The organism is Pseudomonas sp. B3(2017) (assembly GCF_002113595.1).
Classification (GTDB): Bacteria; Pseudomonadota; Gammaproteobacteria; order Pseudomonadales; family Pseudomonadaceae; genus Aquipseudomonas; species Aquipseudomonas ekonensis.
In genome coordinates this window covers 56365-114035 of record NZ_NEIU01000007.1, presented here as the reverse complement: position 1 = coordinate 114035, position 57671 = coordinate 56365, and the positions used below count along the sequence as shown (strand labels likewise).

General features: G+C 64.1%; 53 protein-coding genes (2 of these 53 only partly in view). 37 read left to right on the top strand and 16 right to left on the bottom strand.

The genetic code is table 11. From position 1 onward, the window contains the following. The 4 genes from CAG33_RS12545 to aspA form a co-directional block, all read right to left on the bottom strand. Positions 1-447, bottom strand: the 5' portion of a protein-coding gene (locus tag CAG33_RS12545) for an AraC family transcriptional regulator (RefSeq protein WP_085579125.1). Its footprint begins 552 nt before the window's first position; only the first 447 of its 999 coding nucleotides appear in the window; its start codon is at positions 445-447; its stop codon lies beyond the left edge, outside the window. A gap of 117 nt (positions 448-564) precedes the next feature. After that, positions 565-1569, bottom strand: coding sequence for an asparaginase (locus tag CAG33_RS12540; protein ID WP_085579123.1), 1005 nt, complete (start codon positions 1567-1569; stop codon positions 565-567). A 104-nt stretch (positions 1570-1673) separates the two neighbouring features. Beyond that, on the bottom strand, positions 1674-3113 hold the full coding sequence (locus CAG33_RS12535; RefSeq protein ID WP_085579121.1) for a sodium:alanine symporter family protein: 1440 nt from the start codon (positions 3111-3113) through the stop codon (positions 1674-1676). A gap of 451 nt (positions 3114-3564) precedes the next feature. Next, positions 3565-4989 (bottom strand): aspartate ammonia-lyase, encoded by a 1425-nt coding sequence (gene aspA / locus CAG33_RS12530; RefSeq protein ID WP_085579118.1) that lies wholly within the window; start codon positions 4987-4989, stop codon positions 3565-3567. A 178-nt stretch (positions 4990-5167) separates the two neighbouring features. Between aspA and CAG33_RS12525 the strand changes: the two genes are divergently transcribed. The 5 genes from CAG33_RS12525 (at position 5168) to CAG33_RS12505 (ending at position 9018) form a co-directional block, all read left to right on the top strand. Beyond that, on the top strand, positions 5168-6076 hold the full coding sequence (locus CAG33_RS12525) for a LysR substrate-binding domain-containing protein (RefSeq protein ID WP_085579116.1): 909 nt from the start codon (positions 5168-5170) through the stop codon (positions 6074-6076). Positions 6077-6445: 369 nt separating this feature from the next. Continuing rightward, positions 6446-6937: a 5-(carboxyamino)imidazole ribonucleotide mutase gene (purE, locus tag CAG33_RS12520; RefSeq protein WP_085579114.1), complete on the top strand. Its 492-nt coding sequence runs from the start codon at positions 6446-6448 to the stop codon at positions 6935-6937. Between the two features lie 10 nt (positions 6938-6947). Next, a complete protein-coding gene (locus tag CAG33_RS12515) occupies positions 6948-8030 on the top strand; it encodes a 5-(carboxyamino)imidazole ribonucleotide synthase (protein ID WP_085579111.1) in 1083 nt (360 codons plus the stop codon). A 106-nt stretch (positions 8031-8136) separates the two neighbouring features. Next, on the top strand, positions 8137-8382 hold the full coding sequence (locus CAG33_RS12510; protein WP_085579109.1) for a GlsB/YeaQ/YmgE family stress response membrane protein: 246 nt from the start codon (positions 8137-8139) through the stop codon (positions 8380-8382). A gap of 99 nt (positions 8383-8481) precedes the next feature. Continuing rightward, positions 8482-9018 carry a DUF3299 domain-containing protein gene (locus CAG33_RS12505; protein WP_085630281.1) on the top strand — a complete coding sequence of 179 codons (537 nt, stop codon included), beginning with the start codon at positions 8482-8484 and terminating at the stop codon, positions 9016-9018. Between the two features lie 118 nt (positions 9019-9136). Here the strand turns inward: CAG33_RS12505 and CAG33_RS12500 are convergent, their stop codons facing one another. Next, positions 9137-10036, bottom strand: a complete 900-nt coding sequence (locus tag CAG33_RS12500; protein WP_085630279.1) for a D-hexose-6-phosphate mutarotase — start codon at positions 10034-10036, stop codon at positions 9137-9139. A 58-nt stretch (positions 10037-10094) separates the two neighbouring features. Beyond that, positions 10095-10499 (bottom strand): acyl-CoA thioesterase, encoded by a 405-nt coding sequence (locus tag CAG33_RS12495; protein ID WP_003229628.1) that lies wholly within the window; start codon positions 10497-10499, stop codon positions 10095-10097. A gap of 375 nt (positions 10500-10874) precedes the next feature. Between CAG33_RS12495 and CAG33_RS12490 the strand changes: the two genes are divergently transcribed. From CAG33_RS12490 to CAG33_RS12455, 8 genes are all read left to right on the top strand, one after another. After that, positions 10875-12173: an MFS transporter gene (locus CAG33_RS12490; RefSeq protein ID WP_085579103.1), complete on the top strand. Its 1299-nt coding sequence runs from the start codon at positions 10875-10877 to the stop codon at positions 12171-12173. A 174-nt stretch (positions 12174-12347) separates the two neighbouring features. Beyond that, positions 12348-13349 carry a phosphate ABC transporter substrate-binding protein PstS gene (locus CAG33_RS12485; RefSeq protein WP_085579101.1) on the top strand — a complete coding sequence of 334 codons (1002 nt, stop codon included), beginning with the start codon at positions 12348-12350 and terminating at the stop codon, positions 13347-13349. A gap of 424 nt (positions 13350-13773) precedes the next feature. Then, entirely contained in the window at positions 13774-15807 is a 2034-nt protein-coding gene (locus CAG33_RS12480) for an ABC transporter permease subunit (protein WP_170929993.1), read from the top strand. A 15-nt stretch (positions 15808-15822) separates the two neighbouring features. Next, positions 15823-17493, top strand: a complete 1671-nt coding sequence (pstA, locus tag CAG33_RS12475) for a phosphate ABC transporter permease PstA (protein ID WP_085630273.1) — start codon at positions 15823-15825, stop codon at positions 17491-17493. A gap of 190 nt (positions 17494-17683) precedes the next feature. After that, positions 17684-18517 carry a phosphate ABC transporter ATP-binding protein PstB gene (gene pstB, locus CAG33_RS12470; RefSeq protein ID WP_085579095.1) on the top strand — a complete coding sequence of 278 codons (834 nt, stop codon included), beginning with the start codon at positions 17684-17686 and terminating at the stop codon, positions 18515-18517. Positions 18518-18628: 111 nt separating this feature from the next. Then, positions 18629-19390, top strand: coding sequence for a phosphate signaling complex protein PhoU (gene phoU, locus CAG33_RS12465; RefSeq protein ID WP_085579093.1), 762 nt, complete (start codon positions 18629-18631; stop codon positions 19388-19390). A 166-nt stretch (positions 19391-19556) separates the two neighbouring features. Beyond that, entirely contained in the window at positions 19557-20519 is a 963-nt protein-coding gene (locus CAG33_RS12460; protein ID WP_085638624.1) for a response regulator, read from the top strand. Between the two features lie 214 nt (positions 20520-20733). Further along, positions 20734-21630, top strand: coding sequence for a M23 family metallopeptidase (locus CAG33_RS12455; protein WP_085579089.1), 897 nt, complete (start codon positions 20734-20736; stop codon positions 21628-21630). 60 nt (positions 21631-21690) lie between these two features. On the opposite strand, the gene CAG33_RS12450 is transcribed toward CAG33_RS12455, so the two are convergent. The 3 genes from CAG33_RS12450 to phoB form a co-directional block, all read right to left on the bottom strand. Continuing rightward, positions 21691-23031: a hemolysin family protein gene (locus CAG33_RS12450; RefSeq protein WP_085579087.1), complete on the bottom strand. Its 1341-nt coding sequence runs from the start codon at positions 23029-23031 to the stop codon at positions 21691-21693. A 112-nt stretch (positions 23032-23143) separates the two neighbouring features. Next, entirely contained in the window at positions 23144-24430 is a 1287-nt protein-coding gene (gene phoR, locus CAG33_RS12445; RefSeq protein ID WP_256576738.1) for a phosphate regulon sensor histidine kinase PhoR, read from the bottom strand. 74 nt (positions 24431-24504) lie between these two features. Beyond that, entirely contained in the window at positions 24505-25194 is a 690-nt protein-coding gene (gene phoB, locus CAG33_RS12440) for a phosphate regulon transcriptional regulator PhoB (RefSeq protein WP_085579082.1), read from the bottom strand. 149 nt (positions 25195-25343) lie between these two features. Here phoB and CAG33_RS12435 point away from each other — a divergent pair, with 149 nt between their 5' ends. Continuing rightward, positions 25344-25727 (top strand): hypothetical protein, encoded by a 384-nt coding sequence (locus CAG33_RS12435; protein ID WP_085638619.1) that lies wholly within the window; start codon positions 25344-25346, stop codon positions 25725-25727. A gap of 137 nt (positions 25728-25864) precedes the next feature. On the opposite strand, the gene ubiA is transcribed toward CAG33_RS12435, so the two are convergent. Further along, positions 25865-26755, bottom strand: coding sequence for a 4-hydroxybenzoate octaprenyltransferase (gene ubiA, locus CAG33_RS12430; protein WP_085638616.1), 891 nt, complete (start codon positions 26753-26755; stop codon positions 25865-25867). After that, complete coding sequence (locus CAG33_RS12425; RefSeq protein WP_085638613.1) at positions 26755-27315, bottom strand: chorismate lyase; 561 nt, start codon at positions 27313-27315, stop codon at positions 26755-26757. Before CAG33_RS12425 ends, ubiA begins: the two co-directional genes overlap by 1 nt. Before the next feature lie 200 nt (positions 27316-27515). Between CAG33_RS12425 and CAG33_RS12420 the strand changes: the two genes are divergently transcribed. The 3 genes from CAG33_RS12420 (at position 27516) to CAG33_RS12410 (ending at position 29318) form a co-directional block, all read left to right on the top strand. After that, positions 27516-27683 (top strand): rubredoxin, encoded by a 168-nt coding sequence (locus CAG33_RS12420; RefSeq protein ID WP_085579074.1) that lies wholly within the window; start codon positions 27516-27518, stop codon positions 27681-27683. A 20-nt stretch (positions 27684-27703) separates the two neighbouring features. Next, on the top strand, positions 27704-28852 hold the full coding sequence (locus tag CAG33_RS12415) for an NAD(P)/FAD-dependent oxidoreductase (protein WP_085579072.1): 1149 nt from the start codon (positions 27704-27706) through the stop codon (positions 28850-28852). A gap of 190 nt (positions 28853-29042) precedes the next feature. Further along, the gene (locus CAG33_RS12410; protein ID WP_003213368.1) at positions 29043-29318 is read left to right on the top strand and encodes an HU family DNA-binding protein; all 276 of its coding nucleotides are present in this window, start codon (positions 29043-29045) and stop codon (positions 29316-29318) included. A 103-nt stretch (positions 29319-29421) separates the two neighbouring features. Here the strand turns inward: CAG33_RS12410 and CAG33_RS12405 are convergent, their stop codons facing one another. From CAG33_RS12405 to tssI, 5 genes are all read right to left on the bottom strand, one after another. After that, positions 29422-30366: a phosphatidate cytidylyltransferase gene (locus tag CAG33_RS12405; RefSeq protein ID WP_085579070.1), complete on the bottom strand. Its 945-nt coding sequence runs from the start codon at positions 30364-30366 to the stop codon at positions 29422-29424. Beyond that, complete coding sequence (locus CAG33_RS12400; RefSeq protein ID WP_085579068.1) at positions 30363-30962, bottom strand: 1-acyl-sn-glycerol-3-phosphate acyltransferase; 600 nt, start codon at positions 30960-30962, stop codon at positions 30363-30365. Before CAG33_RS12400 ends, CAG33_RS12405 begins: the two co-directional genes overlap by 4 nt. After that, positions 30949-31581: a CDP-alcohol phosphatidyltransferase family protein gene (locus CAG33_RS12395; protein ID WP_085630262.1), complete on the bottom strand. Its 633-nt coding sequence runs from the start codon at positions 31579-31581 to the stop codon at positions 30949-30951. Before CAG33_RS12395 ends, CAG33_RS12400 begins: the two co-directional genes overlap by 14 nt. A gap of 75 nt (positions 31582-31656) precedes the next feature. Continuing rightward, on the bottom strand, positions 31657-32346 hold the full coding sequence (locus CAG33_RS12390; RefSeq protein ID WP_085579064.1) for a DUF2931 family protein: 690 nt from the start codon (positions 32344-32346) through the stop codon (positions 31657-31659). Further along, positions 32339-35668 carry a type VI secretion system tip protein TssI/VgrG gene (gene tssI / locus CAG33_RS12385; protein WP_085638610.1) on the bottom strand — a complete coding sequence of 1110 codons (3330 nt, stop codon included), beginning with the start codon at positions 35666-35668 and terminating at the stop codon, positions 32339-32341. The genes CAG33_RS12390 and tssI overlap by 8 nt, the downstream gene beginning before the upstream one ends. A gap of 718 nt (positions 35669-36386) precedes the next feature. Here tssI and tssA point away from each other — a divergent pair. The 20 genes from tssA to tssM form a co-directional block, all read left to right on the top strand. Beyond that, positions 36387-37946, top strand: coding sequence for a type VI secretion system protein TssA (tssA, locus tag CAG33_RS12380; protein ID WP_085579060.1), 1560 nt, complete (start codon positions 36387-36389; stop codon positions 37944-37946). Between the two features lie 32 nt (positions 37947-37978). Beyond that, a complete protein-coding gene (gene tssB / locus CAG33_RS12375; RefSeq protein WP_008007671.1) occupies positions 37979-38482 on the top strand; it encodes a type VI secretion system contractile sheath small subunit in 504 nt (167 codons plus the stop codon). A gap of 28 nt (positions 38483-38510) precedes the next feature. Next, entirely contained in the window at positions 38511-39986 is a 1476-nt protein-coding gene (gene tssC / locus CAG33_RS12370) for a type VI secretion system contractile sheath large subunit (protein ID WP_085579058.1), read from the top strand. A 9-nt stretch (positions 39987-39995) separates the two neighbouring features. Then, positions 39996-40403: a type VI secretion system baseplate subunit TssE gene (tssE, locus tag CAG33_RS12365; protein WP_085579056.1), complete on the top strand. Its 408-nt coding sequence runs from the start codon at positions 39996-39998 to the stop codon at positions 40401-40403. An 11-nt stretch (positions 40404-40414) separates the two neighbouring features. Next, the gene (locus CAG33_RS12360) at positions 40415-40921 is read left to right on the top strand and encodes a PAAR domain-containing protein (protein ID WP_085579054.1); all 507 of its coding nucleotides are present in this window, start codon (positions 40415-40417) and stop codon (positions 40919-40921) included. 3 nt (positions 40922-40924) lie between these two features. Then, a complete protein-coding gene (locus CAG33_RS12355; protein WP_085579052.1) occupies positions 40925-41830 on the top strand; it encodes a hypothetical protein in 906 nt (301 codons plus the stop codon). Continuing rightward, positions 41831-42124 carry a hypothetical protein gene (locus tag CAG33_RS12350; RefSeq protein WP_085579050.1) on the top strand — a complete coding sequence of 98 codons (294 nt, stop codon included), beginning with the start codon at positions 41831-41833 and terminating at the stop codon, positions 42122-42124. It begins immediately after the preceding gene. Positions 42125-42161: 37 nt separating this feature from the next. Beyond that, positions 42162-42569 (top strand): hypothetical protein, encoded by a 408-nt coding sequence (locus tag CAG33_RS12345; RefSeq protein ID WP_085579047.1) that lies wholly within the window; start codon positions 42162-42164, stop codon positions 42567-42569. Positions 42570-42574: 5 nt separating this feature from the next. Then, positions 42575-42793 carry a hypothetical protein gene (locus CAG33_RS12340; RefSeq protein ID WP_085579045.1) on the top strand — a complete coding sequence of 73 codons (219 nt, stop codon included), beginning with the start codon at positions 42575-42577 and terminating at the stop codon, positions 42791-42793. Continuing rightward, positions 42790-43209: a hypothetical protein gene (locus CAG33_RS12335; RefSeq protein ID WP_085630246.1), complete on the top strand. Its 420-nt coding sequence runs from the start codon at positions 42790-42792 to the stop codon at positions 43207-43209. The genes CAG33_RS12340 and CAG33_RS12335 overlap by 4 nt, the downstream gene beginning before the upstream one ends. 66 nt (positions 43210-43275) lie before the next feature. Beyond that, positions 43276-45063, top strand: coding sequence for a type VI secretion system baseplate subunit TssF (gene tssF / locus CAG33_RS12330; protein ID WP_085579040.1), 1788 nt, complete (start codon positions 43276-43278; stop codon positions 45061-45063). After that, the gene (gene tssG, locus CAG33_RS12325; RefSeq protein ID WP_085579038.1) at positions 45027-46034 is read left to right on the top strand and encodes a type VI secretion system baseplate subunit TssG; all 1008 of its coding nucleotides are present in this window, start codon (positions 45027-45029) and stop codon (positions 46032-46034) included. The genes tssF and tssG overlap by 37 nt, the downstream gene beginning before the upstream one ends. A gap of 11 nt (positions 46035-46045) precedes the next feature. Then, positions 46046-48703, top strand: coding sequence for a type VI secretion system ATPase TssH (gene tssH / locus CAG33_RS12320; RefSeq protein WP_085579036.1), 2658 nt, complete (start codon positions 46046-46048; stop codon positions 48701-48703). Between the two features lie 10 nt (positions 48704-48713). Beyond that, entirely contained in the window at positions 48714-50234 is a 1521-nt protein-coding gene (locus tag CAG33_RS12315; protein WP_085638607.1) for a sigma-54-dependent Fis family transcriptional regulator, read from the top strand. Between the two features lie 138 nt (positions 50235-50372). After that, a complete protein-coding gene (locus CAG33_RS12310; RefSeq protein ID WP_085579031.1) occupies positions 50373-50513 on the top strand; it encodes a type VI secretion protein in 141 nt (46 codons plus the stop codon). An 18-nt stretch (positions 50514-50531) separates the two neighbouring features. After that, positions 50532-51728: a type VI secretion system-associated FHA domain protein TagH gene (tagH, locus tag CAG33_RS12305; RefSeq protein WP_085579029.1), complete on the top strand. Its 1197-nt coding sequence runs from the start codon at positions 50532-50534 to the stop codon at positions 51726-51728. 5 nt (positions 51729-51733) lie between these two features. Then, positions 51734-52234: a type VI secretion system lipoprotein TssJ gene (gene tssJ, locus CAG33_RS12300; RefSeq protein WP_085630241.1), complete on the top strand. Its 501-nt coding sequence runs from the start codon at positions 51734-51736 to the stop codon at positions 52232-52234. Positions 52235-52236: 2 nt separating this feature from the next. After that, positions 52237-53568 (top strand): type VI secretion system baseplate subunit TssK, encoded by a 1332-nt coding sequence (tssK, locus tag CAG33_RS12295; RefSeq protein ID WP_085630239.1) that lies wholly within the window; start codon positions 52237-52239, stop codon positions 53566-53568. A 5-nt stretch (positions 53569-53573) separates the two neighbouring features. After that, on the top strand, positions 53574-54449 hold the full coding sequence (gene icmH, locus CAG33_RS12290; RefSeq protein ID WP_085579022.1) for a type IVB secretion system protein IcmH/DotU: 876 nt from the start codon (positions 53574-53576) through the stop codon (positions 54447-54449). 13 nt (positions 54450-54462) lie between these two features. Next, on the top strand, positions 54463-57671 hold the 5' portion of the coding sequence (gene tssM / locus CAG33_RS12285; protein ID WP_085638604.1) for a type VI secretion system membrane subunit TssM. Its footprint extends 331 nt past the window's final position; 3209 of the gene's 3540 nt are visible here — the first part of the coding sequence; it begins with the start codon at positions 54463-54465; its stop codon lies off the right edge, out of view.

Sequence of the window (57671 nt, the reverse complement as noted above, 5' to 3'; positions counted from 1 at the left end):
GATGACTTTCAGCGAGACCAGGCAGAACTCGGCGTTGAACACCGCCATCGCCGGGCTTTCGCGGTAGTCGGCGGCGACGAACCAGACCTGTTCGCCGTCGTCTTCCAGGCTCAGTTCGAACAGGGTGCCCAGCAGCGCCGGATAACGGACCGCCAGGCGCAGAGCGTCACCGAAGGTGGCACAGGTGAGCAGGGCGTAACCGAGTATCCCGTAGCAGGAAACATGCATGCGCCGGCCCAGCTCCAGCCCGATGTCGTGCTTGAGCGCCACGGCGTTGGCGCACACCTGCATCTCCTGGTTGGTGGTGATGCGGGTGTCGGCGCGGTTCAGGTCTGCGGTGCTGATGCCGCTGCCGGCCAGCAGCGCATCGTCGGACAACCCTTGGTCCTTGAAGGTGTTGAGGATCAGCGAGACCGCGTTGAGGGTGGTGAGGTGGGAGTGGAGCATGGGATCTTCCAGCCTGGGGATGGCTGGAATGCAGCAAGTTGCATGCCGGACGGGAACGGCAAGGGTGAACCGTTGCGGCGAGCGAGCGGGCTCACTCGCCGCAAGGTTCGGTCGGTGTCAGGCGAGTTCGCCGCACAGGTCCAGTTCGACCAGGCGCCGCACATCGGCGTCGTCCAGCCCCGCGCCCAGCAGCGCGTTCAGCTTGCCGAACGCCGCCTCGCGGGTCATGCCGCCGCCGGACAGGACGCCCACGCCGCGCAAACGGCTGCCGGCCTCGTAGATGTCCAGCTCGACCCCGCCCTCATGGCATTGCGTCACGGCGACGACCACCACGCCCTTGTCCCGCGCCCGGCCGAGGCTGGCGAGGAATTCGGGGTTGTCGCTCGGGCCGGTGCCGCTGCCGTAGCACTCCAGCACCAGGCCCTGGATGCCGCTGGCGGTCAGGCCGTCGATGACCTGTGCCGAAATGCCGGGGAACAGCGGCAGCACCGCGACGTTCGCCAACTGCTTCGGCGCGCCGTAGGTCAGTTGGGCAGGCAGCGAAGCGGCGTGCGTGCCGCCGCCCTGACGCTCCAGCCGCTTGAACGGATGACGCCCGAAGCTGCGCACCTTCGCGCAGCGGGTCGGCGCCAGCAGCTCGCCGTGGAAGTACAGGTGCACGCCCGGCGCCAGGCCCTGGCCGAGGGCGGTCAGCGCACCGCTGAGGTTTTCCCACGCGTCGCTGTCGGTGACGCCGGCCGGCAGCATCGAGCCGGTGAAGCACACGCGGGCGTGCAGGCCCAGCAGCTGGAAGCTCATGGCGGCGGCGCTGTAGGCCAGGGTGTCGGTGCCGTGCAGGATCAGCACGCTGTCGCAGCCCTGCACATCGACGGCGTCGACCACCGCTTCGCGCAGTTGCTGCCAGTAGGCCGGGGTCATGTTGGCGCTGTCGATCAGCGGCGCCATCTCACGGAAGCGCCACTGCGGCACCACCAGCTCAGGCTGGCCGTGCAGGTACTCGCGCATCCGCGCCTCGAAACCGGAGGCCGGGGCCAGGCCGTTGGCGCTGGCCTGCATGCCGATGGTGCCGCCGGTGTACAGCACCATGACGTGCTGGGCGGCAGGGTAGGTCGAAGGGTTCATGGGATTCTCCGAAACGGTGAGGTGCTGTGGGAGCGGGCATGCCCGCTCCGACATTTAACGCACTGTAACCGACGGGCGCAGAGGATGCGCCCGCCGTTCACCCGTCAGCGTTGCGCTGCGGGCACGCCTTGCGGCTCGGCCTTGGCGGCCGGCGAAGTTTCGGCAGGCCAGGCCTGCAGGTCCAGGTCCAGGTCGGCGAACTTGCGCGAGTCGAACACAGGCTGGTCGACGCCGGCACGGCGCTGCTCGTCGTAGTCGCGCATCACGCGCAGGCCGACCTTGAACAGCATGGCCAGGGCCATCAGGTTGACGAAGGCCAGGCAGGTCATGGTGATGTCGGCGAAGGCGAACACGGTCGACAGATCCTGCATCGAACCCCAGACCACCAGCGCCAGCACCAGGCCGCGGAACACCATCAGCACCACGCGGTTGCGGCTGAGGAATTGCAGGCTGTTCTCGCCCAGGTAGTAGTTGTAGAGGATGCAGGTGAACACGAACAGCGACAGCGCGACGCTCACGAACAGGCGGCCCCAGTCACCGACCACGGCGGCCAGCGAGTTCTGGGTCAGGACGATGCCGTCGCCTTCGAAGCCCGGGGTGTAGAAGCCCGACAGCAGGATCAGCAGCGCGGTGCAGGTGCAGATCACGAAGGTGTCGAGGAACACGCTGAAGGCCTGGACCACGCCCTGGGCGCCCGGGTGCTTCACGGCGGCCACGGCAGCCACGTTCGGCGCACTGCCCAGGCCCGCTTCGTTGGCGAACACGCCACGCTTCACGCCCATGACGATGGCGCTGCCGAGCAGGCCGCCGAAGGCCGGGTCGAGGCCGAAGGCGCTCTTGAAGATGGTTTCCAGCATGGCCGGCACGTGTTCGATCTGGGTGCCGATCACGTACAGGGTCACAGCGATGTAGGCCAGGGTCTTGACCGGCACCAGCAGGTCGGACACCGCGGCGATGCGCTTGATGCCGCCGATGAAGGTGATGGCCAGCAGCACCGCCAGGACGATGCCGGTGTGGCGCGGATCGAAGTCGAAGGCGTTCTGCAGCGAGTGGGTCACGGTGTACGACTGCAGGCCGATGAAGGCGAAGCCGTAGGTGACCAGCAGCAGGATGGAGAACACCACCGCCATGCCTTTGAGCTTCAGGCCGTGCTGGATGTAGTAGGCCGGGCCGCCGCGGTACAGGCCGTCGCCGTCGGCGCGCTTGTAGACCTGGGCCAGGGTGCATTCGAAGAAGCTGCTGGACATTCCGACCAGTGCGGTCACCCACATCCAGAACACCGCGCCCGGGCCGCCCAGGGTCACGGCGATGCCGACGCCGGCGATGTTGCCCGCGCCGACACGGCCGGCGAGGCTGAGCATCAGGGCCTGGAACGAGCTGAGCTGCCCGGCGTTGCCTTTGAGGCTGTCGCGGAACACCGCGAACATGTGGGTGAAGTGGCGCAGTTGAACGAAACGCGAGCGAATCGTGAAGTAGCTGCCGAGCCCGACAATGAGCAGGATCAGTACTTTGCCTGAGAGGAAGTCGTTGATGACTTCTAGCATGGATTTTTCCTCGCTGTTTTTTGTGTAAGCAAATGCTGGAAGGTCGGAAACATCGCGTTACACCGGTGTGCGGGCGGCACAACGGGCGAGGCGATGGTTTCGTCCCGGTTCCATATCGCGGGTTTGTTATTAGTTCGGGTTTCGCATGGGTTTGGGCCTCGTTACCGACGACCGCTCACGCGAAGAGGGGCGGCACTATACCTATCAGTGCGGCGCCCGTCTGCACGGTTGTGGTGCAAGCGACGGAACGTAGGCTTTGAAACACCCGGCGTTACCGGCGCCGGGCTTGTGTGGAGACTGCTCTTTTTTTTGTGCGAGCAATCCCCAGACATACGGGTCTCAGGATCGGAAAGTTAAAAAAAGGGCTTGGGGAGCAATCCCCAAGCCCTCAAAAGGTGAGAGGTGTCTAGTCCCTCGACCTGGTGAGCGGTACAGCGAATTTCGCGTCGGTTCAGGCTTTGAGCGGAACCAGACGTGGGGCGATCATGTTTTCCGGGCGCAGGATGTCGGCGAGCATGGCGTCGTCGAGCAGGCCTTCTTCGCGCACCAGTTCCAGCACGCCGCGGCCGGTCTCGAGGGCGACGCGGGCGATGCGGGTGGCGTTCTTGTAGCCGATGTACGGGTTCAGCGCGGTGACCAGGCCGATCGAGTGCTCGACCAGTTCACGGCAGCGGGCTTCGTTGGCGGTGATGCCGACGATGCAGTGCTCGCGCAGCATGTCCATGGCGCGTTGCAGCAGGCGGATCGAGTCAAGGATCTTGAAGGCGATCAGCGGCTCCATCACGTTCAGCTGCAGCTGGCCGCCTTCGGCCGCCATGGTCAGCGCCAGGTCGTTGCCGATGACCTGGAAGGCCACCTGGTTCACGGCTTCCGGGATCACCGGGTTGACCTTGCCTGGCATGATCGAGCTGCCTGGCTGGCGCGCCGGCAGGTTGATCTCGTTGATGCCGGTGCGCGGGCCGCTGGACAGCAGGCGCAGGTCGTTGCAGATCTTCGACAGCTTGACCGCGGTGCGCTTGAGCATGCCGGAGAACAGCACGAAGGCGCCCATGTCGGAGGTGGCTTCGATCAGGTCGGCGGCCGGCACCAGCGGCTGACCGCTGATCAGGGCCAGACGCTGCACGGCCAGGGCCTGGTAGCGCGGGTCGGCGTTGATGCCGGTGCCGATGGCGGTGCCGCCCAGGTTCACTTCGGTCAGCACTTCCGGGGCCAGCGTCTTCAGGCGGGCCAGGTCTTCGCCCATGGTGGTGGCGAAGGCGCGGAACTCTTGGCCCAGGGTCATCGGCACGGCGTCCTGCAGCTGGGTGCGGCCCATCTTCAGGACGTGGTTGAATTCTTCACCCTTGGCCGCGAACGCCTGGATCAGGCTGTCGAGGCTGGCCAGCAGCGCATCGTGACCCAGCAGCAGACCCAGGCGGATCGCGGTCGGGTAGGCGTCGTTGGTCGACTGTGCCATGTTCACGTCGTCGTTCGGGTGCAGGTACTGGTATTCGCCTTTCTGGTGACCCATCGCTTCCAGCGCGATGTTGGCGATCACTTCGTTGGCGTTCATGTTGGTGGACGTACCGGCGCCACCTTGAATCATGTCGACCACGAACTCTTCGTGGAAATCACCGCGGATCAGTCGGGCACAGGCTTCGCTGATGGCAGCGTGCTTGGCTTCGCTCAGATGGCCCAGCTCACGGTTGGCGTCAGCGGCGGCCTGTTTGACCATGGCCAGACCGACCACCAGCTTCGGGTAATGCGAGATCGGAACGCCGGAGAGACGGAAGTTGTTCACCGCTCGCAGGGTCTGGATGCCGTAGTACGCTTGAGCCGGTACTTCGAGGGAGCCAAGCAGGTCGTTTTCTGTGCGGAAAGATGCAGCGGAGGACATGATAGAAATCATCTCGATAGGGACCCGGTCTGTGCCGGAACGCTGCGAATGCTAGGCTTGTGGGAATTTTTGGGCCAATGCTGTTAAACACTGCCCTATGCACATTCGGCATAATGCCCGTGTGACGCCGCTCGCGCGGCAGACGTGTGACCTATTTTGGTGCGCCCCGGAGGGTGTGATGAATCTGGAAAGCAAATGGCTTGAGGACTTCAGTGCCCTGGCCGCCACCCGCAGCTTCTCGCAGGCGGCCGAACGGCGCTTCGTGACCCAGCCGGCGTTCAGCCGGCGGATCCGCAGCCTGGAGGCCGCACTGGGGCTGACCCTCGTCAACCGTTCGCGCACGCCCATCGAACTGACGGCGGCGGGGCAACTGTTTCTGGTGACCGCGCGCACAGTGGTCGAGCAACTCGGCGAAGTGCTGCGCCACCTGCACCATCTGGAGGGCGGGCAGGGCGAGGTGATCCAGGTGGCGGCGGCGCACTCTCTGGCGCTGGGCTTCTTTCCGCGCTGGATCGCGCAACTGCGCAACGAAGGCCTGAACATCGCCACGCGGCTGGTGGCGACCAACGTCGGCGATGCCGTGCACGCCCTGCGCGAAGGCGGCTGCGACCTGATGCTGGCCTTCTATGACCCGGATGCGGCGATGCAGATGGACGCGGACATCTTCCCGTCGTTGCACTTGGGCCACACCGAAATGCTCCCGGTGTGCGCGGCGGACGCCAACGGCAAGCCGCTGTTCGACCTGGAAGGCGAGGCGAGCGTGCCGCTGCTGGCCTACAGCGCCGGGGCGTTCCTGGGGCGTTCGGTGAACGGCCTGCTGCGCCAGCGCCAATTGCGCTTCACCACCGTTTACGAGACCGCCATGGCCGACAGCCTCAAGAGCATGGCGCTCGAAGGCCTGGGCATCGCCTGGGTGCCGCAGTTGAGCGTGCGCGCCGAACTGGCCCGCGGCGAGCTGGTGATCTGCGGCGGCCCGCAGTGGCATGTGCCGCTGGAGATCCGCCTGTACCGCTGTGCGCTGGTGCGCAAGGCCAACGTGCGGCTGCTGTGGCGCAAGCTCGAAGGCGGGGCCGCGCAGAGCGCCTGACAAGATTCAATGGGGATGCAACTGATCTGACGCTTGCGGTGCCTGGATTGACGCCATCGCCGGAAGGCTGGCTCCCACAAGGGGGCGGCGCAATGCAGAGCGGCGACCGCCACAATCCAATCCGGGAGCAAGCCTGCTCCCGCAGGGCAATTTGCGGTGCGCAGGCACTGACCTTCGGGTCAATAAAACCGGGGCTTTGCGGCAGATGACAGATGGTCGAGACGGGGGCTGTTTATTGGCTTCTTTGCGGTATACTGCGCGGCCTTCGGCCGGTTTGTCCGGCCATTTTCCGTACAATCAAGCCACGCAACTTGCGTGGCTTGTTGTTTTTGACGCGCCTGCGGGCGCCCAGAGAGAAGAGGCGCGACGATGAGTGCACTGGTTGGCGTGATCATGGGCTCCAAGTCCGATTGGTCCACCCTTAGCCACACCGCCGATATGCTGGAAAAGCTCGGCATCCCCTACGAGGTGAAAGTGGTTTCCGCCCACCGCACCCCGGACCTGCTGTTCCAGTACGCCGAGGAGGCCGAAGGCCGCGGCATCGAGGTGATCATCGCCGGTGCCGGCGGCGCGGCCCACCTGCCGGGCATGTGCGCGGCCAAGACCCACTTGCCGGTGCTGGGCGTGCCGGTGCAGTCGGCCATGCTCTCGGGCGTCGATTCGCTGCTGTCGATCGTGCAGATGCCGGCCGGCGTTCCGGTCGCCACCCTGGCCATCGGCAAGGCCGGCGCGATCAACGCCGCGCTGCTGTCGGCCAGTATCCTGGGCGCCAAGCACCCGCAGTTCCACGCGGTGCTGAAGACCTTCCGCGCCGAGCAGACTGACAGCGTCCTGGACAATCCAGACCCACGCATTGCCTGAGGTTGTTGAGATGAAGATCGGTGTGATCGGTGGCGGCCAGTTGGGCCGCATGCTGGCCCTGGCGGGCACCCCGCTGGGCATGAACTTCGCTTTCCTGGATCCTGCGCCGGACGCCTGTGCCGCCGCGCTGGGCGAACACCTGCGGGCCGACTACGGCGATCAGGACCACCTGCGCCAACTGGCCGATGAAGTGGACCTGGTGACCTTCGAGTTCGAAAGCGTCCCGGCCGAGACCGTGGCCTTCCTTTCTCAGTTCGTGCCGGTGTACCCGAGCGCCGAAGCCCTGCGCATCGCCCGCGACCGCTGGTTCGAGAAAAGCATGTTCAAGGAACTGGGGATTCCGACCCCGGCGTTCGCCGACATCCAGTCGCAGGCCGACCTGGACGCCGCCGTGGCGGCCATCGGCCTGCCGGCCGTGCTCAAGACCCGCACCCTGGGCTACGACGGCAAGGGCCAGAAGGTCCTGCGCAAGCCTGAGGATGTGGTCGGCACGTTCGCCGAGCTGGGCAGCGTGGCCTGCCTGCTGGAAGGCTTCGTGCCGTTCACCGGCGAAGTCTCGCTGATCGCCGTGCGCGCCCGTGACGGGGAAACCCGGTTCTACCCGCTGGTGCACAACACCCACGACAGCGGCATCCTCAAGCTGTCGGTGGCCAGCACCGATCACCCGTTGCAGGCCCTGGCCGAAGACTACTCCAGCCGCGTGCTGACGAAGCTGAACTACGTCGGCGTGATGGCGTTCGAGTTCTTCGAGGTCGACGGCGGCCTGAAGGCCAACGAAATCGCTCCGCGGGTGCACAACTCCGGGCACTGGACCACCGAAGGCGCCGAGTGCAGCCAGTTCGAGAACCACCTGCGGGCGGTGGCCGGCCTGCCGCTGGGTTCGACCGCCAAGGTCGGCGAGAGCGCGATGCTGAACTTCATCGGCAAGGTACCGGAGACCGAGAAGGTGCTGGCCATCGCCGATTGCCACCTGCACCACTACGGCAAGGCGTTCAAGGCCGGGCGCAAGGTCGGCCACGCCAACCTGCGCTGCGCCGACAAGGCGACCCTGGCGCAGCAGATCCTCAAGGTCGAGGCGCTGATCGCCGAGTGACGAGAGTTTCATCTGGCGGCGGCGGAACCTTCGGGGGCCGCCGTTCTCTGATGGCAGGATGCCAAAGTCTGGCTAGGCTATAGCCAATCAATCAGAGGGAAATGCCATGGGAATTATCGGTACCATCTTCATCGGCCTGATCGTCGGCCTGCTGGCGCGGTTCCTCAAACCGGGCGACGACAGCATGGGCTGGATCATGACCATCCTGCTCGGTATCGGCGGTTCGCTGGCGGCCACCTACGGCGGCCAGGCCCTGGGCATTTACCACGCAGGCCAGGCCGCCGGCTTCTTCGGCGCGCTGGTCGGCGCGATCATCCTGCTGGTGATCTACGGCCTGATCAAAAAGAGCTGATCCAAAGCGACAAGGCCCTTCCCGCAGATATTGGGGGAAGGGCCGCAATGCTCGGCGATCCGCGACTTCCTTTCACGAGCATTCTCAACGAGCCCCTTCATGCGTCGTCTCCTGTTGACTCTCCTTTTGCTGGGCAGCGGTCTGGCCCACGCCGGCGAACTGCCGGAAACCGACTGGCTGGAACTGATGCCCAAGTCGGATCAGAAAGCCCTCGAAGCCATGCCCGAAATCGACCACAACTCCCCGGAGGCCAACGGTACCTTCACCCAGAAGGGCGGGATGAAGCAGGCCAAGGGCCTGCCGGCGGTGATGTACTCGACCAAGACCGTGGCGTCGATGAACGACAAGCGCATCCGCATCGGCGGTTATCCGGTGCCGCTGGAGTCGGACGCCAAGGGCCGCAGCACCCTGTTCTTCCTCGTGCCGTACCCGGGCGCCTGCATCCACGTGCCGCCACCGCCGCCCAATCAACTGGTGCTGGTGCGCTATCCCAAGGGGCTCAAGCTGGATGACATCTACACGCCGCTGTGGGTGACCGGCACGCTGAAGGTCGAGAAGGTCAGCAACGACCTGGCCGACGCGGCGTATGCGCTGGACGCGGACAAGGTGAAGGTGGTGCAGGAATCGGACCTCTGATCAGCCCGCCAAAATCGCTGTAGGAGCCGACCTGCTGGCGATTGCGTCGTGTCAGTCGATTCATCGTCAACTGACAGACCGCTTTCGCCGGCAGGCTGGCTCCCGCAAGCGGGGTGAATCAGAGAGGTTCGCTGCCGATGCTCACGGCCATGGTGTGGCTGGCGCCGGGCGCCAGGTTCACGATGTCGTCCATCACGTTCGCGGTCTCGATGCACAGCATGCGCTGCCAGCCGTCGTCGGCCATGTCGGCGAATGCGGCGGCGCGGTCGATCCACGGGTTCCAGATCACGGCGGTGCGCGAACCGGTGGCGTTCAGCACGATGCGCCGTTCCCAGGCCGGGTCGTTGATGCTCAGCCGTGGCGGAACATTGAGGTAGATGCGGTCGGTTTCCCCGGCGAACTGCAGGTTGCCTTTCTGGGTGACGGTCTTCCAGTCGTCCAGGGTCTCGATGTAGCTGAGGCCGTCCACGCCTTCGACCTGCACGTCGCGCACGTCGCTGACCGCGAAGTACGTGTGCAGCGCCTGGCTCAGGCTGACGGTGTCGGCACCGCGGTTGCGGCTGGTCAGGCCGATGTGCAGGCGGTCGTCCAGGCGCAGGGTCAGGGTCAGGTCCACCGGGTGTGGCCATTCGGCGAAACCGCCTTCGGGGCAGGGCAGGGTGAACTCGACCTTCAGGCTTTCGCCTTCGGCCTCGATGCCGCCCAGTTCCCAGTCCGTCGCCCGGACAAACCCGTGGGCGGCGGCCGGTTCGGCGCCGGTGCGCATGGCCTGCACGCTCTGCGGGTTGCGCGCAAATACGCCGAACCACGGCCAGCACACCGGCACGCCGGCGCGGATGCTCTTGCCGGCCTTGAACGCGGCCTTGTCGTTGAGCCAGATCAGCGGCGGTTGGCCGTCGACCTGGTAACTGAGGATGTGCGCGCCTTGCTGGGCCACCAGCACTTCGGCACGGCCGTGGCGGATGCGCCAGCAGTTCAGTTCATCCAGTTTTACGGCTTCGACGTTGGGCGTGTTCATGGGACTGCTCTCGATCAGCGATTCGGGACGGTTATTGACCCGCCGGCGGCCGCAAGGTTTAGCGGGCGCGGGGCGGAACCGAACGGGTACGGCCGCTGCCGTCGATGGCGACGAACACGAACACCGCTTCGGTCACTTTACGCCACTCGCTGGACAACGGATCGTCGCTCCACACCTCGACCATCATCTGGATCGAGCTGCGGCCGATCTCCAGGGTCTGGGTATAGAAGGACAGTTGCGCGCCCACGGCCACCGGCACCAGGAACGCCATGCGGTCGATGGCCACGGTGGCCACCCGGCCGCCGGCGACACGGCTGGCCATCGCCGTGCCGGCCAGGTCCATCTGCGCCACCAGCCAGCCGCCGAAAATATCGCCGAAGCCGTTGGTTTCGCGGGGAAGCGCGGTGATTTGCAGGGCCAGGTCGCCTTGCGGGATCGGATCTTCTTGTTCGAGCTCTATCATGCCGAGGGTGCCTCTGACCCGTGACTCTTCGTTGGTGATGCGGGTGACGGCCGTCTTCAGGAAAAACGATTCAGCACCGAACATACTACGTTCGTCACGTTTTCCATAAGGCGCCTTTAGGGAAACTCTGCGAAACCGGCTGGCCCGGCACGGTCATGCGGCCAACGGCGTTTTCGCACAGCAACCCCCTACAAGCCGGGGCGAGGTTGCGAGTATATCGGTCGGTAGACTCCGCGACGACCGTCAGGTTCTCATTTCGCCCGCCAAATGCGCCCCTATGTGCTTTTTCGAACAATTTGCTATGGTGCCGAACCTGCCCGAGCCGCAGCCAGCGTTGCTGCGGCGGCAGATCCGACTATAAGAGAAGACCTTGCCATGACCACAGCGCCCTCGAGCCTCGCGCAGTCCGACCAGCCCGCACGACCCCTGACCCGCAACGACTACAAGACGCTGTCGCTGTCCGCCCTGGGCGGTGCGCTGGAGTTCTACGACTTCATCATCTTCGTCTTCTTCGCCACCGTGGTCGGCAAGCTGTTCTTCCCGGCGGACATGCCCGAGTGGCTGCGCCTGATGCAGACCTTCGGCATCTTCGCCGCCGGCTACCTGGCGCGGCCGCTGGGCGGGATCGTCATGGCGCACTTCGGCGACCTGCTGGGGCGCAAGAAGATGTTCACCCTGAGCATCTTCATGATGGCCGTGCCGACCCTGATCATGGGCCTGCTGCCGACCTACGCGCAGATCGGCCTGTGGGCGCCGATCCTCCTGCTGCTGATGCGGGTGATCCAGGGCGCAGCCATCGGCGGCGAGGTGCCGGGGGCATGGGTCTTCGTTTCCGAACACGTGCCCGACCGGCACATCGGCTACGCCTGCGGCACGCTGACCAGCGGCCTGACTGCCGGCATCCTGCTGGGCTCGCTGGTCGCCACGGCGATCAACAGCCTCTATACGCCGGAGCAAGTGGCGGATTACGCCTGGCGGATCCCGTTCCTGCTCGGCGGCGTGTTCGGCCTGTTCTCGGTCTACCTGCGCCGCTGGCTGCACGAGACGCCGGTGTTCGCCGAACTGCAGCTGCGCAAGGCCCTGGCCGAGGAAGTGCCGCTGCGGGCGGTGCTGCGCGACCACCGCGGGGCGATCCTGGTGTCGATGCTGCTGACCTGGCTGCTGTCCGCCGCCATCGTCGTGCTGATCCTGATGACCCCGACCGTGCTGCAGACCGTCTACCACTTCACGCCGACCGTTTCGCTGCAGGCCAACAGCCTGGCGATCGTGTTCCTGAGCGTGGGCTGCATCCTGGCCGGCGCGCTGGCCGACCGCTTCGGTGCCGGGCGCGTGTTCGTGTTCGGTTGCCTGGGCCTCCTGGCCAGTTCGTGGACCTTCTACCACAGCCTGGCGGACCATCCGGACTGGCTGTTCCCGTTCTATGCGCTGACCGGCCTTCTGGTCGGCACCATCGGCGCGGTGCCTTATGTGATGGTCAAGGCGTTTCCGCCGGTGGTGCGGTTCAGCGGCCTGTCCTTCTCCTATAACGTCGCCTACGCAATCTTCGGCGGCCTGACGCCGATGGTGGTCAGCCTGCTGCTCAAGGAGAGCGCAATGGGCCCGGCCTATTACGTGGCGGTGCTGTGCGGCATGGGGATCGTGGTGGGGGCGTGGCTCTGGAGCAAGGGCCGCTGATGTTTTGTCCGCTCCCCATCGAAAGGCGTTTCGGTGTGGGAGCCGGCCTGAAGCATTAAGTAAGACCTGGATGCTGGCCTTTCATCCAATTGTCATATTTCAGCCATAGAGTGTTCATACGGCCTGCCGATACTTGGCCCCGACTTAACACACCCTATCTGCTAGGAGTAAGGCATGAAACTGAAGCGTTTGATGGCGGCCATGACCTTTGTCGCCGCTGGCGTTGCGACCGCCAACGCGGTTGCCGCTGTTGACCCTGCTATCCCGAGCTACACCAAGACCACCGGTGTGTCGGGCAACCTGTCCAGCGTCGGTTCCGATACCCTGGCCAACCTCATGACCCTCTGGGCCGAGAACTACAAGAAAGAATACCCGAACGTAAACATCCAGATTCAGGCCGCCGGTTCCGCCACCGCGCCGCCCGCGCTGACCGAAGGCACCTCCAACCTGGGCCCGATGAGCCGCAAGATGAAGGACACCGAACTGGCTGCCTTCGAGCAGAAGTACGGCTACAAGCCGACCGCCATCCCGGTCGCCGTGGATGCCCTGGCCGTGTTCGTGCACAAGGACAACCCGATCCAGCACCTGACCATGGAACAGGTCGATGCGATCTTCTCGTCCACCCGCCTGTGCGGCGCCAAGACCGACGTGAAGACCTGGGGCGACCTGGGCGTGACCGGCGACCTGGCCAACAAGCCGGTGCAGCTGTTCGGCCGCAACTCGGTGTCCGGCACCTACGGCTACTTCAAGGAAGAGGCCCTGTGCAAAGGCGACTACAAGCCTAACGTCAACGAACAGCCTGGCTCGGCTTCGGTCGTGCAGTCGATCAGCTCCTCGCTGAACGGCATCGGCTACTCGGGCATCGGCTACAAGACCGCCAGCGTGAAGACCGTCGCCCTGTCGAAGAAAGGCAGCACCGACTACATCGAAGACAGCGAAGAAAACGCCCTGAACGGCAAGTACCCGCTGTCCCGCTTCCTGTACGTCTACGTCAACAAGGCCCCGAACAAGCCTCTGGCCCCGCTGGAAGCCGAGTTCGTGAAGCTGGTCCTGTCCAAGCAGGGGCAGGAAGTCGTGGTGAAGGACGGCTACATCCCGCTGCCGGCCAAAGTCGCCGCCAAAGCGCTGGCTGACCTGGGCCTGCAGGAAGGCGGCGCCGAAGTCGCAAAAAAGTAACAAACTGAGTCAGGGGGTGAACCCCGCCTGACTCCCGTGTGGGGCCCGGCCCGCAAGCGGCCCGGCCCCACACTCCCCGAATTCTTCTATCCACCGCCAGTGCCCTGCTGGCGGCGGATTTGGTGCGTCACTGCATTGTCATCTTTCTGTCATACAGGATCGCTAGGGTGTGCGCATGAATGATCTGGCCAATTCCAAAATGACTACGAACCCTCCCAAGCGCATTGACTTCAATACGCCTGAGTTGCAACGCAAGCGCCGCATTCGTGCGCTCAAGGATCGCTTCACCCGTTGGTACGTCCTCGTCGGCGGCCTGGCGGTGCTGGCGGCGATCACCCTGATCTTCTTCTTCCTCGCCTATGTGGTCGCGCCCCTGTTCCAGGGCGCCAGCCTGACCGCGAAAGACACCTTGGCCCCGGCCTGGATGCAGGACGCCGGCAAGCCGCTGATGATCTCGCTGGAAGAGCAGAACCAGGTGGCCATGCGCGTTTCCGACAAGGGCCAGGCCCTGTTCTTCGACATCGACAGTGGCGCCGAGCTCAAGCGCGTCGATCTGCCGTTGCCCGCCGGCACTTCCGTGACCTCCATCGGCGAAGACCAGCCGGGCCATCCGCTGGTGGCCGTGGGCCTGTCCAACGGCCAGGCGCTGGTGTTCCGTCACACCTATAAGGTCAGCTACCCGGAAGGCAAGAAAACCATCACCCCGGCGATCGAGTACCCGTACGGCGAAGCGCCGATCGCACTGAACGAGAGCGGCGGCGCGCTGGAGCACGTCAGCCTCAACGCCAACGATTCGACCCTGCTGCTGGCCGGTTCCACCGGTGCGCAGCTGCACGTGCTCGCGCTGACCAGCGAAGAAAACATGATGACCGGCGAAGTCACCAACGAGCAGAAGCGCATCGATCTGCCGCAGATGACTGAGCCTGTGAAGAACATCTTCGTCGACCCGCGCCAGCAGTGGCTGTACGTGGTCAACGGCCGGGCTCAGGCCGACGTGTTCAGCCTGCGCGACAAGAGCCTCAACGGCCGCTACAAACTGCTGGAGGACGGCGAAGCGCAGGTCACCGCCGCCACCCAGCTGGTGGGCGGCATCTCGCTGATCGTCGGTGACTCCAAGGGCGGCCTGGCCCAGTGGTTCATGGCCCGCGACACCGACGGCGAGCAGCGCCTGAAGCAGATCCGCACCTTCCAGATGGGCAAGGCGCCGATCGTGGAAATCGGTGCCGAAGAGCGCCGCAAGGGCTTCGCCGCCCTCGACGCCAGCGGCAAGCTCGGCGTGTTCCACAGCACCGCGCACCGCACCCTGCTGGTCGATCAGGTGGTCGAGGGCCAAGGCCTGTTCGGCCTGTCGCCGCGGGCCAACCGCGTGATCGTCGAGGCCGGCGGCAAGCTGCAGCCGCTGCTGCTCGACAACCCGCACCCGGAAGTGTCGTGGAGCGCGCTGTGGAGCAAGGTCTGGTACGAGAACTACGACGAGCCCAAGTACGTCTGGCAGTCGACCGCCGCCAACACCGACTTCGAACCGAAGCTGAGCCTGTCGCCGCTGACCTTCGGCACCCTGAAGGCCGCCTTCTACGCCATGCTGCTGGCCGCGCCGCTGGCCATCGCCGCCGCGATCTACACCGCCTACTTCATGGCCCCGGGCATGCGCCGCAAGGTCAAGCCGGTGATCGAACTGATGGAAGCGATGCCGACGGTGATCCTCGGCTTCTTCGCCGGCCTGTTCCTGGCGCCGTATGTGGAAGGGCACCTGCCGGGCATCTTCAGCCTGCTGATGCTGCTGCCGATCGGCATCCTGATCGCCGGCTTCACCTTCAGCCGCCTGCCCGAATCGGTCCGCCTGAAGATCCCGGACGGCTGGGAAAGCGCGCTGCTGATCCCGGTGATCCTGTTCGTGGGCTGGCTGTCGTTGTACATGAGCCCGTACATGGAGAACTGGTTCTTCGGCGGCGACATGCGCCTGTGGATCTCCCACGACCTGGGCATCACCTACGACCAGCGCAACGCCCTGGTGGTCGGCCTGGCCATGGGCTTCGCGGTGATCCCGAACATCTACTCCATCGCCGAAGACGCCGTGTTCAGCGTGCCGCGCGGCCTGACCCTGGGCTCGCTGGCCCTGGGCGCCACGCCGTGGCAGACCATGACCCGCGTGGTGATCCTCACCGCCAGCCCGGGCATCTTCTCGGCGCTGATGATCGGCATGGGCCGTGCGGTGGGCGAGACCATGATCGTGCTGATGGCCACCGGCAACACCCCGGTCATGGAAATGAACCTGTTCGAAGGCCTGCGCACCCTGGCGGCCAACGTCGCGGTGGAAATGCCCGAGTCGGAAGTCGGCGGCAGCCACTACCGCGTGCTGTTCCTCTCGGCGCTGGTGCTGCTGCTGTTCACCTTCGTCATGAACACCCTCGCGGAACTGATTCGTCAGCGTCTGCGCAAGAAATACTCGTCGCTTTAAGAAAGGTAGAAGTCTGTGAAACAGAACTCCCTGAAAGGATGGTTCAAGAGCGGCGCCCCGGGCGTCTGGATCAGCGGTGGCGCGGTGTCCATCGCGGTCATCATGACCATTGGCCTGCTGGCGGTGATCGCCGTGCGCGGCCTGGGTCACTTCTGGCCGGCGGACCTGCTCCACGCCAGCTACGACGTGCCGGGCCAGGGCAAGCACCTGGTCATCGGCGAAGTGGTGCAGAAGGAAGAAGTACCCCGCGCCCGCCTCAAGAGCGCCGGCCTGCCGGTGCCGGACGAAGGCCCGGAGTTCATGACCCGTGAGCTGATCAAGGTCGGCAACCGTGACCTGAACGGCAACGACTTCACCTGGACCGTCGGCGAGTGGCTGAACGACCAGACCACGCCGGTGGAGCTGATGGCCGTCGAGCGCCGCGAGTGGGGCAATTTCTACGGCTACCTGGTCAACGTCAAGCAGGACGGCAAGGTCATCGCCGAAGGCGAAGCCGCCTGGCCCGAACTGCAGGCGCGGATCGACCGGGTGAACAAGCTCGCCGCCCAGCTCAAGACCCTGGAGAAGGTCGACATCGGCGCGATCAACGCCGGCCTCGAACGCATCCGCCTGCACGGCCGCAAGCTGGAGCTCGAAGGCAAGCTCGACCCGGCCGCGCAAGCGGACATGGACGCCGAGCGCGCCGAGCTGAACGCCCGTTACCAGGAGGTCGAGGCGCGGCTGTCCGACCTGCACGCGCAGTTCAACCGCGACGCCCTGACCGCCCGCGACGCCAACGGCAAGGAAGTCGAGATCGGCCTGGGCAAGGTGGTTCATGCCTACCAGCCGAACGCCATGGGCACCTTCACCAAGGTCGGCTTCTACTTCAGCAAGGTCTGGGAATTCCTGTCGGACGACCCCCGTGAAGCGAACACCGAAGGCGGGATTTTCCCGGCCATCTTCGGCACCGTGATGATGACCCTGATCATGGCGATGATCGTGACCCCGTTCGGCGTGCTGGCGGCGGTGTACCTGCGCGAATACGCCAAGCAGAACACCTTGACCCGGGTCATCCGCATCGCGGTGAACAACCTGGCGGGCGTTCCGGCGATCGTCTACGGCGTGTTCGGCCTGGGCTTCTTCGTCTACGTGCTGGGCGGCTCCCTCGACCGGTTGTTCTTCCCCGAGGCGCTGCCGGCGCCGACCTTCGGCACGCCGGGCCTGCTCTGGGCGTCCCTGACCCTGGCGCTGCTGGCGGTGCCGGTGGTGATCGTGGCCACCGAAGAAGGCCTGGCGCGGATCCCGCGCACCGTGCGCGAGGGCTCGCTGGCCCTGGGCGCGACCAAGGCCGAGACCCTGTGGAAGATTGTCCTGCCGATGGCCAGCCCGGCGATGATGACCGGCATGATCCTCGCTGTGGCCCGGGCCGCCGGCGAAGTGGCGCCGCTGATGCTGGTGGGCGTGGTGAAACTGGCGCCGTCGCTGCCGGTGGACGGCAACTACCCGTACCTGCACCTGGATCAGAAAATCATGCACCTGGGCTTCCACATCTACGACGTCGGCTTCCAGAGCCCGAACGTCGAGGCCGCGCGGCCGCTGGTGTACGCCACGGCGCTGCTGCTGGTGCTGGTGATCGCGGTGCTCAACCTGTCGGCGGTGTGGATCCGTAACCACCTGCGCGAAAAATACAAAGCACTGGACAGCTAAGGCCGGCACAAATCCTGTGGGAGCTGGCTCGCCAGCGATGGCATCGCGGCGGTGCCAGCGTCAGACCGAGTCGTCTGCATCGCTGGCAAGCCAGCTCCCACAAGGATCGGCGCCCGCCACAGATTTTGCGAAACCCATTGGCCAGGCCAGTGGCATACAGAACCGAATTTGTTAGCACAGGGGACCTCCCATGCAGCACGAAACACATACCCACGGCATCAACATGTCCGCCCTGGGCCGCGACAAGCAGAGCCTGAACCTGGAACAGGAAACCGTAGCCATCGAAGTGCCGGGCCTGAGCCTGTTCTACGGCGAGAAACAAGCGCTGTACGACGTCAGCATGAACATCCCGAAACAGCGCGTGACCGCCTTCATCGGCCCGTCCGGCTGCGGCAAGTCCACGCTGCTGCGCACTTTCAACCGCATGAACGACCTGGTGGACGGCTGCCGCGTCGAAGGCGCGATCAACCTGTACGGCAACAACATCTACCGCAAGGGCGAAGACGTGGCCGAGCTGCGCCGCCGGGTCGGCATGGTGTTCCAGAAGCCCAACCCGTTCCCCAAGACCATCTACGAGAACGTGGTCTACGGCCTGCGCATCCAGGGCATCAACAAGAAGCGTGTGCTCGACGAAGCCGTCGAGTGGGCGTTGAAGGGTGCGGCCCTGTGGGACGAAGTGAAGGACCGTCTGCATGACTCGGCGCTCGGCCTGTCCGGCGGCCAGCAGCAGCGTCTGGTGATCGCCCGCACCATCGCCGTGGAGCCTGAAGTGCTGCTGCTCGACGAACCGTGCTCGGCCCTCGACCCGATCTCGACCCTGAAGGTCGAAGAGCTGATCTATGAACTGAAGTCCAAGTTCACCATCGTCATCGTGACCCACAACATGCAGCAGGCCGCGCGGGTGTCCGACTACACGGCGTTCATGTACATGGGCAAACTGGTGGAGTTCGGCGACACCGACACCCTGTTCACCAATCCGGCGAAGAAGCAGACCGAAGACTACATCACCGGCCGGTACGGCTAGTTCGCAGCTGCGAGCCGCACGTTTCAAGCGGCAAGTAAGGGCGGACCGAGTAAAAAACGAAACAGCTTGCGGCTTGTAGCTTGCGGCTCACAGCTTTTGCGGAGCAAAACCATGATTTCGAAGGAAGGTTTAACCCATCACATTTCCGCGCAGTTCAACGCCGAACTGGAAGAAGTGCGCAGCCACCTGCTGGCCATGGGCGGGCTGGTCGAGAAGCAGGTCAACGACGCGGTCACCGCGCTGATCGAGGCCGACTCGGGCCTGGCCCAGCAGGTGCGCGAGATCGACGACCAGATCAACCAGATGGAACGCAACATCGACGAGGAATGCCTGCGCATCCTGGCCCGCCGCCAGCCGGCGGCGTCCGACCTGCGCTTGATCATCAGCATCTCCAAGTCGGTGATCGACCTTGAGCGCATCGGCGACGAAGCGACCAAGATCGCCCGCCGCGCGATCCAGCTGTGCGAAGAAGGCGAGGCGCCGCGCGGTTACGTCGAAGTGCGCCACATCGGCGATCAGGTGCGCAACATGGTGCGCGACGCGCTGGACGCGTTCGCCCGGTTCGACGCCGACCTGGCGCTGTCCGTGGCGCAGTACGACAAGATCATCGACCGCGAGTACAAGACCGCCCTGCGCGAGCTGGCGACCTACATGATGGAAGACCCGCGCTCTATCTCGCGGGTTCTGAGCATCATCTGGGTGCTGCGTTCGTTGGAGCGGATCGGCGACCACGCGCGCAACATCTCGGAGCTGGTGATCTACCTGGTGCGCGGCACCGATGTGCGCCACATGGGCCTCAAGCGCATGAAGGAAGAAGTTGAAGGCACAAGCGGCGAAACCGCTAATGTTCCGGACGAAGCTGACGATAAGTAAGATTGCCCAAGAAGCACGCCCGGTCCTTTGGCCGGGCGTTTTCGTTTGGGGCGCGAATCGAAAAAGCAGCACCCGCGAACGAAAAGTCCCGGCGTGACTGAAAAGTTTTGGCAAAGTGCCATCATTCAAGCGTTATGCTTGCCGGGATTTTTTTTAGGGGTGTTGGATGAGCAAGATCAGTGTGTTGGTCGTGGACGATGCATCGTTCATTCGTGACCTGGTGAAAAAGTGCCTGCGCAATTACTTCCCGGGGATTCGCACCGAGGACGCCATCAACGGGCGCAAGGCCCAGGCCATGCTGGCCAAGGAAGCTTTCGACCTGGTGCTGTGCGACTGGGAAATGCCGGAGATGTCGGGCCTTGAGCTGCTGAGTTGGTGCCGTGAGCAGGACAACCTCAAGACCATGCCGTTCATCATGGTCACCAGCCGCGGCGACAAAGAGAACGTGGTGCAGGCGATCCAGGCCGGCGTCACCGGCTACGTCAGCAAGCCGTTCACCAACGAGCAGCTGCTGACCAAGGTCAAGCAGGCGCTGAACAAGGTCGGCAAGCTCGACACCCTGATGAACAGCGCGCCGACCAAGATGAACTCGGCGTTCGGCAACGACTCCCTGAGCGCTTTGACCGGCGGCAAGCCGGCCGTGGTCGGCGGCGCCCCGGCCGCGGCGCCTGCGGTCAACCCGTTCGCCAAGCCTGCCGCTGCGCCGGCACCGGCCGCCGCTGCGCCGTCCCGTGGCCTGCTCAACAACGCTCCTGCGCCCAAGGCACCGGCCGCTGCGCCGGCACCGGCCAGCGGCCGCGGCCAGGGCCAACTGCGCCTGCCGAGCGGCACCCTGCAGTGCGTGATCAAGGCCCTGAGCATCAAGGAAGCGCTGTTGGTGGTCAAACGCACCGACAACCTGCCGCAGATCCTCGACAGCGCCGTGCTCGACCTGGAGCAGGGCGAGAACGCCGAAACCGCGCGCCTCAACGGTTACCTGCACGCCGTCGTCGCCCACGAGCCGAAGCCTGACAGCGACTGGCTGCAACTGACCTTCCGCTTCGTCGACCAGGACGCGCAGAAGCTCGACTACCTCTCCCGCCTGATCGCCCGCGGCACGGCGCAGAAGCACTTCGTGCCGGGCGCCTGACCGCCAGGCAGTGGCTGGCGCCATCGCCAGCAGGCTGGCTCCCACAGGGGAGCTGCACCACAGAACCCCTGTGGGAGCTAGCCTGCTCGCGATGGCGTCAACGAAAGCGCCGCCCATCTCCCCCCTGTGCCACATTTGAAACATCTGTCGGCTAGCCTGGTCTGTCTCAGCTGCTAGGCTCACTTCCAGGCCTTCCTCGACAGAACGTTCGCCCATGCCCCTGCGCCTGCTGTTTTTCTGTGGTCTGTTCATGGCCTCCACCTCGACCGTGGCCATGACGATCTACAAGTCCACCGATGCCAACGGAGTGGTTTCGTACAGCGACCGTCCGAGCAAAGGCTCCCAGGTGTTCGTCTTCCAGGACCGGATGGTCGAGCGCCTGGAGCGCCAGGTGTACCTGGACATCAAGAAGCAGAAGGGCGTGGACGTGGTGTTCGTGCGCAACGACCTGTATGCGCCGGTGGAAGTGGCACTGGCGTTCACCGGGATGAGCAACGTGCGTGGCGCCCCGGCGCAAACGATCCGCCGGGTGCTGCCGGCGCGCAGCAATACCCGGTTGGCGTTGCTGACGGCGGTGTCCGGCGGCAAGCCGCTGGTGTACACGCCGATGTTCCACTATTCCCTGGGCGACCCCGCTGGCGCAGCGCAGAGCTATCGGTATCCGTTTCCCTGGCGCGGCGGGCCGTTCCGCTTAAGCCAAGGTGCCAATGGCGACTACAGCCACTTCGGGCCGAAGAACAGATACGCCATGGACATCGCCATGCCGGTGGGGACGCCGATCATCGCGGCGCGGGCGGGTGTGGTGGTGAAGACCGAGAATTCCCAGAACGGGCGCGGCACCGACCCGTCCGGCAACTTTGTGCGGATCCTGCACGATGACGGCACCATGGGCGTGTACCTGCACCTCAAGCAAAATTCCGTGAGCGTGAAGGAAGGGCAGCGCGTGACGGTGGGCAGCCCTCTGGGACTCTCGGGCAATACCGGCAACAGCAGCGGCCCGCACCTGCACTTCGTGGTGCAGCGCAATACGGGCGAGGGGTTGGTGTCGATTCCCTATCAATTCAAGCAGCCTCTGGGGGCGCTGCCCAACTTTGCGCTGGGCAAGCAGTGAAAGCAGCACTCCTGCACTGAACCTGCAGGAGTGGGATCGGCTCGCCCCCCGGCCAGCCCGTCAATCGAGCATCAGCACCTTGGCCAGGATGATCTTCGGCCCCTTCATCTTCTTGATGATGATCCGCAGGCCTTCCACCTCCAGCACCTCTTCCTCTTCCGGCACCCGCTTGAGGGTTTCGTAGATCAGGCCGGCCAGGGTTTCCGCCTCGATGTGGTCAAGGTCGATGCCCAGCAGGCGCTCGACCTTGAACAGCGGCGTGTCGCCGCGCACCAGCAGCTTGCCCGGCTGGTAGGCGAGGATGCCGCGCTCGGCCTTGCGGTGTTCGTCCTGGATGTCGCCCACCAGCACTTCCAGCACGTCCTCCATGGTCAGGTAGCCGATGATGTTGCCGTCGGCCTCCTCGACCACGGCGAAGTGCGAGCCGCCCTTGCGGAACTGCTCCAGCAGCTGGGACAGCGGCATGTGCCGCGACACCCGCTCCAGCGGACGGGTCAGCTCGGCGAGGTTGAACGACTCCGGAATGTGGTCCAGGGCCGCCAGCTCCAGCAGCAGGTCCTTGATGTGCAGCAGGCCGACGAACTCCTGGCGCTCGCTGTCGTATACCGGGTAGCGGCTGAACTTGTGGCGGCGGAACAGCGCGAGGATTTCCTTGAGCGGGGCGTTGAACTCCAGGGTGATCAGGTCTTCGCGGGAGTTGGCCCAGTCGACCACTTCCAGCTCGCCCATCTCCACCGCCGACGCCAGCACGCGCATGCCCTGGTCGCTCGGATCCTGGCCACGGCTGGAGTGCAGGATCAGCTTCAGTTCTTCGCGGCTGTAGTGATGCTCATGGTGCGGGCCGGGCTCGCCCTGGCCGGCGATGCGCAGGATGGCGTTGGCGCTGGCGTTGAGCAGGTAGATCGCCGGGTACATGGCCCAGTAGAACAGGTACAGCGGCACCGCCGTCCACAGCGACAGCAGCTCGGGCTTGCGGATCGCCCAGGACTTGGGCGCCAGCTCGCCGACCACGATGTGCAGGTAGGAAATGATGAAGAACGCGGTGAAGAACGAGATCGCCTTGACGACCTCGGCCGACTGCACGCCGACGGCGCTGAGCACCGGCTCCAGCAGGTGCGCGAATGCCGGCTCGCCGACCCAGCCCAGGCCCAGGGAGGCGAGGGTGATGCCCAGCTGGCAGGCCGAGAGGTAGGCGTCGAGCTGACTGTGCACGGTGCGCAGGATGTGGCCGCGCCAGCCGTGCTGCTCGGCGATGGCCTCGACCCGGGTCGAGCGCAGCTTGACCATGGCGAACTCCGCCGCAACGAAGAAGCCGTTGAGCAGGACCAGGATCAGAGCGAAGAGAATCATGCCGAAGTCGGCGAAAATGGTTGCGAGGGACAAGCCAGGGGAAGGGTCCATGATGGAGTTTTGCGGGTTCCGTGTGATTCGAAAAATGAGAAGGAGCGCACCTGAAAGGGCAGGCGCAAGTCAGCCAATGTAGCGGCTGACCGGGCGATTGCCTAGTGCGGGCTTACTCGGCGGCGCTGACGGCGCGCGAACGCACCATCTGGGCCGGGGCGAAATGGCAGGTGAACGTGCTGCCGTGGCCGGGCACGCTGCTGATCTCCATGCGGGCGCGGTGGCGCAGCAGCACGTGCTTGACGATGGCCAGGCCCAGGCCGGTGCCGCCGGTGTTGGAGTTGCGGCTGGAGTCGACGCGGTAGAAGCGTTCGGTCAGGCGCGGCAGGTGCTTGTTGTCGATGCCGATCCCGGAATCCTGCACGCTCAGGTGGGCGCCTTGCTCGTCGCCCCACCAGCGGATGCGGATGCTGCCTTCGGCCGGGGTGTACTTCACGGCGTTGAACACCAGGTTGGAGAAGGCGCTGCGCAGTTCCGCCTCGCTGCCTTTGAGCAGGATCCCGCCGTCGGCCTCCAGGCTGATGCGCTGGTTCTTGCTGCCGGACAACTGCTGCGCATCGCTCTTGATCGATTGAAGCAATGCATCGATCAGCACCGGGTGATTGTCGGACGGGTAGTCCGTGGCTTCCAGCTTGGCCAGCAGCAACAGATCGTTGAGCAGGGTCTGCATGCGTCCGCCCTGTTGCTGCATCTGCTGCAGGGCACGGCCCCAGCGCGGGTTCACTTCCTCGACGTTGTCGAGCAGGGTCTCCAGGTAGCCGCAGATCACCGTCAGCGGCGTGCGCAGTTCGTGGGAAACGTTGGCGATGAAGTCCTTGCGCATCTGTTCCAGCTGGTGGATGCGGGTGACGTCGCGCACCAGCATCAGGTGCTCGTTGTTGCCGTAGCGGGTGATGTACAGCTGGATGCGCAGGCGGTCGTTGGTCGGCGAGGGGATTTCCAGCGGTTCGGCATAGCTGTCCTGCTCGAAGTATTCCTTGAAGCGCGGATGGCGCACCAGGTTGGTCACCGGTTGGCCGCTGTCCTGCGGGGTCTTGAGGCCGAGCAGGGTCTCGGCGGCGCGGTTCCACCACTCAAGGTTGCCTTCGCTGTCGAGCATGACCACCGCGTCCTTCAGGGCGGCGGTGGATTCCTGGACGCGGTCGATCACCGCTTGCAGGCGTCCGCGCACCCGTTGGTCGCGGCGTTGCAGGTGGTAGATGCTGTCGAACACCTCGCCCCACAGGCCGTAACCGTCGGGCGGCGCTTCGTCGGGTTGGTGCAGGCGCAGCCATTCGTGCAGGCGCAGCAACTGCTTGAGCGTCCAGGCCAGGTACAGCCCCAGGCCCGCGGCGAGGCTCCAGCCGTAGTGACCGGTGATCAGGCCGATCACCAGGCAGGCGGTGACCAGCAACAGCATGTGGCGAATCAGGGTGCCATGCCAGTTTTGGTTCACGGGAAATGCGGTCCTTGTCTGCTTGGCTGGCGCCGGGCTCAGGCTTTGGTGGAAAACCGGTAGCCGGTGCCGCGCACGGTTTGCACCAGATTTTCATAGGCGTCGCCGAGGGCCTTGCGCAGGCGCCGAATGTGCACGTCGACGGTGCGCTCCTCGACATAGACGTTGCCGCCCCAGACCTGGTCCAGCAATTGCCCGCGGGTGTAGGCGCGTTCCTGGTGGGTCATGAAGAACTGCAGCAGGCGGTATTCGGTGGGGCCCATTTCGGCCGGGCGGCCGTCGATGGTCACGCGGTGGCTGATCGGGTCGAGCAGCAGGCCGCCGACCTCGATCGGCGCTTCGCCGTCGGTGGGGCCTGCGCGACGCAGCACGGCCTTCAGGCGCGCCACCAGCTCGCGGGGGGAGAACGGCTTGGTGATGTAGTCGTCGGCGCCGACTTCCAGGCCCTGGATCTTGTTGTCCTCTTCGCCCTTGGCGGTGAGCATGATGATCGGGATGTCCCCGGTCAGCTCGTCGCGCTTGAGGCGCCGCGCCAGTTCGATGCCGGAGGTGCCGGGCAGCATCCAGTCGAGCAGGATCAGATCCGGCTTGCGGTCGACGATGATGGCGTGGGCCTGCTGCGAGTTCTCGGCCTCAAGGCAGTCGTAGCCGGCCATTTCCAACGCCACGGCGATCATCTCGCGGATGGGCGCTTCGTCGTCGACGATCAGAATGTTCCTGCCAACCATGCCTTAATCCTCTTGTCATTTAACTGTCGTGCGCCGCATTAGATAACGGAATTATTGCAGTCGTGTGACAGTATTCGGCGCCCGGCGATTGTGCAAATCCTGGACTAAGCTCTGAGTTCGAATCCTGACAACCACAAAAGAAGGTTTCCATGACTCAGACGACTGTTTCTCTCAAGGCCCTGCTGATGGCCGCCGCACTCGCACTGCCGGGCCTGGCCATGGCGGCCGAGCCGGCCATGATGAAGGACGGCATGATGGTCGACCACAAAGGCATGACCGTCTACACGTTCGACAAGGACGCCGGCGGCAAGTCGATGTGCAACGGCGACTGCGCCAAGAACTGGCCGCCGATGATGGCGCCGGCGGGGGCCAAGGCCGAAGGCAAGTGGACGGTCATCAAGCGTGACGACGGCATGATGCAGTACGCCTACGACGGCAAGCCGCTGTACACCTTCGTGAAGGATGAAAAGCCCGGGGAAATGAAGGGCGACGGCATGAAGGACGTGTGGCACGTCGTGCACGAGCACAAGTGACCGCTTGATCTTTTCCCTCTGTGGAACCCTGTGGGAGCGGACTTGCCCGCGAAGGCGTCAGGTCAGTCGGCAGATCCGTTGACTGATGCGCCGCCATCGCGAGCAGGCTCGCTCCCACAACGGTTCTGCGCGGCGGCTCAGCGCAGCGCGTAATCCAGCACGATCCCGATGAAGATCGCCATCCCCGCCCAATGGTTGTGCAGGAACGCCTTGAAGCACTTCATCCGGTCGCGGTCACGGGTAAACCAGAATTCCCACGCGAAGCAGCCGGCGGCCGCCAGCAGGCCGAGGTGGAACCACATGCCCAGCCCGAACTTCGACCCGGCCAGCAGCAGGCAGCCCAGCGCCAGCCCCTGCAAGGTCAGGATGATCACCCGGTCGGCATCGCCGAACAGGATCGCCGTGGACTTCACGCCGATCTTCAGGTCATCGTCACGGTCCGTCATCGCGTAATAGGTGTCGTAGCCCACGGTCCACAGCAGGTTGGCGATCCACAGCAGCCACGCGGTCGCGGGCAGCTCGCCGGTCTCGGCGGTGAACGCCATCGGCATCCCCCAGGAAAACGCCGCGCCCAGCACCACCTGCGGGTAATAGGTGTAGCGCTTCATGAACGGATAGGTGAACGCCAGCGCCAGGCCGCCCAGCGACAGCCAAACCGTTGCGGCGTTGGTGCACAGCACCAGCAGAAAACTCACGCCCATCAGCAGGGCGAAGAACGCCAGCGCCTCCTTGGAGCTGATCCGGCCGGCGGCCAGCGGGCGCTCCGCGGTGCGTTTGACGTGGCCGTCGACCTTGCGGTCGGCCCAGTCGTTGATCACGCAGCCACCGGCGCGGGTCAGCACCACGCCGAGGACGAAAATAACGATGTTGGCCAGCGACGGCGACCCCTTGCCGGCGATCCACAGCGCCCACAGCGTCGGCCACAGCAGCAGGTAGATGCCGATCGGCTTGTCCATGCGGGTCAGCTGGATGAAGTCCCAGGCCCGCGGGTTCAGGCGGTTCAGGGACTTGAGCAGGCTCTGGTACATCAGCGGTTCTCCGGTTCGGCGGCGGTGGCGGCCCACAGGCTCGGCAGGAAGACCTCCGCCACCAGCACGCTCAGCGCGCCGCGGTCGAAGCGTGAGCGGCGGCCCCACAGCCCAGGCGCGCGGCACTCGGCGGGCAGCCATTGCTCAGGATAGCGGCAGACTTCGATGGCGCGCCGGCTGAAGGCGTGGTCGCAGAACAGCAGCTCGCCCAGGGAGCGGCTGCCCAGTTCGTCCATGTGCAGGCCGTCGCCCTGCAAGGCGCTGCGCGAGGCCACGCTGCGGGCGAACACCCAAGCCTCGCCGTGGCCGCGCAAGTAAACCTCGCGCACCCAGCCTTCGCTGCCCTCGGCCAGGTCCAGCGCCGCGCATTCGTCGGCGCGCAGGGGCTGCCAGCCTTCGAACAGCGGGGTGATGCTGAAGCCGCCGTCGGACAGGCCGGTCAGGCGGCGGGTCAGGGAGCCTTCGTCGAACAGCCAGTCCGAAACCTTCGGGGCGGGGAGGGGCATCAACTGCGTTTGCGCCAGCCAGAGCGGGGCCGGGCGGGATTCTGTGGGTTGCACAATGAGTCGTTTTTGGCCGCAAATGAGGCGGCGAGCTTACCATGGCAGGCGGCGATATTGATTGATCCGGGTCGCCATTGCGCCGAACAGGCTTGCTTCTGCCCGGCACCCCCAGTACAAAACGCCCTGAGCCGGAGGGCAGCGCGACACCATCGACCCTCTGCGCCGACACCCGCCTGAACCTCTGAGGAAACACCGGAATGAAGAAGTGGCAATGTATCGTCTGCGGCCTGATCTACAACGAAGCCGAAGGCTGGCCGGATGACGGTATCGCGGCAGGCACCCGCTGGGAAGACGTGCCTGAGGACTGGCTCTGCCCGGACTGCGGCGTCGGTAAGACGGACTTTGAAATGATCGAAATCAACTGAGAAAACACAAGGAGTAGGGCATGAACGCACCTGTAGTGATCATCGGCACCGGGCTGGCCGGCTACAACCTGGCCCGAGAGTTTCGCAAGCTCGACGGCGACACCCCGCTGCTGCTGATCACCGCCGATGACGGCCGTTCCTACTCCAAGCCGATGCTCTCCACCGGCTTCGGCAAGAACAAGGACGCCGACGGCCTGAGCATGGCCGAGCCGGGCGACATGGCCGATCTGCTCAAGGCCGAAGTGCGCACCCATACCCGCATCAGCGGCATCGACCCGGGCCACAAGCGCCTGTGGATCGGCGAGGAGGCGGTCGAGTACCGCGACCTGATCCTCGCCTGGGGCGCCGAGACCGTGCGCGTGCCGATCGCCGGCGATGCGGCGGACCGGGTGTTCCCGATCAACGACCTCGAAGACTACGCGCGTTTCCGCGCCGCCGTGGACGGCAAGCGCCGGGTGCTGCTGCTCGGGGCCGGGCTGATCGGCTGCGAGTTCGCCAACGACCTGATCCTGGGCGGCTACGAGGTGCAAGTGGTTGCGCCGTGCGAACAAGTCATGCCGACCCTCCTGCACCCGGCCGCCGCTGCGGCCGTGCAGGCGGGGCTCGAAGGCCTCGGTGCGCGTTTCCACTTAGGTCCGGTGCTGGCCCGCCTGCAGAAGGTCGCGGACGGCCTGGAGGCGCACCTGTCCGACGGCCAGGTGATCGCCTGCGACGCGGTGGTGTCGGCCATCGGCCTGCGTCCGCGGATCGACCTGGCGGCCGCCGCCGGGCTCCAGGTCAACCGCGGCGTGACGGTAGACCGTCAGCTCAGGACGTCCCACGCCAACATTTACGCCTTGGGCGACTGCGCCGAGGTCGACGGGCTGAATCTTCTGTACGTAATGCCCCTCATGAGCTGTGCGAGAGCGCTGGCGCAGACCCTCAGCGGCAACCCGACGGCGGTCAGCTACGGGCCGATGCCGATCACTGTGAAGACCCCCGTCTGCCCGCTGGTGGTGTCCCCGCCGCCACGGGGCCGCGAGGGCGTGTGGACGGTCGAGGGGCAGGGCGCCGACGTCAAAGCGCTGTGCCATGACGGCGAAGGCCAGCTGCTGGGCTACGCCCTGACCGGCGCGGCCGTGACCGAAAAACTCGCCCTGAACAAACAACTTCCGGCCCTGCTGGCGTAAATACCGGTCGTTCTGTCGGAATCACCCCGCTTTTGCCCCCACAAAGGTCGCGCGGAGACTGGCGCCGCCCCGAACCGCGTGCCATCCTCACTCCCGTCTGCCGCAGCGTAGAGCCTGCGGCGCCTTGGGCGCTGTTCCAACGAGGACAGCACGGACATAACAACAAAAAACCGTCAAAGGGGCTTCACTAATGCGTAAACCAGAACTCGCCGCCGCCATCGCAGAAAAAGCGGATCTGACCAAAGAGCAGGCCAACCGCGTCCTCAATGCCGTTCTCGAAGAAATCACCGGCGCCCTGCACCGCAAGGACAGCGTCACCCTCGTGGGCTTCGGCACCTTCCTGCAACGCCACCGCGGTGCCCGCACCGGCAAGAACCCGCAAACCGGCGAGCCGGTGAAGATCAAGGCCAGCAACACCGTGGCGTTCAAGCCAGGCAAGTCGTTGAAGGACAGCGTCAATCCGTAATTGAAGTGCGCCCCCGGGAAGAGCGGGGGGGCCGCAGTGAAGAAAGGGCATCACGACCAGGTCGGATGCCCTTTTTTGTGCCTGGCGCAAGGGAAGGTGCGGATCAGGCCGAATAGAAATAGCGGGTCAGGTGGAAGAAGATCGGCGCCGCGAAGCAGATCGAGTCCATCCGGTCGAGCATGCCGCCGTGGCCCTTGATCATCGTGCCCCAGTCCTTGGCGCTCAGGCTGCGCTTGATCGCGGACATGACCAGGCCACCGAGAAAGCCCATGGTCACGATGACCAGCGACATCAGCAGCGCCGCCCAGAAGCTGAACGGCGTCATCCAGAACATGCAGCCGCCGATCAGCGTGGCCGACAGGCCTCCCCCGATCAGACCCTCCACGGTCTTCGACGGGCTCACCAGCGGCGCGACCTTGCGTTTGCCGAACAGCTTGCCGAACACGTACTGCAGGACATCGCTCATCTGCACCACGAAGACCAGGTAGAACAGCAGCAGGGCGTTCTGACCCTGAAAGCCTTGCAGATCCAGCAGCAACAGCGCCGGCGCGTGGCTGATGCAGTAGATGCAGATCATCACCCCCCATTGGATCTTCGCCGTGCGCTCCAGAAAACCTTCGGTGTCCTGGCTCAGGACGGCGATCGCCGGCAGCAGCAGGAACGCATACACCGGCACCAGCAACGTGAACATCGAGTACCAGTGCGTGCCGATCAGCAGGTATTGCAGGGGGATCAGAATGAAAAACGCCGAGAACAGCGCGTTGTGGTCGCCACGCGCAGTGGGCGTCAGCGTGATGAACTCGCGCAGCGCGAACAGGGAAATGAAGCCGAACAGCACGACCGTGGCGTTGGGGCCGAGCAACCAGGACACGAAGAAAACGATGACCATCCCCCACCAGGCGTTCACCCGCTGGTTGAGGTTTTCGATGGTCGCCACCGAGCTTTCGGAGGTGGCCCGCCGGGCCAGGACGCTACCGGTGAGCGAAGCCACGGCCAGCAGGCAGGCAATGGCTGCGAAGAACCAGAGGAATTTGGTTTCCAGACTCATTTCGACAACCTCACGATGGCATCGCGTGCGCGTTCGAGGAACGCCTGCTTTTCTTCGCCGGCAAGGCGTGGCAACGGATCGCCTATGCGGATGGTGCAGATGATCGGCAGCGGCACGTGTTTGCCCTTCGGCATCGAGCGGTGCAGGTTTTCCAGATAGATCGGCACCAGGTCGACCTCGGGGAAGGTCTCGGCCAACCGGAAGATGCCGGACTTGAAGGGGCCTGGCAGCGGCTGGGTGGAACGGGTGCCCTCGGGGAAAATGATGATCGAGTGCCCGGCCCGCACCACGTCGAAAATCGGCTCCAGCACATTGGTGCCCGGCGCAGGGTTGCGCTCAATCAGCACGGCGTTCAGGACGGTTTGGGAAATGTAGGACAGAAAGCGGTTCTTGCCCCAGTAGTCGGCGGCCGCCACAGGCTTCACATCGCGCCGGGCCTGCGCCGGCAGCGCAGCGATGATCGCCAGGGTGTCCATGTGACTGGTGTGATTGGCGAAGTAGATCCGCTGGCGGGTGAGATCAGGCGGGCTTTCCCAGCGGGCCGTCACGCCGATCAGGAATCGCAGCAGCGAAATCAGCGCATTACTGATCCACATGGGCATTCCCCTTCAGTTGCTTGGAGATGGCCAGCGTCCGCGTGACGCAGGTGGCGACCGAACCGACGGCGATGATCAGCAATGCGATCAACAGAACATGATGGGTGCCGTAAACGCTGGTTTCGAACACGTTCAACAGCAGCGCCACGGTCATCACCGCCATGCGGTGCTGCTTGGCCATCGGCCCCATGAAGCTCTGCTTGAGCCCGATGGCGCCGCCGAATACCCGCACATAAGCGGTCAGCGCCGCTGCCAGTGCCGCGAACCAGCCAAGGTCCGCTTGGCCGATGGCGTAACCCAACCCGACGATCAACAGGCTGTCCGCCACCCGGTCGGGAAACTCGTTGTACAGGCTGCCGATCGCCGACTGCTTGCCGCCCTCGATGGCCACCATTCCGTCGAACAGATTGCACAACAAGCGCAGTTGAATGCCGATGATGCAGAAAACCGACCCGGCCACGCCGTTGTCGATCCACAACGTCAGCGCGCCGAAGAGCGCGAAGACCATGCTGACGACGGAAATCTGATTGGGCGAAATGTCCCGCTTCACCAGACCGTCAGTGACCCGCCTCGCCCAACCGGCAGACCGTGTCTTGATGGGCCTTCTGTTTTCATCCATTTGCCAATGTCCTTGTCGGTGCTGCGTTGCAAAAAAAACGGTTACGGGGCGTTGACGGTGTTCGACTGATTTTAGTTACCAGGAACCGTAGGGGATGCCGAATTTTTCTACGTAGGCTTTGGACTCTTCCTGGAAAAAGTAATACTCGCCCAGTGCCTTACCCAAGTGCGGGCCGAGGGGGACAACGCTGGCCTGTTCGCGGGTGACCTCAATTGCCTGAAGGCAGGGGCCGGTGATCCAGACTTTGACGATGCCGCCGGGGGCGAGTCCGACCACTAGCCATTTGCGATGTCTTGTGGCCACTTTTTGATAGGCTCGACAAAACACGTCCTCGCTATTGCGCATCAGCTCGCGGGTGGATTCCGGGATTCTGATGAGGGCGTTGTAGGTCTGAGGCTCGGCGATTGATTGCCAGCGAACATAGAGCAACTCAGGCAGGTTTGCGCCAACGACACGTCGACCTTTGCCTCCCGGGATTTCGGGCCAGCCTGCGGGCTTTCCTCTGAACTCTGCAGGAACACCCTTGCTTAAGGGGCGTGGATATCCTTGAGCGGGTATGCCACTGCCTGCGTTCCCGAAGACCTTCCCGTCAATATCCAGAACTGCGGCTGTCTCTATCCAGACATCCATGTAGTCCGGAGAGTAAAAGTTAAGGCTCCAGGCGTCATAGGGCAGTTTCCGGGCCTTCACGGACGAACAACCTGTCAGCAGGATAGAGAGGAGCAAGACGCAGATCTTCAGGGGGGAGCTGCTTCGTTCAAGCATTGGGATGCACCACGCGAGTGAATTTTTCTGCCGGTCGATTGATGAACACAATGTCCAGATCACTGCTGCCGAAGTTTCTGGCGGCGTTCCAGTTCGCGGACAAATGAATGTAGCGGGTGACGAGTAGCGTCTCTTCTTCGGGAGTGAGGTCGATGCGGCGAGTTTCCCCCAGCGCAAAACGCATCAATTTTGTCGCGATAGGCACCAGTTCTTCCGGTAATGCGAAGCGGCCATCCGGTTCGACGGAAAGAAACGGCACATCATGCTTCACCGCCAACGCACGCATGATCCGCAGATAGATCAATGACAGTTCATTGCGCATTTCCCGCTGACAGCTGACGACAGCGAAGACCCGCTTCCAACGGGTTCTGTCGCCTTTGACGTTCTGTACAACGCGCTTCTCCCATGTGCGTATTTCCAGCGGCAAATCATGAAGATTCAACTGATCCTGCAGACGTCTGAGTTCATATTGCGCAGCCACAAACGCTTTGGATTCATGCAAGGGCAAGCGAACGTCTTCATCGCTTGAGTGCAGTTTGCTGAGCAACACCCGCTCGATGGATCGCGGCAGGTAGCCACCGCCCAGATCGGAATGCACCCCCGGCAACACGATATCCGCAGCATCGGCCTTGTTGAGCGAGAAGTTGTGACGACGCTCATCTCTGGCCACGAGGTGTACGACTTTTTTGGCAATGTCCGGCGCGAGGTACAGATTGAGCCCCGGGTTGACTGCATCGTGGACGCTGAAGTCGCCCGATGAGAGTTTTGCGATGGCGGCAGCGGTATCGAATATGCCAATGAAGTTGATGGTGACATCTGAACGGGTGCTCCAGCTGAAACCCTCAACGAACATGGAGTTTTCGCTGAGTGCTGTTGCTACAAGACTTTTTTGGTCGTTGAAGACGTCATTGGCGAAATGTCTTGCGGCTGCAGCTCCGCGACTGAAGCCGAAAATATCGAATTCTACTTGAGCAACTTTTCGATCCGGATTGGCCTGCTGAAAAAGCTCAATCTGTTCCAGAATCGCGGAAGGGCTCTGTTCGACTCTCGCCAATACTCCCTGGACACCCATCCCTGTCGCCTGCGAGTACAACGAGTCTTCGGCACCGCTGGCAGTGCCGATTCCTTCCAGGTAAACGGGGATGTACGCCATGCGTTCGTCCTCTGCCAAACGGCTCTTGGTATCGTCTCGGTAGAGACCATGCAGCCTCGCCACATTGCTCAAATCATTCCCGTAGCTGTTGTCCGGCGCCCCTCCCTGCCCGTCGTATCCCTGAGTTTCGCAAAACTTCTGAAGGTCTTCTGCTTTCGCCTCCAGCCCCACGTCCCGCGCATGGCACCCGGCAACGCTTTCGCTGTTCAGCCGGTTATTCCCCGTCCCGTCAAAAAACACCCCGATCCGCAGCGTAATCCCGGCAGGTGCCTCATCCTCCAGCTCAACCTCTTCCTCCTCCTCTTCAAGTTCATTTTCAACCGCTGCCTTCGCCCCGGACGCGGGCGCAGCAGCCAGCGCACCGTCCATGCCGGGTAGCCGCCAATCAGCGCCTTCTCCTTCAAGCGTCTTGCCCCCGGTCTCGATCTGCGTGCTGCTGAAGATCCCGCCCCCGTCGATCACGATGTGATGCCCGCCAGCCTTCAGGGTGATGCTGGCCCCCGCATCCAGCACCACGCTGGCGCCCGCCCGCAGATGCACTTGTTGGCCGGCCTCCAAGCTGAGGACGCTGCCCACGTCGGTCTGGCTGCGGCCCTTGATCGATTCGCGCCGGTCGCGTCCGACCTCCAGGCGGCAGTCGTTGAGGATCTGCCGCTCCATGTCGCGCTGGGCGCGCAGGTAGATCAGTTCCTGCCCGGCCCGGTCTTCAAGGGTCAGTTCGTGGTAGCCGCCCGTGCGGGGTGTGCTGCAGCTGCGCAGGGTGGTTCGGGTCTTGTGGGCGGGCAGCCGGTAGGGCGTGGGCGTGACCTTGTTGACCACGCAGCCGGTGATCAGCGGCTTGTCCGGATCGCCCTCCAGGAAGGTCACCACCACTTCCATGCCGACGCGCGGAACGGTCACCGCCCCGAAACCGTCTCCGGCCCACGCCGACGACACGCGCACCCAGCAACTGCTGCGCTCGCTGTTGGAGTGCGCCCGATCCCAAGGGAACTCGACCTTCACCCGCCCGTGTTCGTCGCAGTAGATGTCTTCGCCTTTGGGGCCTGTGACCCTTGCGGTCTGGCTGACGAGCGACGGCCGGCGCGCCGGCAGGGGCGGGCGGTACACCACGTCGGCAGGAACCGCGGTGAAGGTGTTGCGGTAGCCTCGGGCAAAGTCTTCGCCGGGTTGAATGCCGTGGGGCGCCGTTTCCTCCAGCACCTGGGGTTGCCGGCCCTCGTGCGTCACGCTGAGCAGCAGCCACAGGGCGTTGCATCTTTTCCGGGGGTGTCCGCTCAGCTCGAACAGGTGGCCGCTGCGCAGGGGCGGCTGGTCGCTTGCGCCCTCGGCCAGCTCGTAGTCGGCCCGATACCGCTCCAGCGCCTGGCGGGCGAGCCGTTTGCCGCGCTTCTCGCCCTCCAGGAGCAACGGATAGCGGTAGTCCTCAAGGGGTGGCTCGAACTCGGCGCGGAAGCGGCTTTCGAGCGTCAGGCTTGGACGATTCAAGTCGTAGTCGCGGCGCGTGACGGCGCTGGTGCGGGTTCTGGCGCTCAAGGAAAACCGTCTGACCACCGGGTGCCCGGCGACCATGCCGCTGTCCTGTCGGTAGGGCGTGGCGGGCAGTGTGGCCAGGTACACCGGGTCATCGGTGAACACCAACAGATGGCCATCCGCAGAATGGCGGTGATGCCAGGCGATGCCTTCTTCGGCGCACAGGCGCTGAATGAACGCGAAATCGCTCTCGCCGTATTGGGTGCAATAGTCGCGCGGCGGCAACGGTTGGACATGAAAGGCAAAGGCGTCGGGCTGGATGCCGTGGCGTTTGAGGACCTGCGCGATGATCTGCGCGACCGTCAGGCCCTGGAAAATCCGCTGGTCGTGGCTGAACTGCAAGTAGTGCAGGAAGGGCACCAGCGACAGGCCGTAGTGCGTCTGACGCTTTCCCGAGTCACCGGCCGACGCCTCTTCGATATGGCCGTGGATCCCCTCGCCGTGGTGGCCGAACCGGAGGAAGGCCGGCTGGCCGAGCAGGCTTTCCATGTCGAAATCAGGGTGTTCGCTGACCAGTTCGATGCGCAGGGCATAAAGGCCGCTGACCCTTTCGGTGCCGTTGAACGCCAGCACCTGGAAGTCATGGCGGACGCCGGGAATGTGCAGCGTGACGGAGGCGGAATTGACAGTTTCAGACATGCGCGTGTCCCTGGATCGCGGGGAAAACCGGCGTGGTGTCGAAACCGTCCCTGGCCAGCGCACGCCGATGTTTGGCTGCACGCTAACAAGGCGTGAAACATGTTTATGTAAGAAGTGTCCGGCGCTTGAGTCAGACCGATCCGTGTTTCAAAGTGCGGGTTCTGTTTGAGGAAAGGGCTGTAGGAAGAGCGACGGCGGGATATAGCATTCGATGCATGAACCCCCTTTTGCGCAAGGCCTTTGGAACTAGTGGATATATAGGATGCCATCATTGTGATGGCACTTTTATTGTTCCCGATGGTTTTTCACCTTTTGTTCATAGATACCGTCCCATTTTCAGAACCGTCCTACTTCATTTTTTTTCTGGATTTGTCATGCTTTCCGCCCTTACTTGTGGAACGAGCGTGCAGCTGTCCGGTGGCGGTTTCGCGGGCCGCTCTAGGTCGGAGGTTTCGGCCTTGAGGGAGGTAAACGTGGAATATAAACAGGCATCAGGGAAACCCTTGCGGCATATAGGGCAATCTCTTACAGAGCCCAATGAACACTTCGTCTTGTTGTTTAATCGGATGCTTGCTAGTGGCCATCATAGTGATTACGATGCGCGCACTTGAAAGAGCAGAAACTCAATTGGATGAGTCGCTTCACCGCTCTTCGCTACTGTCCCGCGCCGCTGCCATTCCAATGGGCGCACGACCGTAATCCAAACTAAAGGCCATGGATGTCCTACTCGAGCAAACTTTCCGCCCATTACCTCGAACTCGCTAAAGTCTCTGTTTCCAAAGAGAATTTTGCGGGCGAAGACGTTCGCTTCTCGAGCGAATTCGAGGCGCTGGAAAGCGAGCTGGCCAAGGCTTCGTCGATGCACGAAAGCGGCCAGATCGACTGGCTCAAAATCCGCGAAAACAGCGAAACCCTCCTGCGCACGCAGTCCAAGGATCTGCGGGTCGGCGCCTGGTTGACGTGGTCGCTGTACCAGCGCGAATCCTTCCCCGGCCTGCTCGCCGGCCTCGGCCTGCTGCACCATCTGTCGGAAAACAACTGGGCCGACATCCACCCGCTCAAGCCCCGCACCCGGGCCGCCGCCATCGGCTGGCTGGTGCCGCGGCTGGAGCAGGTCATCACCGAAAACGTCGCGATCAAGGAACAGCTGCCGATGTTCCGGCGCCTGTCCGAGCATCTGGACGGCCTCGACGCCGCCTGCAGCCAGCACCTGGGCGACGACGCGCCGCTGCTGCTGCCGGTCAGCCGCCGGCTGAAGACCATGATCCAGCGCGCCGCCGACAACCAGCCGGAGCCCGGCGTGGTCGGCGCGGCGGTGGCCCAGGTCAAGCAGGCCGCCACCCAGCTGTTCACCCCCGGCGCACCGATCGACAACGAGAAAGAGGCCTACAAGGCCCTGCGCGCCCAGCAGGAGAGCGCCCGTCCGCTGTGCGCCTGGTGGCTCAAGCAGAAGGCCACCGACCTGCGCGCCCTGCGCCTGAACCGCACGCTGCTGTGGCTGCCGATCGACGCGGTGCCCGAGCGCAACGCCGAGCAGATCACCGTGCTGCGCAACCTGCCGACGGACAAGCTCAAGGCCTATCAGGATCGTTTCGACCAGGGCAAGTACGCCGACCTGCTGGTGGAGCTGGAGGCGAGCCTGGCGAAGGCGCCGTTCTGGTTCGACGGCCAGCGGATGGTCTGGGAATGCCTGCAGAACCTCAACGCCGAAATGGCCATGCGCGAAGTGGAGATCCACTTCGCGCTTTTGGTTCAGCGCCTGCCCGGCATCGTCGAGCTGCGTTTTCACGACGGCGTGCCGTTCGCCGATCCGGCCACCCGCGCCTGGATCGCCGCCAACGTCATGCCGCACCTGCAGAGCGCCAGCGCGCCGCGCAAGGTCGAGGCCGAGGTCGAGACCCAGCCGGCCTGGGAAAAGGCCCTCGAAGAGGTGATGCCGATCCTGCGCAAGGAAGGCCTGAAGGCCGCCGTGCAGATCCTCAAGCAAGGCCTGCAGGCCGCCCACGGCGGACGGGTGCGCTTCTTCTGGCAGTTCGCCCTGGCGCGCCTGTGCTTCATGGCCAAGAAGTACGAACTGGCCAAGAACCAGCTCGAAACCCTCGATCAGACACTACAGGACTCAGGCCTGCACGCCTGGGAGCCCGATCTTGCGCTGGAAGTGCTGCACCTGCTGCACAGTTGCTGCGAGCTGATGCCGCAGAACCATGCCGTACGTGAACGCAAGGATGAGATTTATCGCAGGCTGTGCCACCTCGACCTCGAAGTGGTACTCGAATAGGCCCCAGGGCCACAACCGCAAGGAGAAAAGCCATGGCCAAAGAAGGCTCGGTAGCCCCCAAGGAACGCATCAACGTCACCTTCAAACCCGCCACCGGCGGTGCTCAGGAAGAGATTGAACTGCCGCTGAAACTGCTGGCGATCGGTGACTACACCCACCGCAAGGACGAGCGCAAGATCGAGGATCGCAAGCCGATCAGCATCGACAAGATGACCTTCGACGAGGTGCTGGCCAAGCAGGAGCTGAGCCTGACCCTGAGCGTGCCGAACCGTCTGCAGGAAGACGGCGAAGCCGACGAGCTGGCCGTGCAGCTGCGCGTCAACTCCATGAAGGACTTCAACCCGGCCAGCCTGGTCGAGCAAGTGCCTGAACTGAAAAAGCTGATGGAACTGCGCGATGCGCTGGTGGCCCTCAAAGGCCCGCTGGGCAACGCCCCTGCGTTCCGTAAAGCCATCGAAGGCGTGCTCGCCGACGACGAATCCCGCGGTCGCGTACTCGGTGAGCTGGGCCTGAACGCCGCAGCCCCGGACGCCTGAGACTCCAGCAGCCAAGGAAGCCAACACAATGAGCACTAGCGCAGCACAACAGAACGCCGCCGAGAACGGCGAATACAGCATCCTCGACAGCATCATCGCCGAGACCCGCCTGACGCCGGACGACGAAGCCTACGACATCGCCAAACGCGGTGTGTCGGCGTTCATCGAAGAGCTGCTCAAGCCGCAGAACAACGGCGAGCCGGTCAAAAAGGCCATGGTCGACCGCATGATCGCCGAGATCGATGCCAAGCTCAGCCGTCAGATGGACGAAATCCTGCACCACCCGGACTTCCAGGCCCTGGAATCGTCGTGGCGCGGCCTGCAGCTGCTGGTGGACCGCACCAACTTCCGCGAAAACATCAAGATCGAAATCCTCAACGTCTCCAAGGACGACCTGCTGGACGACTTCGAAGACTCGCCGGAAGTGATGCAGTCGGGCCTGTACAAGCACATCTACACCGCTGAATACGGCCAGTTCGGTGGACAGCCGGTAGGCGCGATCATCGCCAACTACTACCTGTCCCCAAGCTCGCCGGACGTGAAGCTGATGCAGTACGTGTCCAGCGTCGCCTGCATGTCCCACGCGCCGTTCATCGCCGCCGCCGGCCCGAAATTCTTCGGCCTGGAAAGCTTCACCGGCCTGCCGGACCTGAAGGACCTGAAAGACCACTTCGAAGGCCCGCAATTCACCAAGTGGCAGAGCTTCCGTACCTCCGAAGACGCCCGCTACGTCGGCCTGACCGTGCCGCGTTTCCTGCTGCGCAACCCGTACGACCCGGAAGAGAACCCGGTCAAATCGTTCGTGTACAAGGAAAACGTCGCCAACAGCCACGAACACTACCTGTGGGGCAACACCGCCTACGCGTTCGGCACCAAGCTGACCGACAGCTTCGCCAAGTTCCGCTGGTGCCCGAACATCATCGGCCCGCAGAGCGGCGGCGCCGTTGAAGACCTGCCTCTGCACCACTTCGAGAGCATGGGCGAGATCGAGACCAAGATCCCGACCGAGGTTCTGGTGTCCGACCGCCGCGAGTACGAACTGGCCGAGGAAGGCTTCATCTCCCTGACCATGCGCAAAGGCTCCGACAACGCGGCGTTCTTCTCCGCAAGCTCGGTGCAGAAGCCGAAGTTCTTCGGCATCAGCGCAGAAGGCAAGGCGGCTGAGCTGAACTACAAGCTCGGCACCCAACTGCCGTACATGATGATCGTCAACCGTCTGGCCCACTACCTGAAGGTCCTGCAGCGCGAGCAACTCGGTTCGTGGAAAGAGCGCACCGACCTCGAGCTGGAACTGAACAAGTGGATCCGCCAGTACGTGGCCGACCAGGAAAACCCGAGCGCCGAAGTCCGTGGCCGCCGTCCTCTGCGCGCTGCGCAGGTGATCGTCAGCGACGTCGAAGGCGAGCCGGGCTGGTACCGCGTCAGCCTGAACGTGCGTCCGCACTTCAAGTACATGGGTGCCGATTTCACCCTGTCGCTGGTCGGCAAGCTGGACAAAGAGTAAGAGCGACTCATGGACGGATACGGCAGCCTTTTCGAACGCCTGAACGGCGACGCGGACCTGCGCGCCGGCTGGAGCCGCGAGGCTTCGGCCATGGCGTCGGTGGCTGCCCATCTGGCCAAAATGCTCAGCACCCGGGCGGGCAGCGTGCAGACGCTGTCCGACTACGGGTTGCCCGATCTCAATGACATGCGCCTGAGCCTGCACGACTCCCTGAGCCAGGCCCGCCTGGCCATCGAAAGCTTCATCGAAGCCTACGAGCCGCGCCTGAGCAACGTGCGTGTCATTTCCCTGCCGCGTGACCACGACCAGCTCCGCCTGTCCTTCAGCATCGAAGGCCTGCTGGAGGTGGACGGTTTCAAGCGTCAGGTCAGTTTCTCCGCGCGCCTGGACGGCAGCGGCCAAGTGAAGGTCAACTAAGGAAATCCCCGATGTCCGGCAAACCCGCAGCCCGCGTCTCCGACCCCACCGCTTGCCCGCTCCCAGGCCACGGCACCAACCCGATCGCCGCCGGTTCCGGCGACGTCTTCTTCGACGGCCTCCCGGCCGCCCGCCAGGGCGATGCCTCGGCCTGCGGCGGCGCCTTGGTCGGCGACCTCGCCACCACGGTGCTGATCAACGGCAAACCGGCTGCGACCGTGGGTTCGGTCGGGGCTCATGGCAACAAGGTCACGGCGGGTTCCGGGACGGTGATCATCGGCAATTCGCATTCGCCGGCGCCGTTTGTGCCGCCGTTGCCGCTCATTCTTCCTGGGTTTGATGAGCAGTTTGCGCTCACCGATGTGTCCGGTGCGCCGATGGCAGACCGGCGATACCTGATTGTTCGCCAGGATGGCTCGCACGAGGAAGGAGTGACCAACGCAAAAGGCTTCACTCATCGGCTTGCTCGCCACGACAGTGCGGAGAAGATCGAAATCTACGTTGCACAGGAGGACTGATAAGTGGGCGCCGACACTATCAAAACTTCGAGTGGTGCCTTTGCAAAAGTCGCGACCATGCAAAGCACGCCGACTAAAGATCTCACTCCCAAGCCAATTGCTGTCGAACATGGCCTGACGGTCTTCCTTGGGGGAGCAGGGATGATTGGAGCCTATAACGCGGACATGGTAGCGGCTCTCAAGGAAGCCGGTATCCCTAACGCGGTATATGGGAACTACTCATCATTGACGGCTGGATTGGATAAGCATGTCCCGGATATGGTCGACATGCTTAGCGATGCCGCCTCTGTGGTTTTATATAATCAGGATGAAAGTGATCCTGTTATTTTCGAATATGGCGAACTTCAGAAGTGTACTTATGGTGGAGAATACATAGAGAAAAAGTATCTCTATGGATTGATCACTATCAAGAGTAACAGTGTAGTGGAGTGCACGCCAACCAGCGACATCCTAGCGATCAAAATCGGTCGAGACGTTTCCAAAATCAAAGCGACGGAGTTTCCTCTTAGCTCGATGGAAATCACCAAGCCGCTGCCGAAGGTCGGGCAGTTTAATATTGTTGGGTACTCCTGGGGATCTGTCATCGCGGCTCGTACGGCCATGTACTATGCGCGTTCCGGGGTCAAGGTCAGCAATGTTGTGCTCATCGGATCTCCGATAAATAAAAGCCTGAAAGATGCTGTTAGTAATCATCCCAATATTGGTAAAGCAATAGTCATCAATTTGCAGGATAAGGGCGACCCCATCTACGCAGGCATGACCGACAAGGAGTTGGTGGACTCTGCGCTCAAGCTAGGAAAGCAGATGCCGACCGCAGAGGGGCACTTCTACTATTCCGGTGATACGCCTGAAGGCAGGGTCAGACGTCGTGAGCTTGCAAAGCTGCTTTTCTCCAAGGGGCTTCGTTAAATGTTCCGTCTGCTCTATCTGTTGATATCAACGGTGATGCTGTTGATGCCGTTCACCGACCCAAAGAGCAAATGGCTAGTGGGCGGAGTGGAACTGTATGGTTACTTCTTTATTTTTTGCATCATTGTTTACATTCCTTTGATGGTTGCTGCTTTTGTTTTTTTTGTGAAGTCGTTGCTGATGTTTGTGCGGAAAAAAGAACTTCGAAAGGGTTCTTTGTCGTTGGCGGCGGCCGTCATTGGCGCTGTCGCTCTGTATGGCTTTAATTATTGGGTGTTCAATGACATTTACTAATGCTGGAAAAGTTGGGGTCTCCCAGTATTTTCAATTTATGAAGAGTAAATATCTTTTGCTTGCTGGCGCAGTCCTGGTGGTTTTGTCCTTCTGGACCTGGTATTGCGTCAATGCAATGATCGGCTTTCCCGCAGGCATTACCCAGATCAGTCCCTCCGGTCGATACATTCTGGAAAACGTACGAGTGGGAAAAATTTTTCCATTCGGCGGCATGGCTTACCTCAGGGTCATCGACAGAGAAAACCCTCAAGTCGTCTATCGCACGCCCTTGTATGACACTCAGTCCCTGGACATGAACACAAACGAGACCGAATCCACTGTCGGGATCGTCTGGATATATTTTGATCGCAACAAGAAGTCCTTTGAAATTGCCATGCCGGAATGGGAAGAAAGTTGGATGAACATGTTCATCAGCAATACCCCATACACGCATCTGGAAAATTGAACGATATGGATCGGACGAACGAATTTCAGGGTTACCTGGCCGGTGTCGCCGACAGCGATCTGTTCGGCTGTCTGGCCTTGCTGAGCTTTGTCCTGCTGGTGACTGCCTTGCATCGTGCTGCCCGAGCTTCGCGTGTGCATCGGGTTCTGACGCTGTTCGTCCTGATGATGGTCGTCGCGATCCATGGCACCGGTACTTGGTACCTGAACCTGAGGCCAGCATGAGCCATTCCAGTCGACTTGCCATGTGCCTGTTTGTCCATGCCCTCGGATGCGTGGCCTATGCATTTCTGAATGATGCCGTTGCGCTTGCCTACAAAGGGTTGAACGGTGGCTTCACCTCCAGGGGCGTTGCCGTCGGCATGGCTAGCTACGCGCTTTTCTACATCTTTTTGGCCATCAATCTGATTGTCGCGTTGGTGCCGAACCTGTTCGCCAAGCTACTGCTGCTGTGTCTGATGGTGGGTTTCATCTTGCTTTGGATGCTGCCGGATCAGCCCTTGAGGGCGTTGTTTTATGGCGTGGCTCAGGGCTGCGCCACGTTGCTGTCAATTCTCGCTACTCAGGTCATCGAGTTGCGTTGGGCGGCCCGAAGCATTGCCGGTCGTGTGCAGAACCGGCCAGAAGGCGGTCTCGCATGAACAGTGCAGTACGCAAAACACAGGACACCACTTACGTGAGCTCCATTACCAGGCAGGTACTTTCCCGTGTCCTTTAACCACTACTACCAAAGCGAACTCACCGCACTGCGCCAACTGGGCCGTCGTTTCGCCGAGCGTAGTCCGGCGCTTGCGCCATTTTTGGGGCAGGCCGGGCGGGATCCGGATGTGGAGCGGTTGCTGGAAGGGTTCGCGTTCCTGACCGGGCGCCTGCGCCAGAAGCTCGACGACGAGTTGCCGGAGCTCAGCCACTCGCTGATGCAACTGCTGTGGCCGAACTACATGCGGCCGCTGCCGGCGTTCAGCATTCTGCAATTCGACCCGCTCAAGCGTTCGGGGCCGGCGCTGAAGGTCGAGCGGGACACGCCGATCGAGAGCGTGCCGATCGAAGACGTGCGCTGCCGCTTCCGCACCTGCTACCCGACCGAAGTGCTGCCGCTGGACCTGGCCGCGCTGAACTACTCGGTGAAGGGCGACGGCTCGCTGCTCAGCCTGCGCCTGGAGATGAGCGCCGACGGCCACCTCGGCGAACTGGAGCTGAGCAAGCTGCGCCTGCACTTCGCCGGCGAGCGCTACATCAGCCAGATGCTTTACCTGAGCCTTTTGCGCAACCTCGAAGGCATCGAGCTGATCCCGCTGGACGGCGCCGGCAAGCCCATCGACGGCGTCAGCGGCAAGCCGATGGCGTTCAAGATCCCGGGCGACCGCGTCAAGCCGGTGGGCTTCGCCGAAGAAGAGGCGCTGATCCCGTACCCGCTCAACACCTTCCGCGGCTACCGCTACCTGCAGGAATACTTCGCCTTCCAGGACAAGTTCCTGTTCGTCGACGTCAACGGCCTCGACATCCTCAAGGCGCTGCCGGAAGACACGCTCAAGCAGATGCGCGGCCTGGAGCTGCGCTTCGACATCCGCAAGAGCGGGATCATGCGCATGCGCCCGACCCTGGACAACGTGAAGCTGTTCTGCACGCCGATCGTCAACCTGTTCAAGCACGACGCGCTGCCGATCCGCCTCGACGGCAAGCAGGACGAATACCTGCTGCTGCCGGCGGAGTTCGACCTGGAGAACTGCGGCGTGTTCTCGGTGGAGACCGTCACCGGCTGGAAGCCCGGCGGCCTCGGCTACCAGGAGTACGTGCCGTTCGAGTCGTTCGAGCACGACCCCAGCTTCGACGTGCCCAACAGCCGTCCGCACTACAGCATCCGCCAGCGTTCATCCTTGCTGCACGACGGCCTCGACACCTACTTGAGCTTCGGCATCCGCCACACCGAGGCCCACGAGACCCTGTCGATCGAGCTGACGTGCACCAACCAGAACCTGCCGCGCAAACTCAAGCTCGGCGACATCTGCATGGCCTGCGAAGAGACGCCGGAGTTCCTGAGTTTCCGCAACATCACCCCGGCCACGTCGAGCTTCGCACCGCCGCTGAACCGTGACTTCCTGTGGAAGCTGATCAGCAACATGTCGCTCAACTACCTGTCGCTGGCCGACGTCAACGCGCTGAAGGTGATCCTGGAGACCTACGACCTGCCGCGCTACTACGACCAGCACGCGGAGAAGGTCAGCAAGCGCCTGCTCGGCGGCCTCAAGCACATCAAGCACCATCACGTGGATCGCCTGCACCGTGGGCTGCCGGTGCGCGGCCTGCGCACCGAACTGACCATCGATCCGGAAGGCTACATCGGCGAAGGCGACCTGTTCGTCTTCGCCTCGGTCCTCAACGAGTTTTTCGCGCTCTACGCCAGTCTCAATTCGTTCCACGAACTGCGGGTCAAGAGCACACAGGGAGAGGTGTACCAATGGACACCACGTATGGGTCTGCAGCCCCTGCTCTAAGCGGGCTGACCCGGGCAATACGCGAGTACTCGCTGTTTCAGGCCGTGCTGCTGGTGATCGACCGGCTGCGCGATGCGCACCCGTACCTGAGCGAGGACGACCTGTACGACCAGCTGGAATTCCAGGCCAACCCGAGCCTCGGGTTCCCCGGCTGCGACGTCGACCGCGTGGAGTTCTTCGAAGAGCACGGGCAGATGCGCGCGCGCATGCGCTTCAACCTGATCGGCCTGGTCGGTTCCGGTTCGCCGCTGCCGGCGTTCTACGGCGAACAGGCCCTGGGCGACAGCGAAGAAGGCAACCCGACGCGCAACTTCCTCGACCTGTTCCACCATCGCCTGCAGCGGCTGCTGCTGCCGATCTGGCGCAAGTACCGCTACCGCGCCAGTTTCCAGAGCGGCGCCATCGACCCGTTCTCGTCGCAGCTGTTCGCCCTGATCGGCCTGGGCGGCGACGAGATCCGCAAAGCCAAGGAACTGAACTGGAAGCGCCTGCTGCCGTACCTCGGCCTCTTGAGTCTGCGGGCCCACTCGGCGGCCCTGATCGAGGCGGTGCTGCGGTACTACTTCAAGCACGAGGACCTGGTCATTGAGCAGTGCCTGGAGCGCCGGGTGGAGATCCTCGAAGAGCAGCGCAACCGTCTCGGCTTCGCCAACAGCGTGCTGGGCGAAGACCTGGTGCTGGGCGAGCACGTGCGCGACCGCAGCGGCAAGTTCCGCATCCACATCACCGAACTCGACTGGGAGCGGTTCCACGAATTCCTGCCCATCGGCTTCGGTTACCAGCCGCTGTGCGCGCTGGTGCGGTTCACCCTGCGTGACCCGCTCGATTACGACATCCGCCTGGTGCTGCGTCCGGAAGAGATCCGCGAACTGCGCATCGGCGAGAAGAACGACTGTCGCCTGGGTTGGACCAGTTGGCTGGGCTGCGAAAAAGCGGACGGTGTGGTGACCCTGGGCAGCAAAATTCATTAAGGACGTGAGCCATGATCAACGTAGACCTGCAACAACTCATCCAGGCGCTGGACGCCGAAACCCGCCGTGACCTGGAGCGTTCGGCTGAGCGTTGCGTCGCCCGCGGCGGCAGCAAGATCCTGGTCGAAGACCTGCTGCTGGGCCTGCTGGAGCGCCCGAACGGCCTGCTCGGCCGCGCCCTGCAAGACGCCGACGTGGACGCCGGCGAGCTGAGTGCCGCCTTGCAGACCCGTGTCGAGCACAGCGCCTCGCGCAACCCGGTGTTCGCCCCGGAGCTGGTGCAGTGGCTGCAGGACGCGTTGCTGGTGGCCAACCTTGAGCTGGGCCAGACCCAGGTCGAGCAGGCCGCGCTGATCCTCGCGCTGCTGCGCAACCCGATGCGCTACGCCGGCAGCCGCTACCAGCCGCTGCTCGCCAAGCTCAACATCGACCGCCTGAAGGAATTCGCCCTGTCGCAGCAGGAGCAACCGGCGGCCGGCGGCAAACCCGCCGTCCAGGGCGAATCGTTGCTGCAGCGCTTCACCCACAACCTGACCCAGCAGGCCCGCGACGGCAAGCTCGACCCGGTGCTGTGCCGCGACGGCGCGATTCGCCAGATGGTCGACATCCTCGCCCGGCGCCGCAAGAACAACCCGATCGTGGTGGGCGAGGCCGGCGTCGGCAAGACCGCCATCGTCGAAGGCCTGGCCTCGCGCATCGCCGCCGGCGAAGTGCCGCAGGTGCTCAAGGGCGTCGAGCTGCTGGCCCTGGACATGGGCCTGCTGCAGGCCGGCGCCAGCGTGAAGGGTGAGTTCGAGCGCCGCCTCAAGGGCGTGATCGACGAGGTCAAAGCCTCGCCGAAGCCGATCATCCTGTTCATCGACGAAGCCCACACCCTGATCGGCGCCGGCGGCAATGCCGGCGGTTCCGACGCGGCCAACCTGCTCAAACCGGCGCTGGCCCGCGGCGAACTGCGCACCATCGCCGCCACCACTTGGGCCGAGTACAAGAAATACTTCGAGAAGGATCCGGCGCTGGCCCGCCGCTTCCAGCCGGTCCAGCTGCACGAGCCGACCGTCAACGAAGCCGTGACCATCCTGCGTGGCCTGGCCCAGGTCTACGAGAAGAGCCACGGCATCTACCTGCGCGATGACGCCGTGGTGTCGGCGGCGGAACTGTCCGCCCGTTACCTGGCCGGCCGCCAACTGCCGGACAAGGCCGTCGATGTGCTCGACACCGCCTGCGCCCGCGTGCGCATCAGCCTGGCCGCCGCCCCGGAAAGCCTGGAGCGCCTGCGCGGCGAGCTGGCCGAGGGTGGCCGTCAGCGCCAGGCCCTGCGCCGCGACGCCGAGGCCGGCCTGCCGGTCGACCACGAAGCGCTGGAGGCGCTGGAAGCGCGTCTGGACGAGGCCGAAGACGAAATGGCCGCGCTGGAAACCCTGTGGACCGAACAGAAGCAACTGGCCGAGCGCCTGCTGGATCTGCGCCAGCAACTGGCCAAGGCCCGCGAAGCGGCGGCGGTCGAGCCGGTGGTGAGCATCGAGGAAGACGCCGAAGGCACCGTGATCGAGACCCTCGTGGCCGAGAGCGATGAGGCCCAAAGCGTCGAGGCGCTGGAGGCCGAGCTGCATGAGACCCACAGCGCCCTGACCGCCGCCCAGGCCAAGGAGCGTCTGGTCAGCTTCGAAGTCTGCCCGCGCCTGGTGGCCGAGGTGATCAGCGCCTGGACCGGCGTGCCGCTGGCGCAGTTGGCCCGCGAACACAACGCCAAGGTCGCGAGCTTCGCCACCGACCTGCGCACCCGCATCCGCGGCCAGGAACAAGCCGTGCACGCCCTCGACCGTTCGATGCGCGCCACCGCCGCCGGCCTGAACAAGCCGGACGCACCGGTGGGCGTGTTCCTGCTGGTGGGCCCGAGCGGCGTCGGCAAGACCGAAACCGCGCTGGCGCTGGCCGACCTGCTGTACGGCGGCGACCGTTTCATCACCACCATCAACATGTCCGAGTTCCAGGAGAAGCACACCGTTTCCCGCCTGATCGGCGCGCCGCCGGGCTACGTCGGCTACGGCGAGGGCGGCATGCTCACCGAAGCCGTGCGCCAGAAGCCGTACTCGGTGGTGCTGCTCGACGAAGTCGAGAAGGCGGATCCGGACGTGCTCAACCTGTTCTACCAGATCTTCGACAAGGGCGTGGCCAACGACGGCGAAGGGCGTGAGATCGATTTCCGCAACACGCTGATCCTGATGACCTCGAACCTGGGCAGCGACCGCATCAGCGACCTGTGCGAGAACGGCCAGCGGCCGACCGCCGAAGTGCTGGAAGAGACCATCCGCCCGGTGCTGAGCAAGCACTTCAAGCCGGCGCTGCTGGCGCGCATGAAAGTGGTGCCGTACTACCCGGTGGGCGGCCCGGTGCTGCGCGAGCTGATCGAGATCAAGCTGGGCCGTCTGGGCGAGCGCCTGAACCGCCGTCAGCTGGACTTCACCTGGTGCCAGAACCTCGTCGATCACCTGTCCGAGCGCTGCACCCAGAGCGAAAGCGGTGCGCGCCTGATCGATCATCTGCTCGACCAGCACGTGCTGCCGCTGGTGGCCGACCGCTTGCTCGACGCCATGGCCACCGGCGAAAGCCTGCAGCGGGTGCACGCCACCCTCGACGGCGATGCCGGCGTGACCTGCGAGTTCGCCTGAGGTGGGTGTGATGTTCACTCAAGTGCCGCAGCCGCTGGCCTATGCCGAAGCCTTGCTGGCGCAGTTCGCCAGCCTGTCGCGGGCGGCGGACGGCGCTGCGCTGCTGGGTGACTTCGTGCGCGGCCTGGCGGAACTGAGCGGTTGCGAGCTGACGCAGCTGTACCTGCTCGACGCCACGCACACGTCCCTTGGGATGAACGCCGAATGCCTCGACGGCGTGCTGCAGCCGCGCGAGGCGGCGAGCCTTCCGGCGGACTACAACGGCGAACAGCTGCTGCAGTTCGCCCTGTGCCAGAACCGCGTGGTGTGCCTGAGCGAACTGAGCGGCAGCCTGCACGAAACCAGCTTCCTGCCGGCGACCTCCGCGCCGTGGCAGTCGCTGCTGTGCGTGCCGCTGGTCAACCCGCAGAAGGCGGTCGAAGGGCTGCTGCTGTGCGCCAGCCGCCGCCATGCCGACCTGCAAGGCTTCGCCGACTCCCTGGGCCAGCTCGGCTCGTTCGTGCTCGGCCAACTGCATCTGCTGCAACGCCTGCGGCAACCGGCGTGCGCCGCCGAACCGGCCCTGCGCAGTGTGCCGAGCATCAGCGGCTACGGCCTGATCGGCAAGAGCCCGGCGATGCGCCAGACCTACTCGCTGATCGGCAAGGTGCTGCACAGCCCCTACACCGTGCTGCTGCGCGGCGAGACCGGCACCGGCAAGGAAGTGGTGGCGCGGGCGATCCACGACTGCGGCCCGCGCCGCTCCCAGGCGTTCATCGTGCAGAACTGCGCGGCGTTCCCGGAAAACCTGCTGGAAAGCGAGCTGTTCGGCTACCGCAAGGGCGCCTTCACCGGCGCCGACCGCGACCGCGCCGGGCTGTTCGACGCGGCCAACGGCGGCACCCTGCTGCTGGACGAGATCGGCGACATGCCGCTGTCGCTGCAGGCCAAGCTGCTGCGCGTGTTGCAGGAAAGCGAGATCCGGCCGCTGGGCTCCAACGACACCCACAAGATCGACGTGCGCATCATCGCTGCGACCCACCGCGACCTGTCGGTGCTGGTCAGCGAAGGCAAGTTCCGCGAAGACCTGTACTACCGCCTCGCGCAGTTCCCGATCGAACTGCCGGCCCTGCGTCACCGCGAAGGCGACATCCTCGACCTGGCCCGGCACTTCGCCGACAAGGCCTGCGCGTTCCTGCAGCGCGACCCGGTGCGCTGGTCCGAGGCGGCGCTGGAGCACCTGTGCGGCTACAGCTTCCCCGGCAACGTGCGCGAGCTCAAAGGGCTGGTCGAGCGGGCGGTGCTGCTGTGCGAAGGCGGCGAGCTGTTGGCCGAGCATTTTTCCCTGCGCCTGGAACCGCCGCCGGAAGACAACAGCGGCCTGAACCTGCGCGAACGACTGGAGCGGGTCGAGCGCACGCTGCTGCTCGACTGCCTGCGCAAGAACGACGGCAACCAGACCCTGGCCGCCCGCGAACTGGGCCTGCCCCGGCGCACGCTGCTGTACCGGCTCGGCCGCCTGAACATCAATCTGGGGGACTTCGATGGCTGACCTGCAATGGCTTGCATCCTCACCGAGGATGGCGCGAAGGCCCCGATGCAGAGCCTTCGCCAACACCCCGAACACCTCTTTCAGCGCCGCCCGCAAGGGTCGGCGCTTTGTGCTTTGTCTACACCTGGAGACCCTCTGATGCCTGTACGTCACTGGCAAGCCGTCCTGCTGACCCTCGTCGTTCTATGCGGCCTCGGCGGCTGCAGCGGCAACTACAAATACAACGACAAGGACTATCGCCCGTTGGGTGATCCGCAGGCGGCCAATCGCGGCAAGTGACCGCAAGGAGCATCAAACATGGAACTGGTTTTCGAAATGCTGAACACCAAGCAGTTCGTGCCCACCGAACTGTGCCAGAAGACCTTCAAGCAGGCCGGCGGCGTGATCGGACGGGGCGAGGACTGCGACTGGATCATCCCGGACCGCAAGCGGCACCTGTCCAACCACCACGCGATCGTCAGCTACCGCGAGGGCACGTTTTTCCTCACCGACACCAGCAGCAACGGCGTGCAGGACGGTGAGAGCGGCGCCCGCCTGCACAAGGGCGAGCCGGTGCGCATCGAACACGGCAGCACCTACGTGCTGGGCGATTTCGAGATCCGCGCGCGCCTGGTGCGCGACCCGGCGACCTTCGACGGCGAAGCCGGGCGCCCCCGTGCCGCCGGCAGCATCATCCCGGACGACGCCTTCCTCGACCTCGACCCGCTCAACGCGCTGGAGCAGCAGGAGCGCGTGTACTCGGAGATCGAAGAGCTGCTGGCGCCCAACACCAAGCCTGAGGACTCCCGTCAGCGCGCCGACTACGCCCGCATCGACATGGAAAGCCTGATGGTGCCGGAGCTGATCAGCGAGCCGGCCAAGCCTGAGCCGGCCCCGGCGCCGAAAGCCGTCGAGCGCCAGAGCGAAGGGTTCTGGGAACACTTCGGCACGGCGCTGGGCGTGGACCTCAAAGGCCTGAGCCACGACGAGCGCGAAGAATTGGCGCTGAACGCGGCGCGCCTGCTCAAGCAGAGCATCGGCGGCCTGCAGCAGAGCCTGCGCACCCGTTCGGAGCTCAAGAACGAACTGCGCCTGGCCCAGACCACCGCCCAGGGCACCAACAAGAACCCGCTGAAGTTCGCGGTGGATGCCGGCGAAGCGCTGGGCATGCTGCTGCAGCCGCACAAGCCGGGGCACCTGCCGGCGGCGCAGGCGGTGTCCCGTGCGTTCCGCGACTTGCAGGCGCATCAGGTGGCCCTGCTGACCGCCAGCCGTGCGGCGGTGCGCGGCACCCTGGAGCACTTCTCGCCGGAGCAGCTGACCCTGCGTTTCGAGCGCGACAACAAGCCGCTGATCGCCACCTCCGGCGGCCGCTGGAGAGCCTTCGGCCGCTACCACCAGGCGCTGCGCCAGGACGACGACTGGAGCGAGCGCCTGCTGGCCCGCGACTTCGCCCAGGCCTACGAAGAACAGATCCGCCTGATCTCCACCCTACACACCGATCTTCAAGGATGATGCGCATGCCTCGCCGCTCGACCGCTTTTCTCAAGACGCTGACAGCCTTCGCCGCGCTGGTGCTGCTGGCCGGCTGCTCGTCGCTGACGCCGTATTCGACGATGACCAAGGTCAACCTGAAGCTGACCGGCAGCGACCAGCTGAACCTGGACCTCAACGGCCGGCCTTCGCCGATCGTGGTGCGCCTGTTCGAGCTCAAGCATCCGGTGACCTTCGAGAACGCCGACTTCTTCAGCCTCTACGAACGCGCCAAGGAATCCCTCAACCCGGACCTGGTGGCCAGCGAAGAACTGGAGCTGCGCCCGGGCGAAACCGTCGAGCTCAAGCTCAGCGTGGAGGAGGGCAGCCGCTACGTCGGCATCCTCGCCGCCTACCGCGACCTGTCGGACGCCCAATGGCGCCACACGGTGCAGATCACCCCGGTGGAAATCAACGACGTCGATCTGACCCTCGATCAGGCCGGCATCCGCAATACCCATGCCGTGCTGGCCAAGGCGGGTGACTGACCATGAATACCCATAAAGTCATCTGGCAGGAAGGCATGCTGCTGCGTCCGCAGCACTTCCAGCACAACGACCGCTACTACGACCACCAGATGAAGACCCGCACCCAGTTGCTGGGCGGCTACACCTGGGGCTTCCTGAACCTTGAGATCGACCTGCAGTTCCTCAACATGGGCAAGCTCGTGATCAGCGAAGCCTCGGGGATCCTGCCGGACGGCAGCCTGTTCGAGCTCGGCGGCAACACCGAGCCGCTGGCCCTGGACGTGCCGCCGAACACCGGCAACACGCCGATCTACCTGGCGCTGCCGCTGGTCACCGGCAACCACATCGAGGCCCGCCGTCCCGAGCAGTCCGACGTGCTGGCGCGCTACACCGCCTACGAGACCGAAGTGGCCGACTCCAACGCCGGCGACGATTCGTCGAGCCAGGTCAAGTGCGGCCGCCCGGACTTCAAGCTGCTGCTCGGCGAGCAACAGAGCGACCAGGCCTACGTGAAGCTGAAGATCTGCGACGTGCTCGACACCACGCCGGACGGCGTGATCAGCCTCGACCCGGATTTCGTGCCGACCTACATCCAGGCCCACGCCTCCAGCTACCTGCTGTCGTGCCTGAAAGAAGTCATCAGCATGCTCAACCACCGGGGCGACACCATCGCCGAGCGCATCCGCTCCAACGGCAAGGTGGGCGGCGCGGAAGTCGGCGACTTCATGATGCTGCAACTGATCAACCGCACCGAACTGCTGCTGCGCCACTACCTGGGCCTGGAGCAGGTGCACCCGGAAGAGCTGTACCGCACGCTGCTGACCATGCTCGGCGACTTGGCGACGTTCTCCAGCGAAAACAAGCGCCCGCGCCTGGACAGCCGCTATTCCCATGCCGACCAGGGCGCAAGCTTCCGCAAGCTGATGGAATCGATCCGCCAGGTGCTGTCGATGGTGCTGGAACAGCACGCCATCGAGCTGATCCTCCAGGCGCGCCAGTACGGGATCATCGTGTCGCCGTTGCACGACCACAAACTGCTCGGCTCGGCCTCGTTCGTGCTGGCGGCAAGCGCCAACTGCGACTCCGAAGAACTGCGCCACCGTCTGCCGGCGCACCTCAAGGTCGGCCCGGTGGAGCGCATCCGCCAACTGGTCAATCTGCACCTGCCGGGGATCAAGGTCAAACCGTTGCCGGTGGCCCCGCGGCAGATCGCGTTCCACTCGAACAAAACCTATTTCATCCTCGAACTCAGTTCCGAAGACCTGGCGCAGCTCGAGCGCTCCGGCGGCTTCGCGTTCCACGTGTCCGGCGAATTCGCCGAGCTTGAACTGAAATTCTGGGCCATCAGGAACTGACCGACATGATCAAGGACATGGAACACAACCAGGACGACAAGACCGTCCTGCTCGACCGTCAGGGCCATGGCCCGGCGTCGGGTCCGCTGACCGACTTCGCTGCGCCGCCGCGCTTCGAGCAACTGGAAGAACGGATGATCTACGCCGCGCGCCTGCGCCCGGCGGAAGCCTTCAACATCAGCCTCAATTCCCTGGTGGCGGCGTCCTCCGAACTGCTGTCGGAAGTGGTGCGGCTCAAGCACAGCGAAACCCGCGAAGACCTGTACGCGCTCAACGAGCGCCTGACCGCCGGGCTCAAGCTGTTCGAGGTGCGCGCCCTGCACAACGGCGCCGAGAGCAGCCAGGTGATGGCCGCCCGTTACGTGCTCTGCACCGTGGTCGACGAAGCCGTCGTGACCACGCCGTGGGGCAACGAAAGCGAGTGGTCGCAGATGAGCCTGCTCAGCAGCTTCCACAACGAGACCTTCGGCGGCGAGAAGTTCTTCCAGCTGCTCGACCGGCTGTCGAAGAACCCGGTCAAGCACCTGCCGATGCTGGAGCTGATGTACCTGTGCCTGTCCCTCGGCTTCGAAGGCAAGTACCGGGTGCAGGCCCGCGGCATGCTGGAGCTCGAAGGCATCCGCGACGCCCTCTACCGGCAGATCCGTCAGCTGCGCGGCGACGTGCCGCGCGAGCTGTCGCCGCAGTGGGAAGGCCTGAACGACCAGCGCCGCAACCTGGTGCGCATCGTGCCGGCGTGGATGGTGGTGCTGTTCACCTTCGTCTGCCTGGTGATGATGTTCTCGGGGTTCGCCTGGGTGCTGGGCGAGCAGCGCGACACCGTTCTGCAACCTTATCAGCCGTTTGATCCGGCCGCGGCGGCGCCGCAGTCGCAGCCGTAAACAGGGACGTGTGATGAAAAAGTTTTTCAAGAAAGTCGGCGCCTTCCTGCGCCAGACCTGGGTCTGGACCCTGCTGCTGGTGCTGTTCGTGGCGCTGCTGGTGTGGTTCGTCGGGCCGTTGCTGGCGGTGGCCGACTACAAGTTCTGGGAAGGCTCGACCTCCCGCCTGCTGACCATCAGCGTGCTGTTCCTGATCTGGGGCCTGACCATGGTCTTCGTCAGCTGGCGCGCCGGGATCCGCAAGAAGGCCGTGGAAGAGACCGAAGACGGCCAGGACCGCATCCGCCGCGAAGAGCTGATCGACGAAGAGCAGAAGGAACTGAAGGCGCGCTTTCGTGATGCGCTGAAGACCCTCAAGACCTCGAGCCTGTACCGTGGCCGCAGCGAGCGCTGGCGCAACGACTTGCCGTGGTACCTGCTGATCGGCCCCCAGGGCAGCGGCAAGACCAGCCTGCTGGACTTCTCCGGGCTGGAATTCCCGATCAACAAGATCGACCGCAAGCTGACCCGCGACACCCTCGGCACCCGTCACTGCGACTGGTACTTCGCCGACCACGGCGTGCTGATCGACACCGCCGGGCGCTACATGAGCCAGCCGGACGCGGAAGTCGACGGCAGCGCCTGGACGACCCTGCTGGAGCTGCTGCGCAAGCGCCGCCGCGGCCGTCCGCTGAACGGCGTGCTGGTGACCATCCCGGTGGAGACCCTCACCGGCGGCAGCGAGCAGGACATCGAGACCCTGGCCCGCCAGGTGCGCGGCCGTCTGCAGGACGTGTACCAGAAGCTGCACGTGGATGTGCCGGTGTATCTGGTGCTGAGCAAGGCCGACAAGCTGCTGGGCTTCGACGAATTCTTCGACCAGCTGACCCGCGAGGAAAGCGACCAGGTGCTCGGCACCAGCTTCCGCAAGGATCAGGTCGGCACCGACGTGACCGTGCTGCGCGGTGAATTCGAAGAGCTGCTGCGTCGCCTCAACAGCCAGGTGATCATGCGCATGCACTCCGAGCGCGACACCCAGCGCCGCGGCCGCATCCTCGACTTCCCGCACCAGCTCGGCCAGATCGGCGAGCGCATGTGCCTGTTCGTCGACATGGCGTTCACCGGCAACCGCTACCAGCGGGCCAGCCAACTGCGCGGCTTCTACCTGATCAGCGCTCCGCACCTGACCCAGGAAATGGACTCCGCCACCGCCGGCATCGGCGCCAGCCTGGGCATGAGCGCCGGCGTGCTGCCGACCCTGCGCAGCGGCCGTTCGCGGTTCATCCATCACCTGCTCAGTCGGGTGATCTTCCCCGAGGCCGACCTGGCCGGCCTGGACAAGCGCGAGCGCAGCCGCATCCACTGGGGCCAGCGTGCCCTGTACGTGGGCGCGCTGGGGGCGTTGGCACTGTTCGGCATGCTCTGGGCCGGTGGTTTCTCGGCCAACTACGAGCGCCTGGAGAACCTCCGTGCGCTGGCGCAGAACTGGACGCAGCAGCGCACCGCGCTGAGCCCGCGCGACGACGCGATGGGCGTGCTCAAGACCCTCGACACCAGCTACGCCGCCACCCAGGTGTTCCCGAAGAAGGGCGACGTGTCGTACCACGAGCGCTTCGGCCTGTACCAGGGCTCCGACGTCAACCCGGTGGTCAAGGAAGCCTACGAGCGCGAGCTTGAGAAGCAACTGCTGCCACGGGTCGCGACCCAGCTCGAAGGGCAGATCCGCGCCAACATGAAGGACCGCGAAAAGCTGATCAACAGCCTGCGCGCGTACCTGATGCTGAACATGAAGGACCGCCGCGACGCCGCGTGGCTCAAGGACTGGGTCGCCAACGACTGGTCGATGCGCTACTCCGGCAACACCGCGGTGCAGAACGGCCTGACCACTCACCTGGAGCGTCTGCTGCAACAGCCGTTCATCTACCCGCTCAACGAGCAACTGGTGACCCAGGCCCGTCAGGTGCTGCGCAGCGAATCCCTGGCCGCCGTGGTGTACCGCATGCTCCGCGAGCAGGCGCGCAACCTGCCAGACTACCGCTTCAGCCAGCACCTGGGCCCGCAGGGCTCGCTGTTCATCGGCACCGAGTACGTGATCCCGGGGTTCTACACCCTGCAGGGCTATCAGCAGTACTTCTCGGTGCAGGGCTCGGCGCTGGTCACCGACATCCTGCGTGACAACTGGGTGCTGGGCGAAGGCGCGGGCATCAGCGATATGGATCTGCGTCGCCTGATGGTCGAGCTGGAGCAGCTGTACTTTCGCGACTACGCCAACTACTGGAGCGAGGCTGTCGGCCAGGTGGCCCTGCCGCCGATCAACGACGCCGGCGAAGGCGCCGAGCAACTGGCGGGCCTGACCTCGGCCAACTCGCCGGTGCTGGCGCTGCTGTCGGAAGTGCGCGAGAACACCCGCTTCCCGGTGGTCGCCGAGCCGGTGGACGAAGCCGGCGACGCCGCCGATGCGCTAGCCGGGCAGAAGGGCAAGCTGGGCAAGGTCGGCAAGATCGCTTCCGCCGTGGCCGACAAGGCTTCCGCCATGAACGTGGCGAAGAACCTGCCGGACACCGCCAAGAAGTCTCTGCAACGCCGCTTCGAGCCGCTGCACCGTCTGCTGGACGACAACAACGGCCCGGCCGCCGACCTGACCCCGGCCCTCAACGCGCTCAACGACCTGCAACTGCAACTGGCCAGCCTGGCCCGTTCCAGCTCGCCGGAACAAGCTTCGTTCGAAATGGCCAAGACCCGCATGAGCGGCCAGCGCGATGCGCTGACCAACCTGCGCAACGCCTCCGGCCGCCTGCCGCGTCCGCTCAGCGTGTGGTTCAACGTGCTGGCCGAGGACTCCTGGCGCCTGGTGCTCAACGACGCCTACCAGTACCTCAACGGCCGTTACCAGAACGAGCTGTACAGCGTGTACGGCAAGACCATCAGCAAGCGCTACCCGTTCAGCGCCACCAGCACCAGCGACGTGGCGATCAGCGACTTCCGCGACTTCTTCAAGGCCCAGGGCATCGTCGACCGCTTCTTCGACACCTACATGCGTCCGTTCGTCAGCGGCGATCCGGGCAACTACCGGATGCGCAGCGTCGACGGCCACAGCCTGCCGGTGTCCAAGGTCTACCTCGACCAGATGGCCGCGGCGCTGGTGATCCGCCAGAGCTTCTTCTCGATCAACCCGGCCGAGCCGCAGGTGCAGTTCAAGCTGGAGCCGTACACCCTGGATCCGGCGGTCAGCCGCTCCGAGTT

Coding starts and splice junctions, on each gene's coding strand:
- CAG33_RS12540 (WP_085579123.1), bottom strand. CDS start 1,569: ATGAACCCTTCGACCTACCCTGCCGCCCAGCACGTCATGGTGCTGTAC.
- CAG33_RS12535 (WP_085579121.1), bottom strand. CDS start 3,113: ATGCTAGAAGTCATCAACGACTTCCTCTCAGGCAAAGTACTGATCCTG.
- aspA (WP_085579118.1), bottom strand. CDS start 4,989: ATGTCCTCCGCTGCATCTTTCCGCACAGAAAACGACCTGCTTGGCTCC.
- CAG33_RS12525 (WP_085579116.1), top strand. CDS start 5,168: ATGAATCTGGAAAGCAAATGGCTTGAGGACTTCAGTGCCCTGGCCGCC.
- purE (WP_085579114.1), top strand. CDS start 6,446: ATGAGTGCACTGGTTGGCGTGATCATGGGCTCCAAGTCCGATTGGTCC.
- CAG33_RS12515 (WP_085579111.1), top strand. CDS start 6,948: ATGAAGATCGGTGTGATCGGTGGCGGCCAGTTGGGCCGCATGCTGGCC.
- CAG33_RS12510 (WP_085579109.1), top strand. CDS start 8,137: ATGGGAATTATCGGTACCATCTTCATCGGCCTGATCGTCGGCCTGCTG.
- CAG33_RS12505 (WP_085630281.1), top strand. CDS start 8,482: ATGCGTCGTCTCCTGTTGACTCTCCTTTTGCTGGGCAGCGGTCTGGCC.
- CAG33_RS12500 (WP_085630279.1), bottom strand. CDS start 10,036: ATGAACACGCCCAACGTCGAAGCCGTAAAACTGGATGAACTGAACTGC.
- CAG33_RS12495 (WP_003229628.1), bottom strand. CDS start 10,499: ATGATAGAGCTCGAACAAGAAGATCCGATCCCGCAAGGCGACCTGGCC.
- CAG33_RS12490 (WP_085579103.1), top strand. CDS start 10,875: ATGACCACAGCGCCCTCGAGCCTCGCGCAGTCCGACCAGCCCGCACGA.
- CAG33_RS12485 (WP_085579101.1), top strand. CDS start 12,348: ATGAAACTGAAGCGTTTGATGGCGGCCATGACCTTTGTCGCCGCTGGC.
- CAG33_RS12480 (WP_170929993.1), top strand. CDS start 13,774: ATGCAGGACGCCGGCAAGCCGCTGATGATCTCGCTGGAAGAGCAGAAC.
- pstB (WP_085579095.1), top strand. CDS start 17,684: ATGCAGCACGAAACACATACCCACGGCATCAACATGTCCGCCCTGGGC.
- phoU (WP_085579093.1), top strand. CDS start 18,629: ATGATTTCGAAGGAAGGTTTAACCCATCACATTTCCGCGCAGTTCAAC.
- CAG33_RS12460 (WP_085638624.1), top strand. CDS start 19,557: ATGAGCAAGATCAGTGTGTTGGTCGTGGACGATGCATCGTTCATTCGT.
- CAG33_RS12455 (WP_085579089.1), top strand. CDS start 20,734: ATGCCCCTGCGCCTGCTGTTTTTCTGTGGTCTGTTCATGGCCTCCACC.
- CAG33_RS12450 (WP_085579087.1), bottom strand. CDS start 23,031: ATGGACCCTTCCCCTGGCTTGTCCCTCGCAACCATTTTCGCCGACTTC.
- phoR (WP_256576738.1), bottom strand. CDS start 24,430: ATGCTGTTGCTGGTCACCGCCTGCCTGGTGATCGGCCTGATCACCGGT.
- phoB (WP_085579082.1), bottom strand. CDS start 25,194: ATGGTTGGCAGGAACATTCTGATCGTCGACGACGAAGCGCCCATCCGC.
- CAG33_RS12435 (WP_085638619.1), top strand. CDS start 25,344: ATGACTCAGACGACTGTTTCTCTCAAGGCCCTGCTGATGGCCGCCGCA.
- ubiA (WP_085638616.1), bottom strand. CDS start 26,755: ATGTACCAGAGCCTGCTCAAGTCCCTGAACCGCCTGAACCCGCGGGCC.
- CAG33_RS12420 (WP_085579074.1), top strand. CDS start 27,516: ATGAAGAAGTGGCAATGTATCGTCTGCGGCCTGATCTACAACGAAGCC.
- CAG33_RS12415 (WP_085579072.1), top strand. CDS start 27,704: ATGAACGCACCTGTAGTGATCATCGGCACCGGGCTGGCCGGCTACAAC.
- CAG33_RS12410 (WP_003213368.1), top strand. CDS start 29,043: ATGCGTAAACCAGAACTCGCCGCCGCCATCGCAGAAAAAGCGGATCTG.
- CAG33_RS12405 (WP_085579070.1), bottom strand. CDS start 30,366: ATGAGTCTGGAAACCAAATTCCTCTGGTTCTTCGCAGCCATTGCCTGC.
- CAG33_RS12400 (WP_085579068.1), bottom strand. CDS start 30,962: ATGTGGATCAGTAATGCGCTGATTTCGCTGCTGCGATTCCTGATCGGC.
- CAG33_RS12395 (WP_085630262.1), bottom strand. CDS start 31,581: ATGGATGAAAACAGAAGGCCCATCAAGACACGGTCTGCCGGTTGGGCG.
- CAG33_RS12390 (WP_085579064.1), bottom strand. CDS start 32,346: ATGCTTGAACGAAGCAGCTCCCCCCTGAAGATCTGCGTCTTGCTCCTC.
- tssI (WP_085638610.1), bottom strand. CDS start 35,668: ATGTCTGAAACTGTCAATTCCGCCTCCGTCACGCTGCACATTCCCGGC.
- tssA (WP_085579060.1), top strand. CDS start 36,387: ATGTCCTACTCGAGCAAACTTTCCGCCCATTACCTCGAACTCGCTAAA.
- tssB (WP_008007671.1), top strand. CDS start 37,979: ATGGCCAAAGAAGGCTCGGTAGCCCCCAAGGAACGCATCAACGTCACC.
- tssC (WP_085579058.1), top strand. CDS start 38,511: ATGAGCACTAGCGCAGCACAACAGAACGCCGCCGAGAACGGCGAATAC.
- tssE (WP_085579056.1), top strand. CDS start 39,996: ATGGACGGATACGGCAGCCTTTTCGAACGCCTGAACGGCGACGCGGAC.
- CAG33_RS12360 (WP_085579054.1), top strand. CDS start 40,415: ATGTCCGGCAAACCCGCAGCCCGCGTCTCCGACCCCACCGCTTGCCCG.
- CAG33_RS12350 (WP_085579050.1), top strand. CDS start 41,831: ATGTTCCGTCTGCTCTATCTGTTGATATCAACGGTGATGCTGTTGATG.
- CAG33_RS12345 (WP_085579047.1), top strand. CDS start 42,162: ATGAAGAGTAAATATCTTTTGCTTGCTGGCGCAGTCCTGGTGGTTTTG.
- CAG33_RS12340 (WP_085579045.1), top strand. CDS start 42,575: ATGGATCGGACGAACGAATTTCAGGGTTACCTGGCCGGTGTCGCCGAC.
- CAG33_RS12335 (WP_085630246.1), top strand. CDS start 42,790: ATGAGCCATTCCAGTCGACTTGCCATGTGCCTGTTTGTCCATGCCCTC.
- tssG (WP_085579038.1), top strand. CDS start 45,027: ATGGACACCACGTATGGGTCTGCAGCCCCTGCTCTAAGCGGGCTGACC.
- tssH (WP_085579036.1), top strand. CDS start 46,046: ATGATCAACGTAGACCTGCAACAACTCATCCAGGCGCTGGACGCCGAA.
- CAG33_RS12315 (WP_085638607.1), top strand. CDS start 48,714: ATGTTCACTCAAGTGCCGCAGCCGCTGGCCTATGCCGAAGCCTTGCTG.
- CAG33_RS12310 (WP_085579031.1), top strand. CDS start 50,373: ATGCCTGTACGTCACTGGCAAGCCGTCCTGCTGACCCTCGTCGTTCTA.
- tagH (WP_085579029.1), top strand. CDS start 50,532: ATGGAACTGGTTTTCGAAATGCTGAACACCAAGCAGTTCGTGCCCACC.
- tssJ (WP_085630241.1), top strand. CDS start 51,734: ATGCCTCGCCGCTCGACCGCTTTTCTCAAGACGCTGACAGCCTTCGCC.
- tssK (WP_085630239.1), top strand. CDS start 52,237: ATGAATACCCATAAAGTCATCTGGCAGGAAGGCATGCTGCTGCGTCCG.
- icmH (WP_085579022.1), top strand. CDS start 53,574: ATGATCAAGGACATGGAACACAACCAGGACGACAAGACCGTCCTGCTC.